Below are 51,020 nucleotides of genomic sequence, written 5' to 3'. Positions count from 1 at the left end.
GACTTCGGTCGCGATGGGGCTGTACCGGTGAAGCCCCATCGCGACTGAAGTCGCTCCTACATCATCCTGCATCAACCCTGCGGCGCCCCTGCGGCGCCACAAGGCAGCCGCCTCAGCCGCGCGTGCCCCAGGCGACCAGGGCGATGGCGATCACCGCCAGCACCAGGCCGATGCGGTTGCCGCGCGTGGTGCGCTCGCCGAAACAGGCCACGCCCACCAGCGTGCCGAGCGCGACCACGCCGATGTTCATCGTCGCGAACACCACCGCCGGGCTGTCCGGCAGCGCCTGGTGCGCGCGCACGTAGAACAGGATGTTGCCGAAGTTGAGCAGGCCCAGCAGCAGGCCGCCGCCCAGGCTGCGCAGGTCCGGGCGCGTGCGCCCGCGTGCCCAGCGGGCCAGCTGCAGCGCCAGCATCAGCACGAACGCCGCCGCGAAGCAGGCCAGCAGCGCCGCCATCGACGAGGTCCCGGCCAGGGCGATGCGCTTGAGCAGGACGTCGATCAGCGCGAACCCCATCCAGGTCGCCAGCAGCCACGGCCAGGCACGGCGCCAGGCCGGCGCATCCAACGCCTGCGCCGGGCGCGCCAGGATGCCCGCCATTGCCAGCAGGCCGACGCCGAGGCCGGCCAGCTTCCAGCCGCTGGCGCGCTCGCCGAACAACATGAAGGCCGCCGCCAGCGACAGCAGTAGCGACAGCCGCTGCGCCGCGTCGCTGCGGACGATGCCGGCCAGTGCCACCGAGCGCGCCAGCACCAGGAAGATCGACGGCAGTGCCAGCGCCAGCGCCAGCAGCTCCGGCCACGGTGCCGCGGGCGCCTGCAGCGAGGACAGCGGCGGCCGCAGCAGCCAGGCGCACAGTACCGTCGCGGCCAGGTAGTTCCACGTCACCGCCTGGGCGACGTCGATGCGCAGGCGCGCGGCGCACTTGAGCAGCACCGAGACCAGCACGCTGCAGGTCACGCTCAGCAGGAGCAGATGCATGGGAAAGACCGGTACGAAAGGAGGGGACGCCGCCGGCATGCCCGGGAGCGCGGCAGAAGTCGTCCGGGCCGCGCAGCCCGTGGTGAGGCCTCGCACGGCGGACTCCCCGCCCCGGACGTTTCCGCCGCCCGCGCTCCTGCGCCGCCGCGGCGCCCGGTATTATGAAGGCATGAGCGATCCCGACTTCCCCACAACCGGATCGTCCACCGCGATGCTGGCCGGCCCCGCCGGCCCGCTCGAGGTGGCGGTCGATCTCCCCGATGCCGACGTGGCCGCGCTGCCGGTCGTGGCCATCGTCTGCCATCCGCTGTCCACCGAGGGCGGCAGCATGCACAACAAGGTGGTGACGATGGTGGCGCGCGCGCTGCGCGACCTGGGCGTGACCACCGTGCGCTTCAACTTCCGCGGCGTCGGCGAATCGGCGGGCAGCTTCGACGACGGCAACGGCGAGCAGGACGACCTGCGCGCGGTGGCGGCCTGGGTGCGCACGCAGCGGCCCGACGACGCGCTGTGGCTCGCCGGCTTCAGCTTCGGCGCCTATGTCTCGCTGCGCGCGGCGGCGGCCATCGAGCCGCAGGCGCTGATCTCGATCGCGCCGCCGGCCGGGCGCTGGGATTTCGCCGGCATGCAGCCGCCGGAGCAGTGGCTGGTGATCCAGGGCGATGCCGACGAGATCGTCGACCCGCAGGCGGTCTACGCCTGGCTGGAAACCCTGCCGCGGCAGCCCGAGCTGGTGCGCATGCCCGATACCAGCCATTTCTTCCATCGCAAGCTGATCGACCTGCGCGGCGCCGTGCAGCACGCGGTCAAGCACTGGCTGCCGGCCGCGGCATGAGGGCAGCGGCAGCGCATGCGCCGGCGCGCGCCGGCCTGGAGCGGCGGCGATGACGGCGGCCATGCTGCCATCGCAGCGCTATGCCCAGGGGGTGGAGCGCGGCGACTGGCGCGACGACCCGGCCCAGCACGCGGCGCTGGCGGAGCTGGACCGCATCCACGCCGCGATCGTGGACAGCGACCAGGACGGCTGGCTGGACCGGCTGTCGGCCTTCTGGAAGAAGCCCGAACCGGTGCGCGGGCTGTACCTGTGGGGTGGCGTGGGCCGCGGCAAGACCTTCCTGGTGGACCTGTTCTACGACGGCCTGCCCCTGAAGAAATTCGCGCCCGAAGGGCGCACCGACGCCTCTCTCCCGCCTGGCGGGAGAGAGGGGGACCGGTCGCAGGGCGAGCGGTGGAGTGAGGGCGAATCGCCAGTCCCTGCCTCTGCCGCCCACGCGCCAGCAACCCCCACCCGCCTGCTTCGCGGCGGCGGCAAGTACCGCATCCACTTCCACCGTTTCATGCGCGGCATCCACGAGCAGCTGCGCGCCCATGCCGGCACCAGCGACCCGTTGGCCAGGATCGCCCAGGACTGGCGCAACAACCTGCGGGTGCTGGTGCTGGACGAGTTCTTCGTCACCGACATCGGCGATGCGATGCTGCTGGCGCGGCTGCTGGAGCGGCTGTTCGCCGAGGGCGTGACCCTGGTGACCACCTCCAACACCGCGCCGGAGAATCTCTACGCCGATGGCCTGCAGCGCGAGAGCTTCCTGCCGGCGATCGCGCTGCTGCAGAAGTACTGCTTGGAGCTGCTGGCCGATGGCGGCGAGGACTACCGCATGCGCGCGCTGACGCGCTCGCCGGTCTACCACACGCCGCTGGACGCGCAGGCCGATGCCTGGCTTGGGCAGCGCTGGAACGAGCTGTCCGGCGCCACCCCGGCCCGGGCCGGCAACATCCAGATCGAGGGCCGCGCGATCGCGGTGCGCGGCCGCGGCAAGAGCATCGTCTGGTTCGATTTCCCCGCCCTGTGCGAAGGCCCGCGCGGGCCGGGCGACTACATCGAGATCGCGCGCGAGTTCAACACCGTGCTGGTCGGCGGCATCCCGCATTTCGACCGCATGAACGAGGATGCCGCGCGCCGCTTCGTCAACCTGATCGATGAGCTGTACGACCGCCAGGTCAACCTGGTGTGCACCGCGCACGATCCGCCGCCGCTGCTGTACACCGGCACCCGCCTGGCCGGCGCGTTCGAGCGCACCGCCTCGCGCCTGATCGAGATGCGCAGCGCCGAGTACCTGGCCACGCCGCACCGGGCGTAGCGCTGCCTCCTGCAAGGGAAATGCCGTCGTCCCGCGCCGGCGCGCCGTTGTTGGCGCGCGCGGCTTGCGGGACGTAGGGCGGATCGAGGGCTTGAGTGCCGGCCGTGTTCCCGTCGTCCCCGCGAACACGGGGAGTGCTTTCCGGCAGCCGGAGCGCTGCATCACGGCCGAACGGCTGGTCATGGCTGGCCATGGCTGTCCCATCCAGGGACTTTCGCGCGGATCGAGACGGCGCCCATGGGCTCCCGCCTGCGCCGGAGCGACGATCGGGATTTCCCCCAGGCGGAGTGGTGCGCGACCGCGGGAAGCGCTTTCCAGCTGCCGAATGGCGGTTCATCCAGGGGCGTTTTCGCCGGCCGCGGCAACAGCCCCGCTTCCCACCTGCGCGGGGAGGACGGATGCCCGGCCATCCGCGGGCCGGCATGTCGGAAGTCGCCGGGGTGCGTCGCCTTGACCCGGCCGTGATGCGCGCTGCTCTACGTTGGAGCACCAACGGAGGTGTGCATGAATCAGACCCGCGTTTCGCCCAACAGGACCCGTGCGCTGGCATCGGGAATGTTCGTATTCGTGGCGGTGTTCGCCGCCATCGTGTGGTACCTGGTGCGGCCCTACGGCTCGGTGTACTTCTTCCCGGTGCACTTCCTGATCGGGCTGGGGCTGCCATTCCTGTTCTATGCCATCGGCGCCACCGGTGGATGGTTCCGGGTCGGCCTGGTGGCCACCGCGGTGCTGCTGGCGGCATTCAACGTCTGGGGCCACGAGGCCGGCGCCGCGGCGCCGCGGGTGATGGACTGGTCCAATGCCTTCGCCGGGCTGGTGGGACTGGTCCTGGCCTGGGGCGTGCAGCGCATCCAGGCGCGGGCACGGCCGCCGCACCGGCCCTCGGAGGGGCGCTAGGGCATCGTTTCCTGCGTCTGCGCAGGCGTCGTCCCGCGCTGGCCTCGGCCCGGGACGACTTGCCGCGATCCACGCCAACGGCGCCGGATCGAGATGCGATGGGCCGGCCGGCCGCGCACGGGCCACGCAGCCGCGCGCGCTGGACGCCGCGGGGACGGCTGCGGACAATGGTGCGCTTTGAGCCGCCCCGACCATGGCCGACGACCGGATTCCCCTGCTGCTGCTGCCCGGCCTGCTCAACGATGCCGAGCTGTGGCGCGACCAGCTGGCCGGGCTGGCCGATATCGCCGACTGCCAGGTCGGCGACCTGACCGGCAGCGATACCCTGCGCGGCGTGGCCGAGCAGGTGCTGGCGGCCGCGCCGCCGCGTTTCGCGCTGGCCGGCTTCTCCATGGGCGGCTATGTCGCCCAGGACCTGCTGCGCATCGCCCCCGCGCGGGTCGAGCGGCTGGCGCTGCTGGGCACCTCCGTTCGCGCCGAGTCGCCCGAGCGTTCCGCGCAGCGGCGCGCGCAGGCGCGGGCGGTGAGACTGCCCGGGGAGTTCCACGGCTTCGGCGAGATACATACGCGCAGCTACATCGATCCCTCGCGTTATGGCGACCACGCGCTGATCGAGCGCATCCGCGCGATGACCGTGCGCCTGGGGGCACCGGTGTTCCAGCGGCAGAGCCAGTTCGTGCGTCCAAGCGGCATGGACGTGCTCACCGGCTACGACCGCCCCTTGCTGCTGGTATGCGGCGAGCACGACCGCATCGCTCCGTTGGAGCTGCACCTGGAGATGCAGCGGCTGGTGCCGCAGGCGCGCCTGCTGGTGTTGCCCGACTGCGGCCACATGGCGCCGATGGAGCGGCCGCAGGAGGTCACCCAGGCGCTGCGCGACTGGCTGCTGGCCTGAGAACGGGTTCGCGATTCGACGAGATGCAGCACCTGCCGATCGGTCGCCATCGCGCAGCGATGACCCGTAGGACAGTAGGAGCGACTTCAGTCGCGATGGGGCTTTCTCGGTACAGCCCCATCGCGACTGAAGTCGCTCCTACGGGAGGAGGACGGTGAGGCCCCGTGCGTACCGCGCGATCCCCGCAAGGGGGCGAGGCATCGGCGCTACGTGAGGACGACCTGCGCCAGGAATCGGCACGCCGGCCCGATCCGTGATCAATCCGATGCCGCCGCGACCGCGCGGCTGCGCTCGTTGTCGCCGCTATCCTCGCGTGGCGCCGGCTGAGGATCGTCGTCGACCTCCAGCATCCGCAGTGGCCGCCCGTCATGGCGGTACTCCAGCGCCTGCTGGAGCGCGTACAGCGAGTGCACTTGGACGCACAACGCCTGCGCCTGGCCTTCCAGCGCGCGGCCGCGCGCCTCCATCCGCGCCTCCAGGTCCCGCTCCATGCGCTCGGCGCGTGCCTCGATGCGGGCGCTGCCGCCGGTGAACACCGTCCACAGCATGCTGCGCGCGATCGAGCCGGCCATCTGCTCGGCGGCGGCCTCGATGCCGGCCTCGAACCCCTCGTCGAACGGCTCCTGCTCCCAGCGCCCGCGGCCCAGCGTGGCATCGACGTAGTCCTGTGTCTGCCGTCGCCAGCCCTCGACCTGGCGTGCCTTGCGCCGGCTGCCGGTCAAGGCCTCGATCACCCCGGCGACGGCATCGAAGGCGATGTCGGCCGCCTCGCGGGCGATGCCGGCCACCTGCGGCACCAGTTGCTGCGCGCCGTGCTCGAGCTGGCGCAGCCGCTGGGCGTCGGCATCGCTGACCGGCCGTACCTGGCGGTCCACGCTCAACTCGCCGCCGTGGAAGAAGATCTCGCGCGGCGCGCCCTCGCCGCGCCGCAGCCAGACCCCGCCGCTGTCCACCAGCACGTCGTAGGGCGTGCCGAAGCCGCACTGCCGCGACGACAGTTGCACGCGCCGGGGACTGCTGCCATCGTCGCCGTCGGCGGCCATGGCCACCGACGCGCAGGCGGCGCACAGCGCCATAAGGATCATCAGGACTGCACGCATGCCGGTGGCCCGTTCGGGAGTCGCGCCCCAGCATGGCGGCATCGGCGGCCGCGGGCATGGGCGGAAAGTCACTGCCGGTGCAGCGGGCGCGCCGGCGGGAAGATGAAGAATCCGTTGCGCGGTCGCGCGGGCGTCCTCACCGCGGCCTAACCGGCCTTGGGCAGAATCGATGCTGCGAGGCAACATCCGGAGACCGGCAAATGATCGATACGCGGTTGCAGAAGATCGACGAGGCGCTCACCGCGCTGGACGGCGAGGCCTTGTCCGGCAAGGCGGCGCTGTGGCTGTGGGCCTATCGGGAAATGCTGCACGAGACGCTGACCGGCATGCACCAGCTGGCGCACCTGCTGGGCATCGCCGAGCAGGTCGCCGGCTGCTGGCGCGAGCCGGTGGACATCGACGCCTCGGCGCGCCGCTTCATGGCGCCGGCGGTACTGGCCGACCGGCGCCTGCCGGCGGTGCTCGGCAGCGTCGGCGACGTGATTGCCCCGGAGACCCGCATCGCGCTGTGGCGCGCCGAATATGCCCGCCTCGTCGCCGCCACTCTGCAGGGCATGCATGCCCTGGCCGGCAAGCACCGCATCGCCGATCGCACCGCCGCGGACTGGTTGGCTGGCTGAGCCGCAGCGTTGACGACGAGCATGCCCGCGGGCATGCCCCTTCGCCGTGCCGGTCGTCGCCGGTGCCTCATCCCCATGGAGTCACCATGACCTTGCAGCCACGTCATCAGCAGGTGTTGAGCGTCGTCGTCCGCGATCATCCCGCCAGCGGCCACGAGGCCGCCACCCACGACTGGGTCGCGGCCGAGGTCGCGCGGCTGATGGGGCTGCCGTACGCTGGCCATGGCGACGCCGTCGCCGCCGGGTTCTATGTCCCGGACGAGACGCTCACCGTGGCCCAGGCCCGGCGCCTGGGACTGCGCGACATGCACGACCTGCTCGGCGGGGTGGTGCCGCATGCATTCGTTGCGACCAAGGTGGTCACCCATCCCCTGGTCGGCGAGCATGCCGCCGCGCCGTCCGGCTGGAACCGCGAGCTCGGGCAGGCGCTGGTGGCCGCCACCGTGCCCGGCTACAGCGCCTTTTCCCTGGACGACGCCTGTATCGCCTATGCGCGCCTGGCCGCGGGCGGACCGGTGCGGTTCAAGCTGCCCACCGGCGTCGGCGGCCTCGGCCAGCGCGTGATCGCCGATGCCGTGCAACTGCACGAGGCATTGCACGAGGTCGGCCCGCACTACCTGGCCACGCATGGCGTGGTGCTGGAGCGGCATCTGCTGCGCCCGGTCACCTTCAGCGTCGGCGAAGTGCATTGCGCCGGCATGTGCATCGCCTACTACGGCACCCAGACCGCGGTGAGGGACCGCCAGGGCATCGAGGCATACGGCGGCTCGGACCTGTTCGTCGTGCGCGGCACGCTGGCCGAACTGCTCGACGGCGAGCTGGCCCCGGACCATCGCGACGCGGTGGCCAAGGCGCATGTATACGATCGATTCATTGCGCAGGCTTATCCTGATTTCTACGCGTCGCGCCGCAACTACGACGTCATCGCCGGCACGGATCGCGACGGACTGCGCTGCAGCGGCGTGCTGGAACAGTCCTGGCGCGTCGGCGGCGCCACGCCGGCGGAACTGGCGGCGATCGATGCGTTCCAGCGCGATCCCGCGCTGCGTAGCGTCGCCGCCTCCACCCGCGAGCAGTACGCGCTGGTCGCGCCGCCGTCGGATGCGCAGGTCTACTTCGCCGGCGACGACGCGCGCGTCGGCCCCCTCACCAAGTACCGCACGGTGACCGCAACCGCCTAGACAGTGCCCATGGAAACCAAGCTCTCCAGCATCGAGATCCCGGTCGACGACGACGAACTGGCCGGTACCCTGCTCAGCCCCACCCACGGCATGCCCGGCGTGCTGTTCGTGCACGGCTGGGGCGGCAACCAGCACCACAACCTGATCCGCGCACGCGAAGCGGTGGGCCTGGGCTGCGTCTGCCTGACCTTCGACCTGCGCGGGCACGAGGGCCTGGCGTCGATGCGCGAGACGGTGACGCGGGCGCAGAACCTGGACGACCTCAAGGCCGCCTACGATCGCCTGGCCGCCTCGCCGCAGGTCGATCCGGAGTCGATCGCGGTGGTCGGCCTGAGCTACGGCGGCTACCTGGCCACGCTGCTGACGCTGGAGCGGCCGGTGGAGTGGCTGGCCCTGCGCGCACCGGCGCTGTACAAGGACGCGCACTGGAACGATCCCAAGGTCTCGCTCAACCAGGACCCGGACCTGATGGACTACCGCCGCCGCCGCATCGGGCCGCAGGACAACATCGCCCTGGCCGCGTGCCAGCGCTTCGAGGGCGACGTGCTGCTGGTCGAGTCGGAGAACGACGTGATCGTGCCGCACCCGGTGATGCAGAACTACGCGCATGCGTTCTCCAACGCGCGCTCGCTCACCTCGCGGCTGATCCGCGGCGCCAACCACGCCCTCACCGACAAGGTCCACCAGCTCGAGTACACCCGCTACCTGATCGACTGGCTCACCGAGATGGTGGTCGGCCGCCGCGTGGCGCTGGCCAAGGCGGTGGTGGCCGAACGCAAGGAGCGGCTCAAGCAGCTCAAGGGCGAGACGGCGGTATCGCCGGGCAAGGGTTCGAAGGAGTTCCGCGGCGACATCCAGGCGCACGAGCGCAGCTCGGACAAGGCCGCATCGCCGTCCACGTCCTGACCGCGCGGCGATCCCGGCGTACCACGTGAAGCCTCCGTCCAGCCGGGCGCGCGAAGGTTCACGGACGTCTTACCGCCGCGGTTACAGCATGAAGGCATCCCTTTCCCCACAGGAGATGTCCAATGGACTTCAGCAACAAGACCGTGATCGTCACCGGCGCCGCCTCCGGCATCGGCAAGGCCACCGCTCAGGCCTTTTCCAGGGCCGGCGCCAACGTGGTGCTGTCCGACTGGCACGAGCGCGCACTGCGCGAGGCGGAGCAGGAGCTGCCGCGCGAACGCACCCACGCGGTGGTCGCCGATGTCGGCGATGCGGGCCAGGCGCGGCACATCGTCGACGAGGCCTTGCAGCGCTTCGGCGATCTGCATGTGGTGTTCAACAACGCCGGCATCCTGGTCGAGGGCAAGCTGGAGGAGACCAGCGAGGAAGACTGGGACAAGATCTTCCGCGTCAATGTCGCCGGCGTCTTCCACGTGTCCAAGGCCGCGCTGCCGCACCTGAAGAAGCGCAAGGGCTGCATCGTCAACACCGCCTCGGTATCGGGCATCGGCGGCGACAAGGGCATGGCGGCCTACGACGCGGTCAAGGGCGCGGTGGCCAACCTCACCCGCGCGATGGCGATCGACAGCGGCCGCGACGGCGTGCGGGTGAACGCGGTCTGTCCCACCCTCACCCGCACCGGCATGACCGAACCGATGCAGCACGACCCGCAGACGCTGAAGAACTTCATCGCCCGCATCCCGCTGGGCCGCGTCGGCGAGCCGGAGGACATCGCCAAGGCGGTGCTGCTGCTGGCCAGCGACCATGCCGGCTTCATCACCGGCGTGAACCTCCCGGTGGACGGCGGCCTGAGCGCCTCCAACGGCCAGCCGCTGTTCGAGGGCGAGGGCTGAGCGGCCCTCGTTGCGGCCCTGTCCGGGTTCGGATGGGGTCGCGGCGTGGCTTCATCCCAAGTCCGCCACTGCGCAGGCAGCGCGGGGAACGGGTTAACGTCAATGCAGGCGGTCGGTCTCGCCTTGGCGCATGTGCTCCCATGCGCTGCGTACCAGCCAGCGCGCTTCTTCCCACGGCACCGACAGCGCAGGGCGGTGGCGGTGGTAGCCCTCCTGCAGCACGCGGTACAGCTGCGCCTGGTCGGCATGCGGATAGGCCTGGTAGACCCGGTAGCCCAGCCTCAGAAGTGACCGGTATTCGTCGAACTCGTGCTGGCCGCCCAGGCGGCCGGCGGCATGGATGCCGTGCCAGTAGTCCAGTTCGGCCTGTACGTTCGTCGCCGGAGCGGCGTGCCTGGGTTGCGACATGGAAAGACTCCGTGTGGCCGGTATTCGTCATCGGCATCGCGGGGAACGCTGGGGACGGACGCGGATTGCCGTGTCCTGCTCCCGTTGGCTGTGGGGACGCCGCGAAAGACAGCGCGCGGCGGCATGGCTTGCTTGTACGGACAATGGTGCCGGATGCAGGCAGGCGAGGGCATGCGACCCGGTGCCGCATGCCGGTGGAAGCAGGGGCAGCTGCGTCGGATTGTCGCTGCGGGCCGCGGTCGTCGGCTTGGGTGGTCTCGGCTTCGCAGGCACGGTAAAGCGCTGGCGACATCCGGCGGCCGCGACCGCGCATGGCCGCGCCGGATTCGACCGGAGCAGTGATCCTGCGCGATCCGCAGAGGCCGCGGACGGACTGCGCGGCAGGCAGTCGCCGCCTTAGTCCAGCTTCACCAGCAGCTTGCCGAAGTTGCGTCCCTGCAGCAGGCCGATCAGTGCCTGCGGCGCGTTCTGCAGTCCCTCGACCACGTCCTCGCGGTAGCGGATGCGGCCTGCGCGCAGCCATTCGCCCATCTCGCGCAGGAACTGCGGGTAGAGCTTGATGAAGTCGCGCTGGATGAAGCCGCGCACGGTCAGGCGCTGGCGCAGGATCTGGTTCATCAGCGCCGGCAGCCGGTCCGGCCCCGGCGGCAGTTCGCCGCGGCGGTTGTAGGTGGCGATGGTGCCGCACACCGGGATGCGCGCGAAGTCGTTGAGCAGCGGCAGCACCGCGTCGAACACCTTGCCGCCCACGTTCTCGAAGTACACGTCGATGCCGTCGGGTACGGCCGCGCGCAGCTGCTCGGCGAAGTCGTCGGCGCGGTGGTCGATGACCGCGTCAGCGCCCAGCTCCTCGCGCAGGTAGCGGCACTTCTCCTGGCCGCCGGCGATGGCGACCGCGCGCACGTCCTGCATCTTCGCCAGCTGCACCACGGTGGCGCCGACCGGGCCGCTGGCGGCGGCCACCACGAGGGTCTCGCCGGCACGCGGCCTGCCGATCTCGTGCAGGCCGGCATAGGCGGTGAAGCCGGGCATGCCGTAGACGCCCAGCGCGGTGCTGGGCGCGACCCCGGCCGCCGGGTCGAGCTTGCGGTCCAGCGCGGAGGCGTCGGCCACCGTGTAGGACTGCCAGCCGCCCGCGGGCGCGAGCACGAGGTCGCCGTCCGCGAGGCCGGTATGGTTGGACTCGACCACCTCGGCGACCGTGCGCCCTTCCATCACCGCGCCGATGGCCACCGGCGGCGAGTACGAAGGGCCTTCGTCCATGCGCCCGCGCATGTACGGGTCCAGCGACAGCCAGCGGTTGCGCAGCAGCACCTGGCCGGGTCCGGGGACCGGCAGCGGCGCCTGTTCGACCCGGAAGTTCTCCGCCGTCGGCTCGCCGTGCGGGCGCGAGGCCAGCACGATGCGGGTGTTGATCTGGCTCATGCCGCGTCCTCGGCACTGGTGGCGTCGAGCTGGTCGATGTCGTCCCCGGACAGCGGCAGTCGTGCCGCGGCCAGGATGTCGTGCAGCTGTTCGACGCTGGTGGCGCTGGCGATCGGCGCGGTGATGCCGGGGCGGGCGATCAGCCAGGCCAGTGCTACCTGCGCCGGCGTGGCCGAGTGCCGCGAGGCGATGTCGTCCAGCGCCGCCAGGATGCGCAGGCCGCGTGCATTGAGATAGGTCTTGACGACACTGGCCCCGCGCGCGCTGCTCTTGGCCGCATCCCCGGCGCTGCGGTACTTGCCGGTGAGGAAGCCGCTGGCCAGCGAGTAATAGCTGATCACGCCCAGACCCTGTTCGCGCACCAGCGGCTCCAGTTCGGCCTCGTAGCCGGCGCGGTCGTACAGGTTGTATTCCGGCTGCAGCGACTCGTAGCGCGGCAGGCGTTGCTGCTCGGACACGCGCAGTGCCTCGGCCAGGCGCTTGGCGCTGTAGTTGGAGGCGCCGATCGCGCGCACCTTGCCCTGTTCGATCAGGCGGCCGAACTCGGCCAGCGTGGCCTCCAGCGGTATCGACGGGTCGTCCTCGTGCGCCTGGTACAGGTCGATGCGGTCGGTCTGCAGGCGGCGCAGCGAATCCTCCACCGCCGCGGCGATGTTCTCCGGCTGCAGGCCCGGATGCTCGTCCCACTTGCCGACCTTGGTGGCGAGCACCACCTGGTCGCGCTTGCCGCTTCGCGCCAGCCACTTGCCGATGATCGTCTCCGATTCGCCGCCATGGTTGCCCGGAACCCAGGCCGAGTACACGTCGGCGGTATCGACCAGATTGAAGCCGGCCTCGACGAAGGCGTCCAGCAGGGCGAAGGAGGTCTTTTCGTCGGCGCCCCAGCCGAACACGTTGCCGCCGAAGGCGAGGGGACGGACCTTGAGGCCCGAGCGGCCGAGTTCCCGATAGTCGGACATTGGATGGACTCCTTTCGATGAAATGCGGATCAGTCCCTCAGGATAGGGACTGACGGCTTCCATGCACGTGACAACGATGGGAAACGGCGTTGCACTGCCGGGGCGGCCGCGCGGCGCGAGGCCTGCCCGCGCGTGCCAGGCATCACGGCCGCGGCTACGGCCGTGCGAAGGTTCGTGCGGCCTGCGCGCACCGGATCGCCGGCGCCTGCAGGCCGCACGCGCAGGTCAGCCCGCGTTCTCGGCGCTGGCGATATCGAGCTGGTCGATGTCGTCCCCCGACAGCGACAGCCGTGCCGCGGCCAGGATGTCGTGCAGCTGTTCGACGCTGGTGGCGCTGGCGATCGGCGCGGTGATGCCGGGGCGGGCGATCAGCCAGGCCAGCGCGACCTGCGCCGGCGTGGCCGAATGCCGCGAGGCAATGTCGTCCAGCGCCGTCAGGATGCGCAGGCCGCGCGGGTTGATGTAGGTCTTGACCACCTTGGCGCCGCGCGCCTTGCTCTTGCCGGCGTCCTCGGGCATGCGGTACTTGCCGGTGAGGAAGCCGCTGGCCAGCGAGTAGTAGCTGATCACGCCCACGCCCTGCTCGCGCACCAGCGGCTCCAGTTCGGCCTCGTAGCCGGCGCGGTCGTACAGGTTGTATTCCGGCTGCAGCGACTCGTAGCGCGGCAGGTGCTGCTGTTCGGACACGCGCAGTGCCTCGGCCAGGCGCGGGGCGGTGTAGTTGGAGGCGCCGATCGCACGTACCTTGCCCTGCTCGATCAGGCGGCCGAACTCGGCCAGCGAGGCCTCCAGCGGCGTGGAGCGGTCGTCCTCGTGCGACTGGTACAGGTCGACATAGTCGGTCTGCAGGCGCTGCAGCGAATCCTCGATGGCCGCGGCGATGTTCTCGGGCGACAGCCCGGGGCGCTCGGCAAGCCGCCCCACCTTGGTGGCCAGCACGATCTTGTCGCGCTTGCCGCTGCGCTTGAGCCACTTGCCGATGATCTCCTCGGACTGCCCGCCATGGCAGCCGGGAGGGCCCTGCATGTACTTGTCGGCGGTGTCGACCAGGTTGAAGCCGGCCTCGACGAAGGCATCGAGCAGCTCGAACGAGCGCGCCTCGTCCGCGCTCCAGCCGAACACGTTGCCGCCGAAGGCGATCGGCTTGACCTTCAGGCCCGAACGCCCGAGTTCGCGGTAATCGCTCATGCATGCACTCCTTGGATTCTTGGGTTGTGGACAGGATAGACAGCCCTTGCGGGCCTGCGTGTGACCGGGTGCGAAAACAGCGTTCCGCATGCGCTGCGGCCAGCCCTTGCCGGACGATTCGGCCCCGTCGCGGCGTGCATGCTAGGCTCGCCCGACTTCAGCGAGAGGGCGGGGACATGCGTACCGTGACGTTGCTTGGTTGTATCACCCTGGCGTTCGCCGCGATGACGGCGCAGGCCACGGCTCCGGGGCAGGCCGCCGGCGCCGCCGCGCCGGCGAAGGATCCAGTCGCGGTCGATCCCGCGCTGCAGGCCGCCGTCGGCGGTTCCTGGCGCACGCCGGAGTTCGTGCAGCGCGATCGCTACCGCAACCCGGCACAGACCCTGGCGTTCTTCGGGCTGAAGCCGGACCAGACCGTGATCGAGATCACTCCCGGCGGCGGCTGGTATTCGGAGATCCTGGCGCCCTACCTGCGCGGGCAGGGGCGCTACGTCGCCGCGGTGGTCGACCCGCAGGCGGTGCCGGAAGGCCGCGGCCGCGACTACCAGGCCGGTGCGCGCAAGCAGCTCCAGGACAAGTTCGCCGCCGCGCCGGCGCAGTACGACAAGGCGGCGATCGTCGCCTACTCGCCGTCGGCGCCGGTGTTCGGGCCGCCGGGTTCGGCCGACCTGGTGCTGACCTTCCGCAACGTCCACAACTGGCGCATGAGCGGCCAGGCCGAAGACATGTTCAAGGGCTTCCACGATGTGCTCAAGCCCGGCGGCGTGCTCGGCGTGGTCGAGCACCGTGCCAGCGCCGACGTGCCTGCCGACGACAGGAGCGGCTATGTCGGCCAGGCCCAGGTGATCGCGATGGCGGAGGCGGCTGGCTTCAGGCTTGCCGGCAGCAGCGAGGTCAATGCAAACGTGCGCGACACCAAGGATCATCCGAACGGGGTCTGGACGTTGCCGCCGACCAATCGCCACGATGCCGAGGATGCTGACCGATACCAGGCCATCGGCGAGAGTGACCGAATGACGCTGAAGTTTGTGAAGCCGTAAGGGGTGGGAATTGGGGATGGCGGGATTGGGGATTGGCAAAGGCACGTGCGGGTAATCTTGCGAATCCCGAATCCCGAATCCCGGCTCCATGCTCCTCGCCTTCAACAAGCCCTTCAACGTCCTGTGCCAGTTCACCGACCGCAGCACGCCGCCGCGGCGGACGCTGGCGCAGTTCGGCCTGCCCAAGGGCGTCTATGCCGCCGGGCGGCTGGACTACGACAGCGAGGGCCTGCTGCTGCTGACCGACGACGGCGCGCTGGCGCACCGGTTGACGGATCCGCGCCACAAGGAGGCCAAGACGTACTGGGTGCAGGTCGAGGGCACGCCGGAGCAGGCACAGCTGCAGGCGCTGCGGCAAGGCGTGGTACTCAACGACGGGCCGACCCTGCCGGCCGGCGTGGAATGGCTGCGGGAGGCGCCGCGGCTGTGGCCGCGCGATCCGCCGGTGCGGTTCCGCAAGACGGTGCCCGATGCCTGGCTCGCGCTCACCCTGCGCGAGGGCCGCAATCGCCAGGTACGGCGCATGACCGCGGCGGTCGGGCTACCGACGCTGCGGCTGGTGCGGGTAGCGGTGGGACGGCATGCGCTGGCCGGGCTGGCGCCGGGACAATGGCGCCAGCTCGGTTGAGCGCGGGCGATCACTCTTCGGTGCTTTCCGCTGCCGCGGCGCGGCGACGGCCCGCACGCGCGGCGCGGCGTGCGCGGGCATTGCCCGGATGCGCCTCGATGCGGTGCGAGCTGCCCTCGATCGGCGCGTTCTTGTCGCGCTGGCGCTTGCGGTAGACCGCGTAGGCGAGCAGGCCGACGCCCGCCACCGCGGCGGCGATGGCGACGCCCGGGTTGCGGCGCACCAGCTTGGTGGCGACCTTGCCGCCGGTCTTGACCGCGCCGATCGCAGCGCCGGTCTTGATCCAGTCGGCGGCGTGCACGCCGGACTCGCGCAGGCTGCCGCCGGCGTGCTTGAGGCTGTCGCCGGCGTTGCCGGCGATTTCCAGGGCGCGCTCCAGCGCGCGGTCGGTGATGACGGTCAACTTGCTCATGGGGGGCGTTACCTTCCTCAGGACAGGGGTGGAGTGTGCTGGTAGATGCGTATATATCGCGTCATCGTCGCCGCGGGAAACGGCTGCGGGCTGAATGGGGATGCAGGCGGACACCTGCAGTCCCCAGCATCACCGTCGCCCCGGGCGGAAATGGATCACGTCCCGCGCGGGGCTTACGCGGCATGTCGCGGTGGCCGTGCAGGAAGCGCCGGGCCGTGATCACGTCCCGCGCGGCTTGGCCCGATGGGTCGCGGTCGCGGTCCACGGGTCGTCCGGCCACGGGTGCTTCGGATAGCGCCCCTTCATCTCCTTCCTCACCTCGGCATAGGTGCTGGCCCAGAAGCTGCGCAGGTCCCGGGTGACCTGCAGCGGCTTGCCGCCGGGGGAGAGCAGGTGCAGCAGCAGCGGCACGCGGGCGTCGGCGATGCGCGGGGTGTCGGCCAGGCCGAACAGTTCCTGCAGCTTGACCGCCAGCACCGGCGGCTGTGCCTGGCCCTCGTGGTCGAGCGCGTACTCGATGCGCCGCTCCAGGCCGGAGGGCACGGCGATGCGCGCCGGCGCATGGCGATCGACGAGCTGGCGCTGCGACCACGGCAGCGGCGACTTCAGCGCCTGCCCGAGTTCCTCCTCGGTCATGGCGTCGAGCCGGCTCTTGCCGGCGAAGGCGGGCCGCAGCCAGTCGTCGAGCGTGGCCAGCAGCGCCGCGTCGGACACGTCGGCGAGTTCCAGCTCGGGCATCCACTGACGCAGCGACACCGCGCGTGCCTGCCACTGCCGCAGGCCCGGCGTCCACGGCAGCGCCTCCAGGCCCAGGTCGCGCACGGCTTCGGTCAGCGCCTGCGCGGCCTGGGCCGGATCGACGCGGCCGGCCGGGCGGCTGTCGAGCACGATGCGGTCGAAGCGCGACTGCCGCAGCGCGACCAGCGCCCGCCGGCCGGAATCCCAGTGCGCGCCTTCGCTCTCGCTGAAACGATCGGCGAAGGCCCGGCGCAGATGGCCTTCGTCCACCGGCGCGGCATGCAGCAGCAGCGCATCGCCGCGCGATTCGAAGCGCAGCTCGCTGGCCACCAGCCAGGGTTCGCCGCGCAGCGCGCTGTCGTCGAACAGCCTGGCCATGCGGCCGTTGGCGAGCTGGTAGCGCAGCGGGTCGGACGGGTGGCGCGCGGCGATGCGCTCGGGAAAGGCGTGGGCGAGCAGGTCGCCGAGTTCGTGCGCCTCGATGTCCGCCGGCGGCTTGGCGTCGCAGCGCAGGCGCCGCCGCCACTGCTTCGATGCCGCGTCGATGGCGGCCAGCGCGCCGCGGCTGGCATCGTGCGGGGTACGCCCGTGGCGGAAGGCGGCCAGCGCGCGCCAGCGTTCGGCCAGGGCATCGGAGCGGCTGCGCAGCGGATCGCGCGCCTCCAGCAGCGCCGCCAGGTCGGCCGCCAGCGCCTGTTCGCGCGGGCTGCGTGCGAACAGCAGCATCGCCGCCAGCCGTGGATGGGTGCCGAGCGCGAGCATGCGCCGGCCGAGCCCGGTGATGCCGCCGGATGCGGACAGCGCGCCGAGCCGCTGCAGCAGTTCGCGCGCTGCGGCCAGCGCACCGGGCGGCGGCGGATCGACGAAACGCAGGTCGTCGCTGCCCCAGGCCGCCAGTTCCAGCGCCAGCGCGGCCAGCTCGACCTGGGCGATCTCCGGCCGCCGCTGCGCCTCCAGCCGCTGCGACGCCGGCCACAGCCGGTAGGCGAAACCTTCGGCGACGCGGCCGGCACGGCCGGCGCGCTGGTCGGCCGACGCCTGCGCGATCGCCACCACGTCCAGCCGCGAGAAGCCGCTGTTGGGATCGAAGCGCGGCTCGCGCGCCAACCCGGCATCGATCACCACGCGCACGCCGGGCAGGGTGACCGAGGACTCGGCGACGTTGGTCGCCAGCACCACCCGGCGGCGGCCAGCGGGATCGGGCTGCAGCACCTGCGACTGCTGCTCGACCGGCAGTTCGCCGTGCAGCGGCAGTACGTCCACCGCTTCTTCCTGCGGGAGAAGTCGCCCCGAAGAGGCGGACGAGGGTAGCGGCGAAGCCGCGCCGGAGCCGGCGGGGGCTTCGCTGCGTACCTTCGCCCCGACCGCCCTCCCGCCCGGAGAGGGGCCCAAGGCGGCCTGCACCCGCACGATCTCGCGCTGGCCGGGCAGGAACACCAGCACGTCGCCCGGATGCTGCTGCAGGGCCTGCTCGACCGCGCGCCGCGCCTGCGCCTCCAGCGACTCGTCGCGGCGCGCGGGGAAATGCGCGACCTGCACCGGATGGCCGCGGCCCTCGCTGGACAGGCGCGGCGCCTGCAGGAACGCGGCCAGCCGCTCGCCGTCCAGCGTGGCCGACATCAGCACGATGCGCAGGTCCTCGCGCAGCTGCGCCTGCACGTCCAGCGCCAGCGCCAGGCCGAGGTCGGCGGACAGGTGGCGCTCGTGGAACTCGTCGAACAGCAGCGCGCCGATCCCTTCCAGCGACGGATCGTCCTGGATCATCCGGGTCAGGATGCCCTCGGTGACGACCTCGATGCGGGTGCGCGCGGAGACCTGGTTGTCGAAGCGGATGCGGTAACCGACCGTCTCGCCGACGCGTTCGCCGAGCTGGCGCGCCATGAACTGGGCGGCACTGCGCGCGGCCACCCGGCGCGGTTCCAGCATCACGATCCTGCGGCCTGCCAGCCAGGGCGCATCGAGCAGCGCCAGCGGCACCTGGGTGGTCTTGCCGGCGCCGGGCGGCGCCTCCAGCACCAGCCGCGGCTGCGCGGCCAGGCTGTCGGCGATGGCCGGCAGCAGCGGGGAGATCGGGAACGGCGGAGCGGTCATTGCGGCAAGGATACGCAGGCGCGGCGATGCGCAGGAACGGGCGCGGAGTTTGGCAGATGGCGGCCGTCGTGGTCTCATGCCGCCCGTTCGTCACAGCGGAACATCGATGCGCTCCATTGCCGGCATCCTCCTCGTACTCGCCCTTCTCGCCGCGCCCGCCGCCGCCGTGCCGTTGCAGTCGCTGTGGCCGGAACTGAAGCTGCGCCTGGAGCCGGACGGCAGCCGCGACGAGCTGCGCATCGTCGATGCACGCGGCAAGGTGGTGCTGGACCATGTCCAAGGCGTCTACGCCAGCGGCGGGTACGCGGTGCTGCAGACCGGCAAGGGCTGGGGCGTGATGCGTGCCGACGGGCGGATGCTGGTGACCCCGGAACACGGAAGGGTCGAAGATCATCCGCAGTACCGGCTGTTCGAGGTCTGCAAGGACCGCGGCCAGGGCTGCGGACTGGTCGACCACGACGGCCGCCCGGTGCTGCCGCTGCAGTACGAGCACATCGCCGGGATGCTGGAGAAGGAAGGGCCGTGGGAAGTGGGTCGCGATGGCCGCAGCGGCGTGTTCGACCCGGCCGCGCGGCGCTGGCTGCTGGAGCAGGCGTACTCGGACGTGGTCATCGCCGCAGGCCTGATCCTCGCGCGCGTGGGCGAGGAGCAGCCGTGGCAGGTCTTCGACCGCGCCGGCGTGGCGCTGGCGGTGCCGCCGTCGCGGCATTGGAAGATCTGGGTCGATGGCAACCGCGTGGTCGGGGACGGCATGTACGACCCGTCGGGCCGGAAGCTGGTGCCGCCGGACCGCTACGCCAGGATCGTTCCCGGCGGCGCGAGCGCGCGGGTGTATCGCGACGATGCGATGGTCGGGCTGATCGATGCGCAGGGACGCGAACGGGTGCCGCCGCAGTACGAGTTCATCCGGGAGGCGGACGGCGGCTACCAGGGCTGGCTGGTGTTCGGGGTCGCCGGAGCCGATGGCCGTGGACGGCGCACCGGCGTCATGGATGCGTCGGGCAAGGTGCTGGTGCCTGCGCGATGGAAGTACGTCGAGGTGGACCTGGTCGGTAGCGCGGACAAGGCGTCCTCCACGCCAGTGTTCATCGTCGGCGACGGCGATCGCGTCGGCGTGCTCGACGCCTCAGGCCGCGAGCTGTTCGCGCCGCGTTTCGGCGCGGCGCCGCGGCTCGTCAGCGGTGCGCTGTACGAGATCGAGGAAAACGGCAGGCACGGCATCTGCGACTTCGTCAGCGGCCAGTGCCCGCTGCCGCCGCGCTTCGACTCGATGCGGCGGATCGACGACAGCAGCGCCGGCCACGAGCTGTATGTCGTCGCGCGCGACGGCAGGTTCGGCCTGTACAGCGCCAGTGGCCAGGAAGTCGTGCCGCTGCAGTTCGAGGCCATGGACAGCGCGACCGGGAGCGGATACGGCGACGATCTTGCGGTGGCGGCGACGCGGCGCGGCGAGCGCCAGTCGCTGCGCCTGCGGCTGCAGGACGGGCAGTGGCGCGCGCAGGCCGATGCCGGCGACGGTCCCGGCCTGGGCGAGCCCTACGACGGCCATCCGCTGGCCAGGCTGCGACAGCCGGCGGTGGTCGAGCGCTACCTGCCGGAGGGATTGACCGAGGATGCCGCGATCCGCCGCGCGTTCGCCGACGGCGTGCTGCGCGAGCCGGTCTACCCGAGCCTGCAGCTGACCGGCACGTACTCCGCCTACGTCTGGCTGTCGCAGTTCGCCCACAGCCGCCTGGGCTTGCGGGCCAACGTGCTGCGGCTGTGCAGGGAGCCGGACGGCGGTTTCCGCCTGCTGCTCGGCGACGGCGTCAATACCGACGCCAAGGCCTGCGTGGCCACGAGCGAAAGCCTGCGTTTCGATCGCCAGCCCGACGGCGCGCTGCTGTGCCGCGAATGCGCGGCGCTGCAACTGCCGGTGCGCTGGGTGCGCCGGGACGCGGCCCAGCGCTGACCGCTGCCGGCAAGGGATGCGCCGGCCGCAGGCGTGATGCCGACAGTGGCTGCAGGACTGCGGCGGCACCATCGTGCAACCGGCGCGGTCGTCGGCCGGGCGGGGCGATGCCGGGCGCTACAATGCCCGGCTTCCGCTTTCGCCCCCGTAGCTTTTCCATGCACCTGATCGACATCGGCGCCAACCTCACCCACGAATCGTTCGCGCGCGACCTCGACGCAGTGCTGCAACGTGCCGGCGCCGCCGGTGTCGCGCGCATGGTGGTCACCGGCGCCAGCCGCGAGCACAACCCGCAGGCGCTGGAACTGGCGCAGCGGCATCCGGGCGTGCTGTACGCCACCGCCGGCGTGCATCCGCACCACGCGGTCGAGTACACCGACGAATGCGATGCCGAACTGCGCATGCTGCATGCGCATGCCGAAGTCGTCGCGGTGGGCGAGTGCGGGCTGGACTACTTCCGCGATTTCTCCCCGCGCCCGGCCCAGCACAAGGCGTTCGAGCGGCAGTTGCAGCTGGCCGCCGATCTCGCCGCGGCAGGGACGCGCAAGCCGCTGTTCCTGCACCAGCGCGATGCCCATGCCGACTTCATGGCGATGATGAGGAACTTCGAGGGCCGGATCGGCGCGGCGGTGGTGCACTGCTTCACCGGCACCCGCGAGGAGCTGTTCGACTACCTCGACCGCGGCTGGCACATCGGCATCACCGGCTGGCTGTGCGACGAACGCCGCGGCGCGCACCTGCGCGAGCTGGTCGGGCACATCCCTGCCGACCGGCTGATGATCGAGACGGATTCGCCCTACCTGCTGCCGCGCACGCTCAGGCCGCTGCCCAAGGACCGCCGCAACGAGCCGGCGTTCCTGGCGCACATCGCCGAGGAAGTGGCGCGCGACCGCGGCGAGGACGTGCAGGCCACCGCGCGCGCGACCACCGCAACGGCGCAGGCGTTCTTCCGGTTGCCTCCGGCCTCCCCGCGCGCGTAGCGGCCCCGTCTCCGCCCGTGCCGGGGGCCGATCGGATGCGTTGGATCGCCCGACGGAATACTCGCGGCCCGGATAAGCGAAGCGCGCCCGGGTCGCCAGACGTCCAGGGTGTGCTTCGCTACCAGGGCTACATACCGGGCTTGCTTCCTGCTTCCTTCGCGCGTGGCGGCACGAGCTCGGTTTGTCACTACTGCATCGATGTAGTAACGTAACTACATCTTGGTGAAGGGGGGCTGCCCATGACCGTGACGACATTGACAAGCCGGGAATTGAACCAGGACATCGGCCGCGCCAAGAAGGCGGCCAAGCTCGGGCCGGTGTTCATCACCGATCGCGGCAGGCCTGCGCATGTGCTGCTTTCCATCGAGGAGTACCAGCGCCTGACCGGCGGGCATCGCAGCCTGCTCGATGCGCTGAGCATGCCCGGGATGGAAGGCATCGAGTTCGATCCGCCCAAGATCGAACTGAAGCTGCGCATCCCCGATTTCGACGTGGATTGAGCAGGGGCCATGTACCTGCTCGATACCAATGTCCTGTCCGAACTGCACAAGGCGATCAAGGGCAAGGGCGATCCGCGCGTGACGGCCTGGCTGGCGGACGTGGGATACGCGCAATGCCACCTGTCCGCCATCACGCTGATGGAGCTGGAAATCGGCGTGCTGCGCATGGAGCGGCGCGACCCGCTGCAGGGTGCGCTGCTGCGTGCCTGGCTGGAAACCCGCGTGGTGCCCGAGTTCGCCGGGCGGGTGCTGGTGGTGGACGAAGCCGTCGCACGGCACTGCGCGCGCCTGCACGTGCCCGATCCGCGGCCCGAGCGCGACGCGCTGATCGCGGCCACCGCGCTGGCCCATGGCCTGACGGTGGTGACGCGCAACACGGCCGACTTCGTCCCGACCGGGGTGCCGCTGTTCGATCCGTGGCGGCCGTGGACCGTGCAGGAGCCGGCCGGGCGCTACGTCGCCGCCGGCTGACCGCACGTGTCCGCGCGCGTCCTACTTGACGTGCGGATCCTCGCGCTTGGTCTCGGCCATCGACTCCGGCTCCAGTTCCTCGGCCGAGCGGTTCATGCGCACGAACACGCCCCAGGCGAGCAGCAGCAGCGCCGCGCACACGCCGACGGTGGCCGCGTAGGGCAGCTTGGCCGGGTCGTCGTGCATCAGCTCGAAGATCGACACCAGCGTCTCGATCGCCAGGGCGATGATGATGACCACGAAGAAGCGCGACAGGTAGCGGCGCACGCGCGTCGGCCCGCTGACCTTGACGTCGCGCTGCACCTCCTCCTCGAAGATGGTCTGCCCCAGCTCCAGGGTCACCAGCGCCACGGTCAGCATGCCGACCGCCTCCAGGATGGTGTTGAAGCGGTTCTGCAGGCTGTCGTAGCCGCCGGGGGTGAAGCCCTGCCACAACGACAGCGCGGCCATCGCCACCAGGCCGGCGGCACAGGCGACGAACAGCATGATGATCGCCACGTGCCCGGCACGGAACAGGTTGGCCAGCAGTTTCATCGACACTCCTTGCGTGCGCAAAGCGGCAAGGATTGCCTTCGCCGTGTCGGCGGCGCGCGAAGGCGGGCGGTGGAGACCCGTTCCGTTTCCGAACTGCCGCGCAGGCAGCCCAGAAATCGAGCAGCCGGCGATAGCCGGGACGATCGTTGTTCACTGCCTGCGCGGCAGTTCGGGAAAGCCGGTGATTGCCGGCTGCGTGACCTACCGGGTTCACTGGCGCGCAGGCAGTGAACGCAGCGCGGATGATGCGGTCAAGGCGAGACATTTTCTGAGCTGCCTGCGCGCCAGTGAACCGGCACGGCGGCATCCAGTTGACGCGGATGTAGGAGGCGACCGGGACGGCGGGCGCTGGTCGATATCGTGGACAGGCGCGCTCAGCTGCCGCGATAGGTCGAGTAGCCGTATGCCGACAGCAGCAGCGGCACATGGTAGTGGCCGTCGCCGGCGATGCCGAAGTCGATCGGCACCACGTCCAGGAACGGCGGCTCGGCCAGCGGCTGGCCGAGGGCGCGCAGGTAGTCGCCTGCGGCGAATTCCAGCCGGTAGCGGCCGGCGTGCAGCTGCAGCTCGCGCAGCGGCGGGCAGCGGCCGTCGGCGTCGGTGGCGCCCTGCCACAGCGGCAGCCCGTCGTGCAGCAGGCGCACGCGCACGCCGGCGGCCGGCACGCCGCGGCCGGTGTCGAGCACGTGGGTGGACAGGGTGGTCATGCGGCATCCTCGCGTGCGGGCGGCCATTGTGCGGTGAACTCGGCCTCGTCGTAGCCGAGGAAGGTGTCGACCACCGTCTGGCGGTCGTCGACGAACAACTGGTCGGCCAGCGCCCGCGCCAGTCGCGGCAATGCGTACTTGAGTCCCGACAGCGCCGCTGCCGACAGGCCGTGGTTGAGCAGTGCCGAGTAGTTGAAGGCGAACAGCCCGTGCAGCGATGCGGCGCCGGCTTCATCGCGCGGCAGCAGCTCGAAGCCGGGGCCGAGGTAGGGGTGGGCGTCGAGTAGCGGATTGGCCTGGCCGTCCGGCGGTGTGTAGCGGTCGCGCCAGCGCAGGATCGACGGCGCCAGCGCGGCCAGTTCCGGGCGCAGGTCCGGGTCGGTGACCAGGCCGGTGGCGATGGCGAGGAAGTCGAACGCGTGCTCACCGTGCGGCGTGGTCACCACCGCGCGGCCGTCGCGCTCGGCCACGTCCAGCCACGGCGCGCCCAGGTGCAGGCGGAAGCCGGCGTGGGCACTGGCACGGCTGAAGGTGTCGTTGGTCGGCGGCTGGTTGTGGAGGAAGAACGCGGCCATCAGCCGGTACTTGTCGGCATCGGGCAGGGCCGGGAAGCGGGCGATGATGCCGGCCTGCTCCATGTGCCGGATCGGGTTGATCCGCGGCAGCTCGTGCCGGCGCACGAACACATGGGCCTCGGCCACGCCGTTGTCGAGCGCGTACTGGGCGTTGTCGAACGCCGAGGCGCCGCCGCCGAGGATGCCGATGCGCTTTCCCGCCAGTGCGGCATAGTCCAGCGGGCCGGAGGTGTGGGCGTACAGGTGCGGCGGCAGCCTGGAGGACACCAGCGCCGGCACCGTCCACTGGCCGCCGCCCTGGATGCCGGTGGCCAGCACCACCTTGCGCGCCAGCAGCGCCTGGCCGCCGGCCAGGTGCAGCCGGTGCAGGCCGGCTTCGGGCAGCGGCTCCACCCGCAGCAGGCGGGTGTCGTTGCGCACCGGGATGGCGAGCGTGCGCCGGTACCAGCGCAGGTAGTCCATCCACGCGCCGCGCGGGATCTTGTCCAGCGCGTCCCAGCCGTCGCCGCCGTGCTGCGCCTCCCACCAGGCGCGGAAGGTCAGCGAGGGGATGCCGAGGTCGATCGAGGTGATCTGCTTGGGCGTGCGCAGGGTGACCATGCGCGCGTAGGTCACCCACGGGCCTTCCTGCCCTTGCGGGTTCTCGTCGATCACCAGCAGGTCGGTGACCCGCTCGCGCATCAGTGCGAACGCCGCGCCCAGGCCGCTCTGGCCGCCGCCGACGACCACCGCGTCGTATACGTGGCCGTCGGCGTGCGTGCGCGGGCGCGTCCATGGCGCGCCGCCGTGGGCGAGGCGGGCGAGGTCGCGGGCGACCTCCTGTTCGAGTCGTTGCAGGCTCATGCCGCGATCCTCATGGCATCGTCTCCAGGCGCAGGCGCACGATGTGGCCGATCTGCTCGATGGCGGTGGCGATCTCGGCATTGCGGCCGTTGTCCAGCCGCCGCTCCATCGCCGCGAGGATGCCGGCCTTGTCGGTCAGCCGCACGCAGATCACGAACGGGAAGCCGTAGCGGTGCCGGTAGGCGTGGTTGAGCGCGTGGAAGCGCGTGTATTCCTCCGGCGTGAGCCGGTCCAGCCCGGCGCTGGCCTGCTCGGCGGCCGAGGCCGCGGTCAGCGTGCCATCGACGGCGGCCTTGCCGGCCAGTTCCGGGTGGGCGCGGACCAGCGCCACCTGTTCCGCGGGCGTGGCCGTAAGCAGCGGTGCCATCAGCCCGGCGAGCAGGTCGTCGAACGGGCGCTGCGTGGCCGCGCGCTCCACCACCCACGGCGAATGTTCGAACAGCTCGCGGTAGCGGGCGACGAACTCCGCATCGCTCAATGCGTTCCAGTCGGAGACGACTGCGTTCATGCGTGCGTGCCCTCCAGCGAGACGTGTGCCGACACCACCTTCCAGCCGTCGGCGAAGCGCGCCCAGGCCTGGCTCTGGCGGCCGCGGCGGGTGCTGCCGTCGCGGAAGAACTCGGCATTGGCGGTGGCGAAACGGTCGCCGTAGGTCGCGATCTCCACCCGTGCCAGCCGCCGTTGCGGCGAGCCGCCGCGGCCGGCGCGGAACGCGCGGATTTCGTCGATGCCGTACAGCACCTCGCCGACACCGTAGCGCACTGTGCTCGGCGCGGCGTGGAACAACGCATCCATCGCGGCGATGTCGTCGGCCATCAGCGCGCGCTCGTAGGCGTCGAACGCGGCGCGCACCTCGGCGACGACCTGGGGGTCGTTCACTTGCATGCACTGCTCCTGCGGGAAGGCGTCGTTGTCCATGGGAAACCGCTGCAATCCGTGCCGCCGCCGCGACGAGCAACGCCGGCAGCCTCCGCCACGCCGAACCTGGCGCCGCCGTTCATGGCGCGACCTTCGCTGCCGGCGGCGATGCCGTGATCGACGGCAGCACGTAGACGCGACTGTAGCCGCGCACCTGCACATCCTCGGCCAGGCCCGCCGGCCTGCCCTCGCCATGACGACCGGAGACCGCGTGGATGCCGCAATCCGGCATGCAGGCCCAGATCGTGCCGCGGTGATAGGTCAGCAGGATCGAAACCGCCCGCAGGTCGGCCAGCCGCGAGCCGGTGGTCACGATGCGCTGCCCTTCGATATCCATCGGTGCAAGGCTGGCGTGGACGTTGCCCACCAGCACGACGATCGCCGTATCCGGGTGCGCGGCGCGATGGGCGCGTATGGCATCGGCCAGTACCGCATCGCGGTTCTCGCTGCCGCTGCTCTGTATGTCGAACGCGAACAATGACAGCGGCAGTCCTTGCTGCCGCAGCTGCCGTACGCGCTCGATCAGCTCCGCCATCGCCACGCTCGAACGCCCGTCTTCTCCGTGCTGCCAGAACCTGCTCGCCAGCAGTGCGGCCTTCGCATCGCGGCCGCCATCGGAGTCCAGGTAGCGGTCGATGGCGGGCTGCTCGCCGGCCGGGATCTCCAGGCCGAGCGCGGCCGGGCCTTCCACGGACCGGGCACAGGCGATGTCGCCGGCCACCCGGGGCGCCTCGACCGAGCCGTGCATCTCGCCCAGCAACAGAAGCGAGGCGGGCGGCAGGTCGCCGGGCGAACCGCACTTCACCGGCTTGCCGTGCTGGTGTGTGGGGGCCGCCTGTGCGAGAGCCGACGGCAGCGGCAGGGCCAAGGCCATTGCCAGGGCGATGGCGCGCACGCCGGGTGTGCGGGAACTCATTGATCACCTCCACGATACGGATGCTCGTGCAGCCAATGCCTGGCGATGTCGATGCGCCGTGCGATCCAGGCATCGCCGCTGGCGATGACGTGGTCGAGGAAGCGCGCCACCGCGCGCGCCCGGCCAGGGCGCCCGGCGATGCGCCCGTGCAGGCCCACCGACATCATCCGCCCGCCTTCCTCGCGCAGCTGCTCGAAGGTGTCGCGCAGGTAGCGGAAAAACTCCTCGCCCTCGGAAAAGCCGTTGTAGGCGACGATCTTCATGTCGTTGACGTCCAGCGTGTACGGCACGATCAGCTGCGGCTTGCCGAAGCGAGTGTCGTAGTAGGGCAGGTCGTCGGCATAGGAATCGGCGTCGTAGACGAAGCCGCCTTCCTCGACCACCAGGCGCGCGGTGTTGGGACTGGTGCGGCCCTGGTACCAGCCCTGCGGGCGCTGGCCGGTGAGTGCGGTATGCAGTTCGATCGCGCGGGCGATGTGCTCGCGCTCGACCGCCTCGGGCACGTGCTGGTAGTCGATCCAGCGATAGCCGTGGCTGGCGATCTCCCAGCCCGCGGCGAGCATCGCCTCCACCGCCGCCGGGTTGGCCTCCAGCGCCCTGGCCACGCCGAACACCGTCAGCGGTACGCCGCGTTCGGTAAACAGCCGGTGCAGGCGCCAGAAGCCGGCGCGGCTGCCGTATTCGTACAGGCTCTCCATCGCCATCGCGCGCATGCCGGCATGGCTTTGCGCGCCGACCATCTCCGACAGGAACGCTTCCGAACCCTGGTCGCCGTACAGCACGCTGTTCTCGCCGCCTTCCTCGTAGTTGATCACGAACTGCACGGCGACCTTGGCGCCGCCGGGCCAGCGCGCGTCCGGCGGGGTGGGGCCGTAGCCGACCAGGTCGCGCTCTTGGGTCATGCGCCATTCCCCACTGCAGGATTGTATTGACAATGTAAATACGTTGAGCAAGGATAGCGCCCATGGACGGACGCCTTGAACACAAGGGCGCCACCTTCGTATGGGACATGGAGAAGGCCCGGCGTAACGAAGCCAAGCACGGCATCCGCTTCGATGAAGCGGTGGAGGCGTTCTTCGACCCGTTCCTGCGCGTGGTCGATGCCAGTCGCAACGACCAGGCGCGCGATGCCGGCGTCGGCTACGACGGCCAGGGACGGTTGCTGTACGTGGTCCATCTGGTGGTCGAGGCGGACGCCATCCGTATCGTATCGGCCCGCAGGGCCAGCGCAGAGGAGCGAGCTCTCTATGATTCCTGAAGTCCTGAAAAACCGCCTCGCCAAGGACCGCCCGATGGTGTCGGTCACCGTGCGCATGCCGCAGGACGTGGTCGATTCGCTCAGGGCCATCGCGCCGTTGAAAGGCCTTGGCGGATACCAGGCGCTGCTCAAGACGTACGTCAGCGAGGGACTGCGCCGCGATGAGGCCGAGCACCTGTTCGGTCCGGCGGCACGCCTGGCCGATGCCCTGCGCCGCCGTGGCGTGCCTGCCGAGCTGATCGAGGCGGCTGCGCGGGAGGCGGCCGGGAAGGCGGCGTGACTCATGCCCGCGCTTCCGCGTTCCACGCTGCCAGCGCCGCCTCGACGCCGGCGCCCGGCGCACAGCGGTAGCCTTCCGCGCGCAGTACCGTCTCCAGCGCGCCCAGGGTGATCAGCACCTTGTGCTTGGCGGCGTTGTAGCCCATCGCGCCGATGCGCCAGATGCGCCCCTGCAATGGGCCGAAGGCGGAGCCGATCTCGATCTCGAAGTCCTCGCGCATGCGCCGGCGCACCGCCTCGCCGTCGATGCCGTCGGGGATCACTACGCCGGTGACGTTGGTCATGCGGGTGGCATCGTTGCCGAATACCTCCAGCCCCAGCGCGCGTGCGCCGGCGGTCATCGCGCGGCCGGCGGCGGCGTGGCGGGCATAGCGCCTTTCCAGCCCTTCCTGCAGCACGATGCGGGCGCACTCGCGTGCGCCGTAGAGCATGGTGGTGGCCTCGGTGTGGTGGTTCAGGCGCTTGTCCGACCAGTAGTCCATCACCATCGCCAGGTCGAAGTAGTTGGACAGGATGCGCGGTCCGTAGCCGTCGTCGATGTCGGCGCGGACGATGCCGCGCTCGACGTGGCGGCGGGCGAAGATGCGCTCGGCCGCGGCCTCCGACACGGTGACCGGCGCCGAGCCGGACGGCCCGCCCAGGCACTTCTGCAGGCCACCGGTGACCACGTCCACGTCCCAGCGGTCGGCGGCGATCTCCATGCCGCCGATGGTGGCGGTGGCATCGACGTAGGACAGCGCACCGTACCTGCGGCAGATCGCGCCCAGGCCATCCAGTGGCTGCGCCATGGTGGTGGAGGTGTCGCCGTGGATGGTGGCCACCAGCTTCGGCTCGACGCGGGCGACGGCGGACTCGATCTCGTCCAGCGGCACGGTCTGCCCCCACGGCGCCTCGACCGTCTCGATCCTGGCGCCGATGCGGCCGAGGATCTCGGTCAGCAGCAGGCCGAAGCGGCCGAAGTTGACCACCAGCACGGTGTCGCCCGGGGCCACCAGCGACACCAGCGCCGCCTCGATGCCGGCGCGCGCGGTGCCGTCGACCAGGAAGGTCCACCGGTTTTGCGTGCCGAAGATCGGCCGGTACAGCGCCATGACCTCGTTCATGTACGCGGTCATCTCCGGGTCGAACTGGCCCAGCAGGTCGGCCGACATGGCGCGCAGCACGCGCGGGTGGGCGTTGACCGGGCCGGGGCCCATCAGCAGCCGCTGCGGGGGATCGATCTCGGCGAATGTTTCAGTTGCCACGGGGTCTCCCGGCAGGTGGGCGTCTGGATGGAAGGATCATCTGGGTCGAGCAATAAGGTAAGGGGGGCAAGGGCTCCTCCCCTTGCGCGCACGGCGCGTGGGTGGGTGGAGGGGATAGGTTCCGGTCGTGTCGAAACCAGGAGCACCCCTCCCCAGCCCTCCCCTTCGCTGCGCGAAAGGGAGGGGGCAAGAGCTCCTCCCCCTTGCGCGCGCAGCGCGTAGGGGCGGCGCGAAAGGGAGGGGCAAGAGCTCCTCCCCTTGCGCGCGTAGCGCGTAGGGGGAGGTTGGGAGGGGGGAGGCTCCGGTCGCGCCGAAGCCAGGAGCACCTGTAGGCGCGCGCGATAAATTGTCGACGATGGGCGCGATAAATGCTTGTATCGTAACGTTGCACCCAGCGCAAAGAAATTGCACCACACTGGATATGCGGAACAGATGCTCTTCACTTGGACGTCCCCAGGCTAGAGGCACTTCCTTCCGTTGCGGAAGGCCTCTAACTACGCAAAATTCGCGAGATTCGTTCCGCGAACGGATCGGTTAGATCCAGGGTTTCCTGCAAGTCCTTGTGAGTAGCCTCCCTATGAAACACGACGACTGGCGTGCCGCAGCGGACCTGTGCATCGCGTACCGGGCGCTTCATAGGACGCCAGTCCGCTTTGATGTACATCCGTAAACCCGGAAGACCGAACCAATAGCCGTTCACACCACCGACCTTAGCCCTGACTGGAGATCGACCGGGCCGTCCTAGAACACCCTCCAGCCGCATCAGCAGAACTGAGAACTCGTCATCGCCTCCGGCGATTTCACCTAGCACTAGAGCCTTAACGCGGTCGTAGCGCCCACCTAAGTGAACCGATTTGAAAAAGGGATCGTTGGTTAAGTGGGCCCGAAGTAGAAGCGAATTTGCGAAGAGGCGAAGCAACCTGGGATCTGCTTGATCGGGGCCGTACAGCCTAGCCTTGATCTGACCAGATGCACGGTCAATCACCGCGCGCCCGTGGTCCAGCCGGCGGACGAAATCGATGAAGTGTCGATCTGGAGCGTTAAAAATCGACTCGCATGATTGACAGAGAAATGCCTCGTAGATCCCAGTCTGGCTTTTTCGCACACCTTCGGTTCGGCTGATCACGGCCAAAGGTGCCCCTGACACGCCTTGCGGCTGGTTCAAGGCGCGCGGGTAGATATGCGACTTGACCAGCGAAGGGGTTTCTACGAGACATAGGCGGCACCGAGGCATACTGGATTTTACAACGCGCAGGCAATTACAGCAGGCTGGCCTGGCTGTCGTCCCAGCTCTTGATGATCAGCTCGCCGAACTGCTTGTCGCGGCCGGCGCCGCCGCCGATCGAGTAGCCGAGCTGCAGGGGGATCAGGTCGAAGCCGGCGAAGACGGCGCGGATGTCCGGGTGGTCGTTGATCGAGACCACCGCCTTGCCCTGCAGCCCGCGTAGGGTGGCCGCCAGGCGCTCGTACTCGGACCAAGGGAAGGCCACGCCGTAGCCCTCGGTCTGCCAGTACGGCGGGTCGAGGTAGAACAGCGTGCCGGGGCGGTCGTAGCGGGCGATGCAGTCGGCCCACGGCAGGTGCTCGATGACGACGTTGGCCAGGCGCAGGTGGACGGCGCTCAGCTCCTCCTCGATGCGCATCAGGTTGAGGCGCGGGCCGGGGCCGGTGGCTACGACACCGAAATTGCGGCCATCGACCTTGCCGCCGAAGGCGAGCTTCTGCAGGTAGTAGAACCGCGCGGCGCGCTGGATGTCGGTGAGCGTCTCCGGGCGCTCCATCTCTGCCCACTCGAACATCTGCCGGCTGACCAGGCTCCAGCGGAACATGCGCACGAACTCGTCGAGGTGGTGCCGGATGCAGCGGTACAGGCACACCAGATCGTTGTTGATGTCGTTGAGCACTTCGAGCCGGGCCGGCACGGGGCGCATCAGCAGTGCGGCCGCGCCGCCGGCGAAGGCCTCGACGTAGGTCTCATGCGCGGGGAAGTGCGGGTAGAGGTGCTTGATCAGCCGGCGCTTGCCGCCGGGCCAGGGAATGATGGGTTGCATGGTCTCAGCCTTTGCGATTGTGCTGGCCGAGACTTGTCTCGCTCCCGCGGGAGCGCAGGGCCTCGGCCAATTCCACGCGGCTGATCGCGTGTGTTGCGGTGCCCGGCCGGCGGTTGCCGCCGCCGACCGGGCGCCCTGTCTTATGCGGTCGGCCAGGTGCCGACCGCGATGTAGTCGAACGTGACCGGCGTGTTGATCGTGAAACTGCCGCTGGCTTCGTTGACGTCGCACTGGACCGTCGCTCCCGTTGCGGATTTCGCCGGCACGCTCACGATGGCGTTGAAGCCGCCGCCGGTCACCTGGTTGACCGTTGGGATGGGCAGTACGGCGTTGCAGACGCCGAACTCGTGCGGGAAAGTGACTCCCACGCTCGCGACTTTGCCGCCGGTGGGCAGGCTCCCGGTGCCGATCTGCAGCAGCCACGTGCCGACGCGAATCCAGCCGTCCCCCATCTCGATGACGCCAAGGGCGCCGATGAGGGCGACCAGCAGCGCCGCCGGTGTCAAGGCGCGCTCGGTATCCTCCCCTGCAGCCGCCTCTGCGCCGGTGGCCAGCTCGACCTTGCCGGCGCGCTCGGTCGTGGCGGGCACGACAGCCGCGGCCAGGCCCGCCGGGGTGACGGCGCTTTCGTCATTCTCGCCGGCGATGGTTTCCTCGGCGGTGGCCAGCCGGACGGTGCCGGCTTCCTCGGTCGAAGCCGAGGGCGCGACAAGCAACTGGATGGCCTTCCAGAGCTGATCGGTCTGCGACTTGTCCAGGGCCAGGCCCGCGCCCTCGATGACCCTGCAGATCTCTTCCTGGACGCCGTTGAGCCAGTCGGCGGAGACGACCGTCGCCGGCACTCCGGTGGTGGGGTTGCCCTCGGTGAAGCGGTGGTCGGCGGTGGCCGTTGTTGTGTCGATGCGGTGCATCTGCTTTTCCTCTTCTGCATCAATCCAAGGTCAAAGGGCGTGCGCCCAGCGCCAGGCCGAATGCAGCGTTTCCGGCGGCGTCTCCGATTTCTTCATAGCCACCAATCACGTAGTGGAATGTATCCATCATCAGCCCACGGGAAGCGAAATATTGCGCACCGGTGTGAACGAGATATACCCCTTGGATGGTGTCAGCTATCTGATTTTGAGCAGCACGGATGTTTGCGTACTCCGCCGTGTCGCCGGTGTTCTTAGTGCCAATACGGGTCATCAAAAAAGGCACTTTGGACCCGAGCTTGGCGTCACACTGAGCTTTGAGCGAAGTAAACCGGGAAATGTAGTCAGTGGTGCTTGTTGCATTATCGGCGTCTGTTTCTCCCTGCTGCATGTACACGCAGGCGCCCACGATGGGCAACTCCGCCGTCGCGGCCGCCGCAAGGGCGCTATCGAGGTCCGTTACAGCCCTACTCCACTGCGTGCCGCCAGTCAACCAATTCGGAGAGAGCGGCGTGCCACCCTCGGCGCTATTTACAAGAATGACGCCGATCCGGCCGGCAGACAGCCGGCGAATCGTATCCGCGAACGCAGGCCCCCAGGAGCCGCGGCCAGCCGCAGCGGTGGCATCGTTTCCAGTCGGGTCGGCCATCAGCTCCAGAGCGTTCGTGTTGCGCACGTACTTGTAGGCCTGACCGGCAGTGAACGTCTTGCTCGACAGCGCCAGTGATCGACCGGACGTGTTCGATTGCCCGATCGCCCACACCAAGATGTACCCAGCCGTCGCTTCAAGCGGATCGCCGCCAGTTTCGGCAACCTGCTCGATCCGGTTGAGCGCGATCCTGAGCAACGAGCCGTCCGGCATCGCCGTGAAATTGAAGGCGATCTGCAAACACACCGCGGCCGCGAGGCCTGAGTCCGAGAAAGAACTGGCGTTGCCTCCCCCCGCCGAAAAATTGTCGTAGTAGCCGATGTAGTTCTCGGCATCGCTGACGTTAGTAAGCGCACCCGAGGTGGCGTAGAAGCCCACGTATTGTCCCTTCTTGATGCAGATCGGCGCGCCGAACACTATCGTCTGTTCGCCAGTTGCGATGCCTACAGGAATGGCATCTCCGGACTGAGTGAAAAGGTCGTCAGCCTTATCGAACAGCTTCACTTGTACCGTGCCGGCGGCCAGTCCGTAGACGCGCATCGAGCGAAGAAGGCCGTCGCTGGGTGCAGGCTGGCCCAATACGTAGGTCCGGTCTGCATTCGGCGAGGCCGCAGTAAAAGGGAGTCCTTTGCCGATCCTGAAGTCAGCACCGCGCCCGATGTCGGTTGCCAGGCTACGACTGGCACTGAACTTGCCGTTGAGATATTCGGCTTTAGGAATCTCGGAGAAACCAAGACCGAGCTGGATTTGATTAATGGTGTTGAGCGACGAGTCGGTCGCGCTGAACGACAAGCCATAGCTGGCGCCGGACCAATACCCAAGGCCGTCGCCGGCAGTGCCATTTAGCACCTGCAAGTGGGGGCAACTGAAACCGATGTAGCTGCCGGCGGCAACGAAGAACTCCGGGAGAGATGCCAGGGGCATATCGTTCAGCCCAACAGCAAGGGCAACTGCGATCTCACCGGTCCGTGTGAACACATTGCCGCTACGGGAATATGACGCGATTACCATCCTCGAAGCGACGGGCACGTAGCAGCGAAGGCGGGCAAGCTGGCAATCAGCAGACACCGGATTGCCGAACACAACCCTATTGGCGCTCGCGGTCGAGCCTGCAACCGGACTCATGTTTTCAGGTCGGCCAATGGTTTCGTAGCTCATCCCGATCTGCCTCAGACTCGCCCTCTCGACGAGCGTATCCTCTCGCAACCACTCCCACCCATCAGGTGCATCGGTCCTCCGAACGAAGCGCCCGTAGTTGCGCACAACCTGGTTACCCGGCTTGATCGGATCGACATGCGATCCAGAGTCGGACTCCTGCGGAATATCGGCTTGGGCGCCGATGGGCTGGCTGATTCCCGGCTCGACGGTGATCAACCGCTCCCACGTCGATTCGCCAATCACGCCGCCCGACTGCGCGGCCTTCAGCGCCTCCACATCCGCCCCCGACGCGATGCCGATCGGCGAGCCGATCGCCGCACGCAGATCCCGCCCGTTCTTGACCAGGTAGACCTCGCCGCCGGCGGCGTTCTCGGCGAAGGACAGGCTGGCCAGCGTGCTGCCCGTGGTGATCTCGTTGCTCATGCTTTCTCCGATAACAGTAGTGCGCTGCTGCCGTTGGCAGTCAGCAGTACGCCGCCGCTCATCAGCTGCAGCGCTTTGAATCCCGGCACCGGCACGTAGGCGAAGCGCAGGAGGGTGTGGCTCGGCGCGATGGAGCCGAGCAGGCATTCGAAGGTGTGCTGGGCATCCTCATCGCCGGCCAGGCTCTCGGCGCGGATGGTCCAGGTGAACACCCAGTCGCCGTTGGTCAGCGGGTCGCCGGCGGCCGCCAGGCCGGCGCGGAACGGCCGGTATTCCTCGACGGTAATCGGCACGCCGTAGAAGCCGGAGACCTCGATGTAGTACGGCGCGGACTGGCCGCCGGTGGCGGCGAGCTTGCTGAGCAGGTCCACGCGGCGCGCCGCCGGTGTGCTGCGCACCTGGGCCGAGCAGGTGCCGGGCAGGCCGGCGATGGTCTCCCACTCGGGCAGCAGGTCGGCGGTGCTGTCGGGCAGCATCTGCTCGACCAGGCCAGCGATGAAGGCATCGACGCGGGCGTACTCCTCGGCCAGGCCGTCGAGCAGTTGCGTCAGTACGGCATCGGGATCGCGCGGCCAGGCGGCGCCGGGCGGCAGCAGCTCCTGCAGTTGCTGGCGGTAGTCGAGCGCGGTCACAGCCATGTGATCGCTCCGAGCATCGGGATGGTGCCGGCGTCGGGCACGATGTTGCCGGCCGGCACGGTGACCAGGTGGTCGGTCTCGCCGTCGGCCGCGCTGATCGCTTCGTCGAAGTGCGTCTTGTAGATCAGCGTCTCCGGCTCGGCCTCGCGCGCGAACAGATCCTCCAGCTCGGCCTGGATGGCAGCGCGCACCGCGGCGGTGTCCGGGGTCACGCTGACGCTGAAATCGACGACGAACGGGACCGGCGCGAACACGTAGATCTCGGCGGTCACCGGGCGGCGCGCGTCGATGTACGCCTGCACCTCGGCCACCTTGGCGGCGGTGGGGATGATGTCGTCGAGGTTGTCGCAGACGAAGGTCACGCCCACGGTGCCGGCGCCCATGCGGCGCGGGTACACCCACACGCGCGTGACGCCGTCGACCTCGAGCGCCCACTGCGCGTAGTCGGCGCTGGCGCCGCCCTGCGGCGGGTTGCGGATGCGTTCGAGCAGGCGATCGCGCAGGCCGGCGTCGAGTTCGGCATCGGCGCCGCCGGTGAGGCCGCCGGCGGCGACGGTGGCGACGGCGTCGAGGCCATCCACCTGCGCAGCCAGCGCCAGGCTGCTGCCGGCCGCGGTGTTGCCGCTGGCGCCGGCCGCACTGGCAGTCACCGCAACCGAGGCAATGCCGTTGGCATCGAGGGTGGCCGCGGCAGCCGTCACGAACTCGGCGCTGTCCGAGCGCGTCAGCACGATGCCGGCCGGCACCGCGGTGCCGGCGATGCCGGCCAGGGCGACCGCGCCGGCCGCACTGCTGGCGGTCTTGCGCGAGAGGCCCCAGATCGTCGCCCAGCGCTCCAGGATCGTGCCGGTGGCGCTGGTGATGATGTACTGCCTGGCCTGGTCCACGGCAAAGCCGTACAGGCCGTGCGCGGCGCCGGCCTGGGCACGCCCCAGCACGGTGAGGTTGGAACGGCGCAGGCGCGCGTCTGCGCCCGGCAGGCGCGACTCGATGTCGGTAGCGATGCGATCGACGATCGTCGGCAGCGTGGGACGCTCAAGCGCCATTGATCGACCCCCAGAAATTGGCGAAGCGGTAGCGGATGGTGTTGCCGGCCTGGTGCTGCAGGACCACCTGCAGGGCGAGCGTGCGGGCGCCGGCGTCGAGCCGGTGCCACTCGGCTTCCACGGCCACGCTCTTGACCACGTCGTCGTCCACCAGCCACTGCAGGGCCTCGGTGGCGTACTGGCGGGCGCGCTGCAGCACCTCGGCGCTGGCCTTCTCACGGCGCAGCAGCCACAGGCGGCTGCCGATCTGGTCGCCGCGGTCGTCGGCGAAGCTGTCCCCCCACCAGCCGCGGCGATCGCTGCCACCATCGGGCAGCGTGTCGTCGTCGTCGGCACGGCGATCGGTGAACAGGCTGATCAGCACGGACGACAGCAGGCCATCGTCCTGCGCCAGGGCCGGCGCGGCGACCTGGTAGTCCAAACGCATGACGTTGTCGGCGCTGTGGTAGACGGTCTGGATGTCCATCACGCCATCTCCTGCGTCGGCGCCTGGGTGCTGGCGCTGCCGGCGGTCACGCCCGGATGGTCGTGTCCGTTGTAGGTGTCGCGCATCTCCTGCATCGAGCCGTTGTGGTCGCTCACGTCGCCGGCGACGACCAGGTCGCCGGTCATCTCCACGCGCGGGCAGTCGATCAGCACCTGGCTGCTGGCGTGGATCTCGATGGTGCCGCCGCGCTTGATGTGGATGCGGTCGCCCTGGTCGGTATAGATCGCCACCTCGCCGCCCTGCAGGCCGCCCAGGCGGTGCCGGCGGTCATCGGCGGCGATCACCACCAGGTGGCTGCGCGAGCCGCCCACGGCGATCGCCAGGGCCTCGGCGCCGGGCAGCGGCACCGAGGTGAAGCCGTACTGCTGGAAGCGCTCGGCGGTGCTGCGCGACTCGCCCTCGAGCAGCGAGATCTGCACCTCCTGCAGCTTGGCGCTGTCCTTGACCAGGTTGATCACGGCGCGGCTGATCATGAGCCGCAGCTTGTTTGCGAGGCCGGCCATCAGAAGAAGTCCTCGTCGTCGTCGCGGCGGTTCTTGCGGCCGGGGGCCTTCTTCGCCGGCACCGGCAGCAGCGCGTATGCCTCGGCCGGGGTCAGCACCAGTTGGCTGATCTGTCCGGTCTGGTCGTCCATCACGTAGTCCACGTCGCGCACCAGCAGCTGGCGGTCCAGGCGCAGCACCGGGTCGTAGACCTGCACCAGGGTGTTCGGCTGCCACAGGCCATCGGCATGGCGCCAGCCGTTGACCGCGCCGGTGTACGTGAGCGCACGCGCGGCGCGCACGCCGGCCTCCCACTTCGCGCGGCGCTGGAAGCCAGCGATGTCGCCCTGGTCCTCGTCCACGATCACCAGCGGGCGGTGGCGCGTCACGCCGGCGTCGGCCGCGGTGGCCTTGACCTGGGCGGCGGCGCCGCCGCTGACCTGGTCGCTGCCGGCACGCTGGCCGAGCACGCTGTAGCTGCTGTAGCGGTTGGCGTTGTCGTTGCGGGCCTGGGCTGACAGCAGGTTCTCGCCGCACTTCAGCGCGGTGCCCACGCGCTCGCTGCCGGGCTGGCCGATGACCAGGTTGCCCAGGCCGTCGCTGGTCAGCAGCAGGGCGCGCTGGCGCGCCGCGCGCTCGATGCAGTCGAACACGGTCTCGCCCGGCTCGATCGCGAAGGCCGGGAACGCCGCACCCATGTCGCCGCTGATGCGCACGGCGATGCCGAACGGCTGCGCCAGGTCGCGCGCGATCTGGTCGATGCGGGCATTGCGCCACTCGCCCTTGGCGTGGACCGCCGAGCAGTCCACCAGGTCGCCGGTCTTGTCGCGGCCGGTCACGGTGAGTGCATGACTGTTTGTGTCGTAGCCGTGGTCCACCGCATCGACGTAGCCGGTGATGACGGTCTGCCCGTCGATCGCCACGCTGCAGGCGGCGCCGGGCGTGATGACCAGCGGCTGCTGGTGCTCCGGCCAGCGCTCGGTCAGCGCCAGCTCGAACGTGCCGGCGATCTCCTCGATGCCGCGATGCATGTTGATGCGGGTCCAGCCGCCGTAGGCCGTGCCGCCGAGGTTGAGCACCAGGTCAGCCATCGATGGCCACCTCGAGCTGCTGGCCGCCGGGCACGAAGCCCGGCCGCACGATGGTGGCGGCGTTGCGCGCGACCAGGTCCAGGTCGTAGGCGGCATCGCCGTACAGCCGGTAGGCCAGCACCAGCGCCGGCAGCGTGGTCGCCGGGGTGACCTTGACGATCCGGGCCAGGTCCGCGCCGCGGGTGGCTACGTCGCGCACCACCGCCGCGCGCAGGGTGGTGAGCGCCTGGTAGACGTCATCGCCCTGGGCGCTGTCGGCCACGGTGTCGATGGCATCGGTGACGCGATCGCGCAGTGCGGCCGCATCGTCGTAGTCGCTGAATTCCACTTCGGTCAGCGTCGCCGCGGCCTCGGCGGTGGCGCTGCCGCGGGTCAGCTCGAGGAACGCGGTGCGGTTGTCGGCCATCGCCTCGCGGGTGGCGGTGGTGGAGCGGATAACGGTCTCGTCGTCGCCGAAGCCGACCAGGTCGGTCAGCAGGCGCACGGCATCGCGCGGCTCCAGCGCATCGCTGATGCCGCCGAGCAGCGAGGTCACCGTGCTGGCGAAGTTGGCCGGGGCGTTGAGCAGCGCATTGATCGAGCCGCGCGCGGAAGCGAACGCGCTGGCCAGCGCCGCCAGCGGCGTGGTGGCGCCGGCGGCCAGGTTGCCCACCTGGCCCTCCACCGTATCCAGCCAGCGGCCGGCGCGCTCGATCGCATCGGTCACGCCGAAGGACTGCAGCCCATCCAGGCTGAAACCGCCGGCGAACGTGTCCGAGAGCGTCTCCTGCGCCGCCGCGGCCTGCGTGGTGACCACGGTGGTGGTGGCGCTGGTGGCGGCCGGGAACGTGATGTCGCCGCTCTCGATGCAGCTGAACGACACCCGGCAACTGCCGCCCTCGGTGGTGCTGTGGTCGATGGTGAGGCCGTCGTCGATGACGCTGACCTGCATCTCGCCGAACTGCGGATGCACCAGCTTGCCCGGCCCGGCGGTCTCGACCGCGGCGATCAGCGCATCGCGCTGGGCCATGTAGTCGGCGCCCAGGATGATCGCGTTGATGCGCATGCGCCGCGCGGCGCGGCCCATGTCCTCGACGAAGGGCTTGTCGCGGTACGGGTACTCGTGCGGCACGGTGCGGCGGCCGAAGGTGCCGTAGTCGTACTCGACGTGGAACTCCACGCCGCGGAACGAGGCCGGCCGCAGCTGATCCTTCCAGCTCATCGCGCGGGCTCCATCATGCGGCCGGAGCGTTGGGCGTTCGCCGGCGGGTTGGTGACGCGCGCGGACTGCACGCCCTCCATCTTCGTGATGCGGCCGACGGTGCGGCCGTCCTTGACGTCTACCTCGACCGCGATCACGCCGGTGACCGGCATGTTGTCCCGGTCCTGATCATTCGCGCGGCGCAGAAGGCTCTTGCCGCGCGACCGGCGCAGGGTGCGGCTGACGTCGCGCTGCAGCGTCTCGTCTTCCATGCCGGAGGACAGCGTGCCGCCGTAGCGGATCATCGGGCCAGCAGCGAGCGCTGCGGCAGGCAGGGCCGCCGTGGCGATCGCCGCCAGCGAGCCCAGCCCGGCCCAGCGGCCGGCCTTCTTGCCGCCCTTGCTTTCGCCAGGGGTGACGACATCGAGCGGGTTGCCGCCGCCCATGTCGGCGAACAGGCCGGGGGCGGCGCCGACGATGTAGACCGGCGTGGCGGCGCCGGCCTGCTGGAGCGCGGTGCCCGCCACCAGGCCCGCGCCCAGCGAGGCCGTGCTGCCGCCGAACTTCGACAGGATCTGGCCCAGCGCGCCCTTCGCCATCCGGCCGCCGGCATAGGCACCGCCAGCAGCGAGCGCCCCGCCGCCCAGCAACTCCCAGCCGTTGAGGCCAAGGCCGTCTTCCGAAGTCAGCGCCTTGATGGTGTCGGCCAGGGCCTTGTTGATCGGCTGCGAGACCTGGTCGCCTACCGTGGACAGCGTCTCGCGCAGCACGCCGGCCTGGGCGACCGAGTTGGACATGGCTTCGGGAAGGTCGCGCATCGTCGTACCGCTTGCGCCCTGGACTGCTGCCGCGATCTCGCGGATCTGGTCGATGCGGCCGGCGGCCATCGCTTGGTTGATGCCCTTGATCGTGTCCAGGTCGGCCTTGCCGAAGGCCTTGCTGACGAAGGCGAACCGGTCGCGATCGGTGGTCAGTTTGTCGTAGTCGGCCTTGATGTCGGTGAGGATGTCGAGCGGGTTGCGGCGATCGCCTTGCGCGTCGAAGAACTTGACGCCCGTGGCCTTCTGCGCCTCTTTCATGTAGTTGGCGTTGGTGAACAGGCGCAGCGTGCTGTCCACCAGCGTGCCGACGCGTTCCTTTGTCGTCGCCGTGCCCAGGCCCTCGAACAGCGCCAGGGTCTGCTCGAAGGTCAGCCCGGCCGCCTTGGCGTTGCTGGCCGCGGTGCCGAACACACCGGCCAGATCCTCGATCTCGATGACGCCGGCGCGGCCGGCCACGGTCATCTTGTCCAGCAGTTCCAGCGCCTTGCCCGGTTGGGTGAGGTCGAAGCCGAAGTTGGTCTGCGCGCTCTGCAGCGCACTAGCCAGCGTGGTCGCCTCGGAACCGGTGACGCGCATGTTCTTGTTGATCGCCTCGATCGTCGGCAGCGCCTGGCCGAAGGTCAGGCCGCCGGCGGCGAGCTGGTCGAAGCCACCGCGCAGGCCGTCGAAGGCGATGCCGGTATCCTGCGCCATGCCGTGCAGCTCGGTGCGCAGCTGCACCACCTGGCTGGTGGTCAGATCCGCCGTTTGCTTGACCCGCGTGAGCGCCTGGTCGGTCTTCGCCGAAGACATCACGGTGTTGAGCGCGCCGAAGCCCAGGCCCACTTGGGCCAGCATGCCGGTGGTCGAGTTGAGGAACCCACGCAGCTGCGCGAACTCCGAGCGCACCCCGCTGATGAATTTCTTCGTCCCACCCTGCGCCTGCGTCAGGCCCTGGACCCACTGGCGTGACTCCAGCTGCAGACGCGCGGCGAGGGTGAGCGGGCTAGTCATCGGTTTCGGTCAGATCCAGGAGTCGTCGGGTGAACCACAGAAATTCCGCCTCGGGCAGCTGCCGCATCTGCTGCGGTGTCCAGCCGGTCTTGAGCCCCAGCAGCAGCTCGGCTTCGAGGCGATGCTTCAGCCGGGCTGCTCGGCTTCCCCCAGCACGTCCAGCTCCTTTTGCTTGAGCATCAGCTGGCCCAGGTCGCCGCCCTTCAGCTCGCCGAGCATGCCCAGGGTGAACGGGCCTTCGTAGGTGCCGAGGCGCACCAGCTGGCGCGCCAGCAGCGCGGCGCGGTACGTCATCGGCCGATCGGGCGAGGCATCTTCCTCGGCGGCGAACATGTCCTTCGCCAGCGCTTCGCGCAGCACGAATTCCTTCTGCAGCGCACCGGCGATGTTCAGGCCGTGCTTGAGGGTGCCGGTGACCTGCGCGCTCATCCGATCACCTGCGTCGCCGCCGGGCCTTCGAACACGTAAGCCGCAGTGCCGGCGCCCGAGTCGATCGTGGGCGGGTTGAGCGACCAGGCGTTGCTGATCGTGTGGATCTGCCCGGTGTCACCCTCGAACACGATGCTGGCGTTGTCCACGTGCAGGCTCATCGGGTCGAAGCCGCGCTTGATCGCCACGCTGAACTCGACGTGGCTGGCCGCCGGCGTCTCGGTGAAGCCCAGCACGGCATTGGCGCCGAGCACGGTGGTGCGGCCGGCGCCGCCGGGGATCAGGGTGGCGCCGGGCATGCTGTCCACCAGGCTGTCGCCGACCTTGATCTTCGCCTTGCCCAGGCGCTTGAGGGGATTGGCCATGTGCTACTCCTTAGATCTTGAACTGGATCTTGGTGGCGAAGACCCGCGCCTGGTTGACCAGGTTGGGCTGCATCAGCGTGTTGAGGCGGTTGGGATCGCTGCCATCGCGCTCCACCACCAGCGTGTCGGCGAAGCCGGCGTAGTCCTCGCAGATCACCGCCGACACCAGCTGCGCGTAGAGCGCCTGGAGGTAGCACTTGAACTCGCTGGGCGTGACCACGGCCTGGTCGGCGTCGTAGACGGCGCCGTCGTCGGCGAGCTTGTGCCGCGGGTAGCGCGAGAGCACGTTGGCGCGGAAGAAGTAGCGGATGTAGATCAGCGTGCGCATCGTCTCCAGGTCGAGGTAGCTGGTGTCCTCGTTGCCCACGCTGTCCTCGCGGTACAGCGTGATCAGCCGCTCGATGCGCACGGTGCCGTCGCTGTCCACCTTGTACGTGCTGATGCCGCTGTAGAGCAGCGTGTTGCGCTCTTCCCAGCCGAAGCGCACGGCCTCGGCCGGCGCGTACAGGCCGGGCAGCTCCAGGGTCTGGCGCGGGCGCGCCGGATCTTCCTCGGCGGCGTCCACCGCGGCGATGGTGGCCGCCCAGGTCCAGGCCGGATGCGGGGCGCGGTGCAGGCCCATCAGCGTCACGTGCTCGTAGTTGACGCTCTCGCCCAGGGTGGTCAGTTCGGCCTGGGTGCCGACGGCCGCGGCGATCGCGTGGCCCTCGATCATGCGCATGCCATCCCAGCGCGACTCCAGCTCGGCCTGCACCGCGGCCAGGGTATTGGAGTCGCTGTGGCCCAGGCACCAGGTGGTGTACTGGATGTCCGGCAGCGCGGCGATCAGCGCATCGATGTCCGGGGTGCCGGTGCCGCCGCTGGTGAGCGCGTAGGCCAGGCCGACACCGGCCGGCAGCGACTCGCCCAGCTGGTAGCTGTCGCGCACGTCGATGCCGTTGCCCACCACGCCTTTGTGGCGCGCGGTCAGCGTAACCACGCCGGCGGCGGCCGCGGCAGTGACCGGCAGGCCACTGGCGGTGTTGATGGCTGCGGCGATCGCGGTGGCGATCGAGGCTGCAGCCTCGCCCGCATCCACGCCCACCTGCAGGCGCTGGCCGGCGACGTACAGCGCGAGGGTGCCGGCCGCGGTGGCCGGGCCGGTCACGGTGACGGTGCCGGTAGCCGCCACGCCGGCGGCGGGCTCGTTCATTGCCACGGCATACAGCGGCGTGGTGGTGTTGGCGCCGCGGAACGCGGCCACCATCTGCGCCAGCTGCGAGTCGCGGCCGAAGTACTCCACCGCCTGCGCGTTGGAGTTGATGCGCTGGATGACGTTGGCCGCGGCGCCGCCGGCGGCCAGCCGCGTGCCGATGAGCAGCACGCGCTGGTCGATGGTGGACGGGTTGCTGGTGGCTTCGGAGTTGTCGACCTCGACGTAGTGACCGGGCACCCGGATGCGCGAGGGGATGTCGTTGAAGACGATGGTCATGGGTTATTCCCCGGTAGTGGTCTTGGTGGCTTTCGCGGTCTTGGCGGGCGTGGGCGCCGGGGCCGGCGGCTCGCCGGCGGTGACGTCGCCATCGGCCAGGCGGCGGCGCCAGTAAGGCGTCAGCGTCACGGTGGCGCCTTCGGCCGGCAGCGGCGTGGGCACCGGGCGCTTGTGGTCGCGCGGCTGCAGCACGGCCAGGCCGGTGCGCGGGATCAGGTAGGCGGTGCTCATCAGGCTTGCTCCAGGGTGACGGTGTCGGTGGCCTCGGCCTGGCCGTCGGCCGGCACGGTGGCGATGGCGTTGTTCCAGGTGATGAAATCGTCCAGCGCGGGCTCGATGTCGTCGTCGCCGGTGAGGTACATGGGCAGCACCAGGTGCAGGCCGTACAGCGCGGCGCCCTGCTTTTCCAGTTGCGCGCTGAAGAGGTTCTCGACCTCGCGCACCTGGATCTCGCCGTTACCGGGGACCGCATGGCCTTCGAGCCGGCGCGAGGCGCGCTGGATGATGTCGTAGGCGCCGATCTCACGCTTGTCGCCGCGGCGCCGTGCCAGCTCGCCACTGGAGTGTGCGGTGACGGCAATGACGCCCCAACGCGAGTCGATCACAACGCGGCCGGGTTCGCTCTCGTCCTCGTTGCGCGGGCCGCCGCCGAACACCACGAACAGGCCGGGCGCCTGGCGCAACACGCGCCGGAACGTCTCGTCGTCCCAGTCCGCCGGCAGGCTCTCGACCGCCCTCAGCGTGGCGCCGAAGGTGGCCTTGAGCGTGTCGATGAGGTGCTGCTCGACCCCGGCGATGCTCATCGCGTGAAGTCCCCCAGCAGGCGGCGGCCGAACGTCGGCGGCGTGGCATCGATCATCGGCAGATCCGTGCCGGCCGGCTCGGCGCCGGCGGCGTCCACGCCGATGCTGACGGTGCCCTTGAGGACCGCGAGCAGGAACTCGATCGCGGCCTTGTAGCGGCGCACCACGTCCTCGGTGGCGCGGTCGTCGTACAGATGGTAGCGGGTGATGTCGCACGCCACCCGCTGCAGCACGGTCGGTACCACTTGCAGCGGCAGGTCGAAGCGCGCGGCGAGGTAGGCATCGATCTCGGCATCCGCGTCGGCGATCTTGGCCGCGACCACCGCTGCATCGATCTCGCCGGTGTTGGCGCGATCGCTCAGCTGGATGATCTCGGTCTCGCCGTAGCGGGCGACCAGGTCGGCTTGGGTGGCGTAGGACATGCGCGGTCAGCCCTTGGCCTTGGCCTTGGCCGTGGTCTTGCGGGGCTTGGCCGGGGTCTTGCTCGAGCTGACGGGTGCGGGGGCGTCGTCGTCGCTCGCGCCATCCGTGGCGCTGGTACCTTCCTGGGAGCCGTCGTCGTCGTCGCTCTCGGTGTTCGGGTTCGGGTCGGCCGACTCGATGGCGGGCGCATCCCCGGCCTGGCTCTCCAGGCCGGGGGCGGCATCGTTGCTCGCGTCGTCCATGACGCTGGTTCCTTCCTGGTCGGCTGCGCTCTCGGTATTCGGTGCGGTGCCTTCATCCACCGACGCGGAAGGCAGCGGGGCGGTCTTGACGGGTGCCGGACGGATGGCCCCGCGCAGCAGCAGTGGCGCAGCCTGGGCGTCGGTGAGGTCCACCACTTGGCCGCGCGGCACGTGCTTGCCGCTGTGCTTGAAGTTGTCACGCCGGACGATGAAGCTGGACATGTTCATACCCTCGAAAAGCGACCCGGAAGTCCGGGCCGCGACGTCATGAGTGGGGCGATCAGTGGCGGCCAATCACTCGGCTACGGCGTTCTCGAAGATGAAGCCGAGATCCTTCGCACAGACCACCTCGGCGACCGATTCCCCGACGCGGCCGGCCTGGCCGCCGCGCATGCCGATGTTCCGATCCGGCCAGGACCCGCTGATGCGCGTCCCCCACTGGGCGGTGAAGCCGAACGTGGTGCCGCTGTTGTTGTCGGCCAGGCTGTCCCGGTACAGGAACGCCGCGTGCGGCCCCCATACGCGCTGCAGGTTCGCGGGCTGACCGGGACGCGCCACGTTGAGCTTGCCTTCGCCAACGACGATCTCCTCCAGCTCGAGCTGCTCTTGCAGCCAGGCCAGCGGCACCATGCCGGAATCGCCCAGGGAGCCGTTGAACGCCTTCACCACCTTGGGATGGCGGCGCAGGAGGGTAGCGGTACGCCGGCCGAAGACACCGAGCGTCGGCCGCATGATCACCGAATCCAGCGCGTCGGTAATCGCGGGGATCGGATCGCTGGCCGGGTCGCTCCACTGGTCGGTGCCGGACAGCGTCTCGGCATTCGCGGTGGCATAGCTGGCGACGTCGAAAACCGTCCCGGCCACCCGGACCTCGCGGTCCAGATCGATCAGATTGGTGGTCTGCTCGACGTGGCGGTGGACCGGGTTGTAGTTGGCCGGAGCGTTGTCGATATCCGCCTGCGGCACCATGAAGTCCAGCGCGTGGTCTTCCGTGGAGCCCAGGGCATCATCGGCGCTGAACTCGACCTGGTTGGGCCGGCTGCGGCGGCCGACGCGGGTGTCGGGGACTGTGAAGCCCTCCTCGAGCTTGAATTTCCAGTATTTGAACTCCTGCTTGCCGACGAGGATGCGCGGCAGTACGCGGTCGGCGATCAGCCGGCGATTGCGGTAGGCGATCGCGATGCCGGTCAGGACCGGATCGGTGGGAAACGGGGCAACGGTGCCAGACATAGAGAGGTGTCCTTGTGGGTAAGAGTTACGCGCCCTGGATCACGCCAGGCGCGATCCAGACCGAGCCGATGTCGCCGAGCACGCCGGAGACTTCGGCGAAGCCGATGATTCGGACGTTCGCCCCGGCCGCCGGTGCGGCCGCCACGGCGCGCCCCTGCGCGTCCGCGGTCAGCGGCTGGCCAGCGGCGACGGCGCCGCCGTACTCCACCGCTGCCAGGCCGCTGCGGGTCACATCGACGGTCATCCCGGCAGCGGTGGGGATGTCGGTGCTGATGCCGTTCAGCGCATCGGTCGCCGCGGCGGCCTGCAGCGCTTCGCCGTCGGCGGCGCCGTGCTTGGTGATGCGGCGGGCGGCAATGGCAGCGCCCGCCAGGAACGCATTGGTGAGACCGGGGATGTGCATTTACTTGGCTCCCTTGGTGAGATGGGCGACGGCCGCCGATACCGAGATGTCGGTGCCGGCCTTGTGCTGTTCTTCGACGTACGCCCGCGCGGCATCCGCCAGGGCTGTGGGGTCGCTGAAATCGAGCGAGTCCTCGCGGCGCGCCTTCTCCGCGAAGTCGATCTGCGGCGGAAATGCCTCCAGCAGATCCCGCAGCAGATCGGCGGCCGGCTGTTCGACCCGGTCGGCGCCTTCACCGAACTCCAGCGGCGCGTCGGTGGGCAGTGCCAGCATCAGCTCGACGACGGCAGCCTTCTGCGGAGGCAGCAGCTTGCCGGCCTGGACCAGGCCATCGGCAAAGTCCACGGCGTCGTCGCGCCGCTGCTGGGCGGCGGCCTGCGCCCTGGCCTGTTCATGGGCGGCGATACGCTCTTCGCGCTCGACCAGCTGGCGTTCGCGCTCGGCGAACTCTGCGGTGCGATCGGTCACAGTGGGTTCCTCGGTTGGATTGAGATCGGGATCGGTGGAATCGGAGAACGCAGGCACGGGGATTTCCGTGTCGGGCTGGGAGGCCTCCCGGATCGATTCGATTTCCCAGCTGGGCAGCACCGAGTCGGCGGTCTCCAGGCCATCCGTCTCGATCATTCGTTCGCGCAGGCGGCGCAGCACCTCGGCGACGCGGCCGAAGCCCCAGCGGCGATCCGAGAACGAGAACTCGACCACGCCGTCGCTGTCGCTGAAATCGAGCGGGGCATCCTTCAGGCCCTTGACCGCCGGCGGCATCGCGCCCAGCCAGCCGACGTGGCGCAGGTTCCACTTGCCCGGCGTCGGATTGCCGGGGTTGTTGGGCGCATAGAGCGACAGGCTGCGCTTCTTGAAGCGCTTCTCGGCTCGCAGCTCGGCGAACTGCGGCTCGACGTCACGCTCGTAGTACGAGAGCACGTCGCCATCGATGCGCACGCCACCGACCCACGCATAGGCCGGCGCGTTGTGCTTGGGGTGGCCGACCACCACGGGCGCCTCGTGCAGCTCCGGGTTATAGGTCTCGGCGATCTCGCGCAGGATCTCCGGCGTGACATCGACCAGCTGGCCGGATGCCGAGGGATGCCGGCCGACGCGGATGCCTTCGATCCAGGTCGGTGCTGCGGTGGTGGTCTGTGACGTCGTCATGGGGCCAGTCTTGCCCCAGCGCCGGATGAAGTAATTGGACCGCGGTCAAAACGATTCCGACGCTCACGCGCGCGCGGTCGGCGCATGCCTCCTTCGCTGCGGGCCGTCAGCGGCCGCAGGTGCGCCAGAAAGCGCTGTCAGACACTTCCGCCACCTCGTGGAGGTCCGAGTGTGGCGCGTGGCGTACAGGCGCGCTCCTGCGCCCTCTCAGGCAATGGGCGCTACGCGATGTCTTCGACGAACTCGCGCAGGATGTCGAGGATCTCCGCGCGGTCGGCCGCACTGAAACCGACGAACTGCCGGCGCGGCAGGAACATCATCCGCGTGAAAGACTTCACCGGCACCACCTTGGCCCAGGCGCGCCCGGATTTCGTGGTGCCCTGCATGCGGCGCCGATGTGGCGACACGTTGACGAACTTGCGGATACCGAAGTTGTGCGCGGCCGCGTAGATGACATTGGTGCCCCATTCGACGTAGCCGGGGCCGACAGACCACACCACGGAGCGGAACAGATTCTTGCTATCGGCCAGCGTCTGCCCGCCGGTGGCCTTGGCGCGCTTGCTGGGCCACCAGCGGCGGCCATCGGGATCGACCTGGTTGCGGAAGCGCATCTGCGTGCTGGTCTTGCCGTAGCGGCCGATGGACACCAGCGCCGGGCGCGGGTTGCGGCCGGCCGATGCCAGGCGCGCGAGCCATTGCTGCACGCGCGTGTCGTCGATGGTGATGTGCGGATTCATGGCGCGTCACCGCGCAGTGCCTGGCGCTTCTCGTCGAGCATGGCGTCGAGCCGTTGCTTGCGCTCGCCGGCCTTGGCGCCGGGGTTGTAGTCGAAGCCGGGGTCGATGCCGAGCGGGATCTGCATCACCTCGCCAGTGCGCTTGTTGAGCCACTCGCGGCGCTTGATGGGCGGTGCCTGGTCGGGGCCGCTGCGGCCCATCGCACGCAGGTCGCGCGCCGAGAGCTGGATGGTGCTGCAGCGGCAGCGGTAGCCGTTGAGCGGGCGGTGCGTATCCCACCACGGGTCGCTCACCAGCAGCACAGTGCCGTCCCAGGCGCGGTGCTGCTCGCGCGTGCGGTTGTCGTCCACCGCGTCGTACATGAGGTAGGGCGCATCGTTGGCGGCCTCCTCGATCTGCGACCATTCGCCGGCCGAGTACGCCTGGCCCATGTTGGTCAGGAAAATGGTGTCCAGCCGGCGCGGGCTACCCAGCTGCACCAGTTGCTTGCGGCCGGTCTGCGGGTCCACCTGTTCCTGCTCGCCCCACCAGCCGGCGCGCACCATCTTCGGGATCAGCAGCTCCTTGAACTGCCGCAGCGTGGTGCCCTCGGCCAGTGCCTGGTCCACGGCATCGCGCACGTCGGACAGCAGGTCCAGGTCCGCCATCTTCGCCACGGTGAAGCCGATCTCATGCTCCTCCTTCCACAGGTCCTGCCAGGCGAACGAGGTGCGCAGGCCCTTGCGGCGAAAGAAGCGGATCGCCTCGGCGGGCGGAAGGTCAAAGCGCGCCAGGGCTGACATCACGTGCGTCCTTCATAGGCATGCAACGGGGTGGCTGGTGCGGTTCAGCGGGAGGGTGTGTGTCCCACCAGGGAGCGCCCCAAGGCAGCACGAGGTCATCCCATTGCCGATGTTTCTCGCGGCTGTGGTTGTCGCCCATCACGTCATAGCGGCCCTGGAGAGCCATCACGCATCCTTGGGCATGCGGCCCAGCAGCTGCGCAGCGAAGTTGCAGCGTGCCAGCGCCTCGGCCAGGTCGCTGTTGGGCTCGGCCTCGGCCAGCTCTACCACCCGCTCGCGGAACTGCTGCAGGTCATCGACCTGGTCGAGCAGCTCCTGCAGCTCGCGCAGCCGCGGCTCGACGAAGGTGCGGTAGTCCAGGCCGCTCTTGCGTGCGGCCGCCTCGAGCTGGTCGAGACGGGCCTGCGCTTCGTCGCGCTGGATGGCCACGGTGTCGGGTTCGGCGAAGTCGGACGGCGACGGAGGATTGTCGTCGGCCGGTAGCGGCACGGCCACCGCCGGCCGCTCCTCCCAGTGATCGCCGTAGGTCTCCTTGACGTACTCCAGCGACGGCCGGAAGCCCATCGTGATGACCTTGGTATCGCGCTCGGCCTTGGTGTCCAGATCCTCCTCTTCGTCCAGCACACGGTACACGCGCGGCGGCTCGGCATTCGGGAAGTTGAACATGGTCAGCCAGCGCACCGGGCCGAGATTGAAGCTCTCATGCGACAGGTCGGCATCGCTGCGCACGATGTCCATCCGCACCTCGGTCTTGAGTTCTTCCTCCCCCAGCTTTCCGGGGGTTCCCTGGACGCTTGCCGTCTGGCCGAGCGTGATCTTGGCGATCGCATCGTCCATCGTTTCGCGCAGCACTTTGTAGTCGGCCGTGCCGCTGCGCGCGGCCTCCAGCAATTCGATCTCCATGCCCTTGGGGATGATGATGCCGCTGTCGGTTCGGATGGCGCGCAGCGCCTCCAGCAGCAGCTTCTTCTTGGCCTGGTCGGTGCCTTCCTCGAACCTGCCCATTGCCGTGGGCGCGGCGAACTTGTCCAGGAACGTCAGCCACAGCGCAATGCCATTGCGTTTGAACAGCACCGGCCAATACAGCCAGTGCGCCAGGCCCAGGCCGAACGGCTCGTCGTCGTGGTCGCTGCCGGTGGCGAAGTGCCAGAAATAGGGCTTCAGTGCCGGCTCGCCCTGGTACATGTTCTGCGGCGTCAGCAGCCGCAGCTCGCCGGTGGGGGCGAAACTGAAGCGGCGGCGGTTGCGCACCTTGATCGCCGACCATCCCAGCTTGCCGTCCTGTACGTCCCACAGCAGCTCGGCCACGCTGTAGCCGTAGAACACACCCCACAGCATGCGTTCGGTTACGCGGTCCCATCCCACGCGCTTCAGCTGCAGGC

Annotated in this window: 56 protein-coding genes (1 of these 56 cut by a window edge); 16 read left to right on the top strand and 40 right to left on the bottom strand. The window is 69.7% G+C overall.

All coding sequences use genetic code 11. The annotated features are described in order from the left end of the window. Nucleotides 1-112: 112 nt before the first annotated feature. Nucleotides 113-982: an EamA/RhaT family transporter gene (locus LRX76_RS12120; RefSeq protein WP_231805524.1), complete on the bottom strand. Its 870-nt coding sequence runs from the start codon at nt 980-982 to the stop codon at nt 113-115. A 169-nt stretch (nt 983-1,151) separates the two neighbouring features. Here LRX76_RS12120 and LRX76_RS12115 point away from each other — a divergent pair, with 169 nt between their 5' ends. The 4 genes from LRX76_RS12115 to LRX76_RS12100 all read left to right on the top strand — a co-directional run bounded on the left by LRX76_RS12115 (nt 1,152) and on the right by LRX76_RS12100 (nt 4,912). Continuing rightward, entirely contained in the window at nt 1,152-1,817 is a 666-nt protein-coding gene (locus tag LRX76_RS12115; protein WP_231805522.1) for an alpha/beta hydrolase, read from the top strand. Nucleotides 1,818-1,878: 61 nt separating this feature from the next. Further along, nucleotides 1,879-3,120 carry a cell division protein ZapE gene (zapE, locus tag LRX76_RS12110; protein WP_231805542.1) on the top strand — a complete coding sequence of 414 codons (1,242 nt, stop codon included), beginning with the start codon at nt 1,879-1,881 and terminating at the stop codon, nt 3,118-3,120. 504 nt (nt 3,121-3,624) lie between these two features. Then, complete coding sequence (locus tag LRX76_RS12105; protein ID WP_231805520.1) at nt 3,625-4,017, top strand: hypothetical protein; 393 nt, start codon at nt 3,625-3,627, stop codon at nt 4,015-4,017. A 193-nt stretch (nt 4,018-4,210) separates the two neighbouring features. After that, a complete protein-coding gene (locus tag LRX76_RS12100) occupies nt 4,211-4,912 on the top strand; it encodes an alpha/beta hydrolase (protein ID WP_231805518.1) in 702 nt (233 codons plus the stop codon). Between the two features lie 257 nt (nt 4,913-5,169). Here the strand turns inward: LRX76_RS12100 and LRX76_RS12095 are convergent, their stop codons facing one another. After that, nucleotides 5,170-6,054 (bottom strand): DUF2884 family protein, encoded by an 885-nt coding sequence (locus LRX76_RS12095; protein ID WP_231805516.1) that lies wholly within the window; start codon nt 6,052-6,054, stop codon nt 5,170-5,172. A 158-nt stretch (nt 6,055-6,212) separates the two neighbouring features. Between LRX76_RS12095 and LRX76_RS12090 the strand changes: the two genes are divergently transcribed. The 4 genes from LRX76_RS12090 to LRX76_RS12075 all read left to right on the top strand — a co-directional run bounded on the left by LRX76_RS12090 (nt 6,213) and on the right by LRX76_RS12075 (nt 9,612). Continuing rightward, entirely contained in the window at nt 6,213-6,632 is a 420-nt protein-coding gene (locus LRX76_RS12090; protein ID WP_231805514.1) for a hypothetical protein, read from the top strand. Nucleotides 6,633-6,718: 86 nt separating this feature from the next. Further along, entirely contained in the window at nt 6,719-7,813 is a 1,095-nt protein-coding gene (locus tag LRX76_RS12085) for a DUF3182 family protein (protein WP_231805512.1), read from the top strand. Nucleotides 7,814-7,822: 9 nt separating this feature from the next. Further along, a complete protein-coding gene (locus tag LRX76_RS12080) occupies nt 7,823-8,719 on the top strand; it encodes an alpha/beta fold hydrolase (RefSeq protein WP_231805510.1) in 897 nt (298 codons plus the stop codon). Between the two features lie 122 nt (nt 8,720-8,841). After that, the gene (locus tag LRX76_RS12075; RefSeq protein WP_231805508.1) at nt 8,842-9,612 is read left to right on the top strand and encodes an SDR family oxidoreductase; all 771 of its coding nucleotides are present in this window, start codon (nt 8,842-8,844) and stop codon (nt 9,610-9,612) included. Nucleotides 9,613-9,711: 99 nt separating this feature from the next. On the opposite strand, the gene LRX76_RS12070 is transcribed toward LRX76_RS12075, so the two are convergent. The 4 genes from LRX76_RS12070 to LRX76_RS12055 form a co-directional block, all read right to left on the bottom strand. Then, entirely contained in the window at nt 9,712-10,020 is a 309-nt protein-coding gene (locus LRX76_RS12070; RefSeq protein ID WP_231805506.1) for a hypothetical protein, read from the bottom strand. 396 nt (nt 10,021-10,416) lie between these two features. Beyond that, a complete protein-coding gene (locus LRX76_RS12065; RefSeq protein ID WP_231805504.1) occupies nt 10,417-11,445 on the bottom strand; it encodes an NADP-dependent oxidoreductase in 1,029 nt (342 codons plus the stop codon). Continuing rightward, a complete protein-coding gene (locus LRX76_RS12060) occupies nt 11,442-12,404 on the bottom strand; it encodes an aldo/keto reductase (RefSeq protein ID WP_231805502.1) in 963 nt (320 codons plus the stop codon). The genes LRX76_RS12065 and LRX76_RS12060 overlap by 4 nt, the downstream gene beginning before the upstream one ends. A gap of 225 nt (nt 12,405-12,629) precedes the next feature. Beyond that, the gene (locus tag LRX76_RS12055) at nt 12,630-13,592 is read right to left on the bottom strand and encodes an aldo/keto reductase (protein ID WP_231805500.1); all 963 of its coding nucleotides are present in this window, start codon (nt 13,590-13,592) and stop codon (nt 12,630-12,632) included. A 224-nt stretch (nt 13,593-13,816) separates the two neighbouring features. Between LRX76_RS12055 and LRX76_RS12050 the strand changes: the two genes are divergently transcribed. After that, entirely contained in the window at nt 13,817-14,632 is an 816-nt protein-coding gene (locus LRX76_RS12050) for a methyltransferase (protein WP_231805540.1), read from the top strand. A gap of 88 nt (nt 14,633-14,720) precedes the next feature. Next, nucleotides 14,721-15,260: a pseudouridine synthase gene (locus tag LRX76_RS12045; protein ID WP_231805498.1), complete on the top strand. Its 540-nt coding sequence runs from the start codon at nt 14,721-14,723 to the stop codon at nt 15,258-15,260. 10 nt (nt 15,261-15,270) lie between these two features. On the opposite strand, the gene LRX76_RS12040 is transcribed toward LRX76_RS12045, so the two are convergent. Together LRX76_RS12040 and hrpB are read right to left on the bottom strand one after the other, a co-directional pair. After that, nucleotides 15,271-15,672: a hypothetical protein gene (locus tag LRX76_RS12040; protein WP_231805496.1), complete on the bottom strand. Its 402-nt coding sequence runs from the start codon at nt 15,670-15,672 to the stop codon at nt 15,271-15,273. A 219-nt stretch (nt 15,673-15,891) separates the two neighbouring features. After that, on the bottom strand, nt 15,892-18,501 hold the full coding sequence (hrpB, locus tag LRX76_RS12035; protein ID WP_231805494.1) for an ATP-dependent helicase HrpB: 2,610 nt from the start codon (nt 18,499-18,501) through the stop codon (nt 15,892-15,894). Nucleotides 18,502-18,607: 106 nt separating this feature from the next. On the opposite strand from hrpB, the gene LRX76_RS12030 reads away from it, so the two are divergent. The 4 genes from LRX76_RS12030 (at nt 18,608) to LRX76_RS12015 (ending at nt 22,403) form a co-directional block, all read left to right on the top strand. Next, nucleotides 18,608-20,452 carry a WG repeat-containing protein gene (locus LRX76_RS12030; RefSeq protein ID WP_231805492.1) on the top strand — a complete coding sequence of 615 codons (1,845 nt, stop codon included), beginning with the start codon at nt 18,608-18,610 and terminating at the stop codon, nt 20,450-20,452. A gap of 158 nt (nt 20,453-20,610) precedes the next feature. Next, nucleotides 20,611-21,432: a TatD family hydrolase gene (locus tag LRX76_RS12025; RefSeq protein ID WP_231805490.1), complete on the top strand. Its 822-nt coding sequence runs from the start codon at nt 20,611-20,613 to the stop codon at nt 21,430-21,432. 239 nt (nt 21,433-21,671) lie between these two features. Beyond that, complete coding sequence (locus LRX76_RS12020; protein WP_269450852.1) at nt 21,672-21,932, top strand: type II toxin-antitoxin system Phd/YefM family antitoxin; 261 nt, start codon at nt 21,672-21,674, stop codon at nt 21,930-21,932. 9 nt (nt 21,933-21,941) lie between these two features. Continuing rightward, nucleotides 21,942-22,403, top strand: a complete 462-nt coding sequence (locus tag LRX76_RS12015; protein WP_231805486.1) for a type II toxin-antitoxin system VapC family toxin — start codon at nt 21,942-21,944, stop codon at nt 22,401-22,403. Nucleotides 22,404-22,424: 21 nt separating this feature from the next. Here the strand turns inward: LRX76_RS12015 and LRX76_RS12010 are convergent, their stop codons facing one another. The 7 genes from LRX76_RS12010 to puuE all read right to left on the bottom strand — a co-directional run bounded on the left by LRX76_RS12010 (nt 22,425) and on the right by puuE (nt 27,798). Continuing rightward, entirely contained in the window at nt 22,425-22,937 is a 513-nt protein-coding gene (locus tag LRX76_RS12010; protein ID WP_231805484.1) for a hypothetical protein, read from the bottom strand. 374 nt (nt 22,938-23,311) lie between these two features. Then, the gene (uraH, locus tag LRX76_RS12005) at nt 23,312-23,671 is read right to left on the bottom strand and encodes a hydroxyisourate hydrolase (RefSeq protein ID WP_231805482.1); all 360 of its coding nucleotides are present in this window, start codon (nt 23,669-23,671) and stop codon (nt 23,312-23,314) included. Beyond that, on the bottom strand, nt 23,641-25,062 hold the full coding sequence (locus LRX76_RS12000) for an NAD(P)/FAD-dependent oxidoreductase (RefSeq protein ID WP_231805480.1): 1,422 nt from the start codon (nt 25,060-25,062) through the stop codon (nt 23,641-23,643). The genes uraH and LRX76_RS12000 overlap by 31 nt, the downstream gene beginning before the upstream one ends. A 10-nt stretch (nt 25,063-25,072) precedes the next feature. Continuing rightward, on the bottom strand, nt 25,073-25,570 hold the full coding sequence (uraD, locus tag LRX76_RS11995; protein ID WP_231805478.1) for a 2-oxo-4-hydroxy-4-carboxy-5-ureidoimidazoline decarboxylase: 498 nt from the start codon (nt 25,568-25,570) through the stop codon (nt 25,073-25,075). Further along, nucleotides 25,567-25,947: an oxalurate catabolism protein HpxZ gene (hpxZ, locus tag LRX76_RS11990; RefSeq protein ID WP_231805476.1), complete on the bottom strand. Its 381-nt coding sequence runs from the start codon at nt 25,945-25,947 to the stop codon at nt 25,567-25,569. Before hpxZ ends, uraD begins: the two co-directional genes overlap by 4 nt. A 112-nt stretch (nt 25,948-26,059) precedes the next feature. Next, complete coding sequence (locus tag LRX76_RS11985) at nt 26,060-26,896, bottom strand: hypothetical protein (protein WP_231805474.1); 837 nt, start codon at nt 26,894-26,896, stop codon at nt 26,060-26,062. Next, nucleotides 26,893-27,798, bottom strand: a complete 906-nt coding sequence (gene puuE, locus LRX76_RS11980; protein ID WP_231805472.1) for an allantoinase PuuE — start codon at nt 27,796-27,798, stop codon at nt 26,893-26,895. Before puuE ends, LRX76_RS11985 begins: the two co-directional genes overlap by 4 nt. 62 nt (nt 27,799-27,860) lie before the next feature. Between puuE and LRX76_RS11975 the strand changes: the two genes are divergently transcribed. Together LRX76_RS11975 and LRX76_RS11970 are read left to right on the top strand one after the other, a co-directional pair. Next, nucleotides 27,861-28,154 carry a BrnT family toxin gene (locus LRX76_RS11975; protein WP_231805470.1) on the top strand — a complete coding sequence of 98 codons (294 nt, stop codon included), beginning with the start codon at nt 27,861-27,863 and terminating at the stop codon, nt 28,152-28,154. After that, nucleotides 28,144-28,434 (top strand): hypothetical protein, encoded by a 291-nt coding sequence (locus LRX76_RS11970; protein ID WP_231805468.1) that lies wholly within the window; start codon nt 28,144-28,146, stop codon nt 28,432-28,434. The genes LRX76_RS11975 and LRX76_RS11970 overlap by 11 nt, the downstream gene beginning before the upstream one ends. Nucleotide 28,435: 1 nt before the next feature. On the opposite strand, the gene LRX76_RS11965 is transcribed toward LRX76_RS11970, so the two are convergent. The 25 genes from LRX76_RS11965 to LRX76_RS11845 form a co-directional block, all read right to left on the bottom strand. Continuing rightward, a complete protein-coding gene (locus LRX76_RS11965; protein ID WP_231805538.1) occupies nt 28,436-29,629 on the bottom strand; it encodes an alanine--glyoxylate aminotransferase family protein in 1,194 nt (397 codons plus the stop codon). Between the two features lie 538 nt (nt 29,630-30,167). Then, nucleotides 30,168-30,842 (bottom strand): hypothetical protein, encoded by a 675-nt coding sequence (locus LRX76_RS11960; RefSeq protein WP_231805466.1) that lies wholly within the window; start codon nt 30,840-30,842, stop codon nt 30,168-30,170. Between the two features lie 94 nt (nt 30,843-30,936). Continuing rightward, on the bottom strand, nt 30,937-31,728 hold the full coding sequence (locus LRX76_RS11955) for a DNA adenine methylase (protein ID WP_231805464.1): 792 nt from the start codon (nt 31,726-31,728) through the stop codon (nt 30,937-30,939). A gap of 140 nt (nt 31,729-31,868) precedes the next feature. After that, complete coding sequence (locus LRX76_RS11950; protein WP_231805462.1) at nt 31,869-32,639, bottom strand: hypothetical protein; 771 nt, start codon at nt 32,637-32,639, stop codon at nt 31,869-31,871. Nucleotides 32,640-32,658: 19 nt separating this feature from the next. Beyond that, a complete protein-coding gene (locus LRX76_RS11945) occupies nt 32,659-34,866 on the bottom strand; it encodes a sialate O-acetylesterase (RefSeq protein WP_231805460.1) in 2,208 nt (735 codons plus the stop codon). Continuing rightward, on the bottom strand, nt 34,863-35,504 hold the full coding sequence (locus LRX76_RS11940) for a putative phage tail protein (RefSeq protein ID WP_231805458.1): 642 nt from the start codon (nt 35,502-35,504) through the stop codon (nt 34,863-34,865). Before LRX76_RS11940 ends, LRX76_RS11945 begins: the two co-directional genes overlap by 4 nt. Further along, nucleotides 35,495-36,550 carry a baseplate J/gp47 family protein gene (locus tag LRX76_RS11935; protein ID WP_231805456.1) on the bottom strand — a complete coding sequence of 352 codons (1,056 nt, stop codon included), beginning with the start codon at nt 36,548-36,550 and terminating at the stop codon, nt 35,495-35,497. The genes LRX76_RS11940 and LRX76_RS11935 overlap by 10 nt, the downstream gene beginning before the upstream one ends. Next, the gene (locus LRX76_RS11930) at nt 36,540-37,016 is read right to left on the bottom strand and encodes a phage GP46 family protein (RefSeq protein ID WP_231805454.1); all 477 of its coding nucleotides are present in this window, start codon (nt 37,014-37,016) and stop codon (nt 36,540-36,542) included. The genes LRX76_RS11935 and LRX76_RS11930 overlap by 11 nt, the downstream gene beginning before the upstream one ends. Then, a complete protein-coding gene (locus LRX76_RS11925; RefSeq protein ID WP_231805452.1) occupies nt 37,016-37,540 on the bottom strand; it encodes a phage baseplate assembly protein V in 525 nt (174 codons plus the stop codon). The genes LRX76_RS11930 and LRX76_RS11925 overlap by 1 nt, the downstream gene beginning before the upstream one ends. After that, nucleotides 37,540-38,610, bottom strand: a complete 1,071-nt coding sequence (locus tag LRX76_RS11920; RefSeq protein WP_231805450.1) for a phage baseplate assembly protein — start codon at nt 38,608-38,610, stop codon at nt 37,540-37,542. Before LRX76_RS11920 ends, LRX76_RS11925 begins: the two co-directional genes overlap by 1 nt. Then, on the bottom strand, nt 38,603-39,811 hold the full coding sequence (locus LRX76_RS11915; protein WP_231805448.1) for a DNA circularization N-terminal domain-containing protein: 1,209 nt from the start codon (nt 39,809-39,811) through the stop codon (nt 38,603-38,605). Before LRX76_RS11915 ends, LRX76_RS11920 begins: the two co-directional genes overlap by 8 nt. Beyond that, nucleotides 39,808-41,604 carry a phage tail tape measure protein gene (locus tag LRX76_RS11910; RefSeq protein WP_231805446.1) on the bottom strand — a complete coding sequence of 599 codons (1,797 nt, stop codon included), beginning with the start codon at nt 41,602-41,604 and terminating at the stop codon, nt 39,808-39,810. The genes LRX76_RS11915 and LRX76_RS11910 overlap by 4 nt, the downstream gene beginning before the upstream one ends. Nucleotides 41,605-41,730: 126 nt before the next feature. Then, nucleotides 41,731-42,033 (bottom strand): hypothetical protein, encoded by a 303-nt coding sequence (locus LRX76_RS11905; RefSeq protein ID WP_231805444.1) that lies wholly within the window; start codon nt 42,031-42,033, stop codon nt 41,731-41,733. Continuing rightward, nucleotides 42,030-42,398: a phage tail tube protein gene (locus tag LRX76_RS11900; RefSeq protein ID WP_231805442.1), complete on the bottom strand. Its 369-nt coding sequence runs from the start codon at nt 42,396-42,398 to the stop codon at nt 42,030-42,032. Before LRX76_RS11900 ends, LRX76_RS11905 begins: the two co-directional genes overlap by 4 nt. Before the next feature lie 10 nt (nt 42,399-42,408). Then, the gene (locus LRX76_RS11895; protein WP_231805440.1) at nt 42,409-43,869 is read right to left on the bottom strand and encodes a phage tail sheath subtilisin-like domain-containing protein; all 1,461 of its coding nucleotides are present in this window, start codon (nt 43,867-43,869) and stop codon (nt 42,409-42,411) included. A 3-nt stretch (nt 43,870-43,872) separates the two neighbouring features. Beyond that, complete coding sequence (locus LRX76_RS11890; protein ID WP_231805437.1) at nt 43,873-44,100, bottom strand: DUF2635 domain-containing protein; 228 nt, start codon at nt 44,098-44,100, stop codon at nt 43,873-43,875. Further along, nucleotides 44,100-44,672, bottom strand: coding sequence for a phage protein Gp37 (locus LRX76_RS11885; RefSeq protein WP_231805433.1), 573 nt, complete (start codon nt 44,670-44,672; stop codon nt 44,100-44,102). Before LRX76_RS11885 ends, LRX76_RS11890 begins: the two co-directional genes overlap by 1 nt. After that, nucleotides 44,669-45,094 (bottom strand): phage protein Gp36 family protein, encoded by a 426-nt coding sequence (locus LRX76_RS11880; protein WP_231805430.1) that lies wholly within the window; start codon nt 45,092-45,094, stop codon nt 44,669-44,671. Before LRX76_RS11880 ends, LRX76_RS11885 begins: the two co-directional genes overlap by 4 nt. Nucleotides 45,095-45,100: 6 nt before the next feature. After that, nucleotides 45,101-45,559 carry a hypothetical protein gene (locus tag LRX76_RS11875; RefSeq protein ID WP_231805428.1) on the bottom strand — a complete coding sequence of 153 codons (459 nt, stop codon included), beginning with the start codon at nt 45,557-45,559 and terminating at the stop codon, nt 45,101-45,103. 72 nt (nt 45,560-45,631) lie between these two features. Further along, nucleotides 45,632-46,567 carry a hypothetical protein gene (locus LRX76_RS11870; protein ID WP_231805426.1) on the bottom strand — a complete coding sequence of 312 codons (936 nt, stop codon included), beginning with the start codon at nt 46,565-46,567 and terminating at the stop codon, nt 45,632-45,634. Between the two features lie 25 nt (nt 46,568-46,592). After that, nucleotides 46,593-46,970, bottom strand: a complete 378-nt coding sequence (locus tag LRX76_RS11865) for a hypothetical protein (protein ID WP_231805424.1) — start codon at nt 46,968-46,970, stop codon at nt 46,593-46,595. Beyond that, complete coding sequence (locus tag LRX76_RS11860) at nt 46,971-48,119, bottom strand: hypothetical protein (protein WP_231805422.1); 1,149 nt, start codon at nt 48,117-48,119, stop codon at nt 46,971-46,973. A gap of 221 nt (nt 48,120-48,340) precedes the next feature. Then, complete coding sequence (locus LRX76_RS11855) at nt 48,341-48,856, bottom strand: phage virion morphogenesis protein (protein ID WP_231805420.1); 516 nt, start codon at nt 48,854-48,856, stop codon at nt 48,341-48,343. After that, nucleotides 48,853-49,638: a phage minor head protein gene (locus LRX76_RS11850; RefSeq protein ID WP_231805418.1), complete on the bottom strand. Its 786-nt coding sequence runs from the start codon at nt 49,636-49,638 to the stop codon at nt 48,853-48,855. Before LRX76_RS11850 ends, LRX76_RS11855 begins: the two co-directional genes overlap by 4 nt. Before the next feature lie 165 nt (nt 49,639-49,803). Next, on the bottom strand, nt 49,804-51,020 hold the 3' portion of the coding sequence (locus LRX76_RS11845; RefSeq protein ID WP_231805416.1) for a DUF935 family protein. It continues 286 nt past the right edge of the window; only the last 1,217 of its 1,503 coding nucleotides appear in the window; the start codon falls outside the window, past its right edge; it ends in the stop codon at nt 49,804-49,806.

The sequence above is a fragment of the Stenotrophomonas sp. MMGLT7 genome, assembly GCF_021168555.1.
Classification (GTDB): Bacteria; Pseudomonadota; Gammaproteobacteria; order Xanthomonadales; family Xanthomonadaceae; genus MMGLT7.
This window is presented reverse-complemented; position numbering and strand designations above follow the sequence as displayed.

Coding starts and splice junctions, on each gene's coding strand:
- LRX76_RS11875 (WP_231805428.1), bottom strand. CDS start 45,559: ATGTCCAGCTTCATCGTCCGGCGTGACAACTTCAAGCACAGCGGCAAG.
- LRX76_RS11945 (WP_231805460.1), bottom strand. CDS start 34,866: ATGAGCAACGAGATCACCACGGGCAGCACGCTGGCCAGCCTGTCCTTC.
- zapE (WP_231805542.1), top strand. CDS start 1,879: ATGCTGCCATCGCAGCGCTATGCCCAGGGGGTGGAGCGCGGCGACTGG.
- hpxZ (WP_231805476.1), bottom strand. CDS start 25,947: ATGCAAGTGAACGACCCCCAGGTCGTCGCCGAGGTGCGCGCCGCGTTC.
- uraH (WP_231805482.1), bottom strand. CDS start 23,671: ATGGCCGCCCGCACGCGAGGATGCCGCATGACCACCCTGTCCACCCAC.
- puuE (WP_231805472.1), bottom strand. CDS start 27,798: ATGACCCAAGAGCGCGACCTGGTCGGCTACGGCCCCACCCCGCCGGAC.
- LRX76_RS11950 (WP_231805462.1), bottom strand. CDS start 32,639: ATGCACCGCATCGACACAACAACGGCCACCGCCGACCACCGCTTCACC.
- LRX76_RS11970 (WP_231805468.1), top strand. CDS start 28,144: ATGATTCCTGAAGTCCTGAAAAACCGCCTCGCCAAGGACCGCCCGATG.
- LRX76_RS11910 (WP_231805446.1), bottom strand. CDS start 41,604: ATGACTAGCCCGCTCACCCTCGCCGCGCGTCTGCAGCTGGAGTCACGC.
- LRX76_RS11880 (WP_231805430.1), bottom strand. CDS start 45,094: ATGTCCTACGCCACCCAAGCCGACCTGGTCGCCCGCTACGGCGAGACC.
- LRX76_RS11985 (WP_231805474.1), bottom strand. CDS start 26,896: ATGAGTTCCCGCACACCCGGCGTGCGCGCCATCGCCCTGGCAATGGCC.
- LRX76_RS12120 (WP_231805524.1), bottom strand. CDS start 982: ATGCATCTGCTCCTGCTGAGCGTGACCTGCAGCGTGCTGGTCTCGGTG.
- LRX76_RS11915 (WP_231805448.1), bottom strand. CDS start 39,811: ATGAGCTGGAAGGATCAGCTGCGGCCGGCCTCGTTCCGCGGCGTGGAG.
- LRX76_RS11940 (WP_231805458.1), bottom strand. CDS start 35,504: ATGGCTGTGACCGCGCTCGACTACCGCCAGCAACTGCAGGAGCTGCTG.
- LRX76_RS11900 (WP_231805442.1), bottom strand. CDS start 42,398: ATGGCCAATCCCCTCAAGCGCCTGGGCAAGGCGAAGATCAAGGTCGGC.
- LRX76_RS12000 (WP_231805480.1), bottom strand. CDS start 25,062: ATGAGCCTGCAACGACTCGAACAGGAGGTCGCCCGCGACCTCGCCCGC.
- LRX76_RS12115 (WP_231805522.1), top strand. CDS start 1,152: ATGAGCGATCCCGACTTCCCCACAACCGGATCGTCCACCGCGATGCTG.
- LRX76_RS11930 (WP_231805454.1), bottom strand. CDS start 37,016: ATGGACATCCAGACCGTCTACCACAGCGCCGACAACGTCATGCGTTTG.
- LRX76_RS11860 (WP_231805422.1), bottom strand. CDS start 48,119: ATGACGACGTCACAGACCACCACCGCAGCACCGACCTGGATCGAAGGC.
- LRX76_RS11885 (WP_231805433.1), bottom strand. CDS start 44,672: ATGAGCATCGCCGGGGTCGAGCAGCACCTCATCGACACGCTCAAGGCC.
- LRX76_RS11895 (WP_231805440.1), bottom strand. CDS start 43,869: ATGACCATCGTCTTCAACGACATCCCCTCGCGCATCCGGGTGCCCGGT.
- LRX76_RS12020 (WP_269450852.1), top strand. CDS start 21,672: ATGACCGTGACGACATTGACAAGCCGGGAATTGAACCAGGACATCGGC.
- LRX76_RS11920 (WP_231805450.1), bottom strand. CDS start 38,610: ATGGCTGACCTGGTGCTCAACCTCGGCGGCACGGCCTACGGCGGCTGG.
- LRX76_RS11870 (WP_231805426.1), bottom strand. CDS start 46,567: ATGTCTGGCACCGTTGCCCCGTTTCCCACCGATCCGGTCCTGACCGGC.
- hrpB (WP_231805494.1), bottom strand. CDS start 18,501: ATGACCGCTCCGCCGTTCCCGATCTCCCCGCTGCTGCCGGCCATCGCC.
- LRX76_RS11925 (WP_231805452.1), bottom strand. CDS start 37,540: ATGGCCGGCCTCGCAAACAAGCTGCGGCTCATGATCAGCCGCGCCGTG.
- LRX76_RS11890 (WP_231805437.1), bottom strand. CDS start 44,100: ATGAGCACCGCCTACCTGATCCCGCGCACCGGCCTGGCCGTGCTGCAG.
- LRX76_RS11955 (WP_231805464.1), bottom strand. CDS start 31,728: ATGCAACCCATCATTCCCTGGCCCGGCGGCAAGCGCCGGCTGATCAAG.
- LRX76_RS12030 (WP_231805492.1), top strand. CDS start 18,608: ATGCGCTCCATTGCCGGCATCCTCCTCGTACTCGCCCTTCTCGCCGCG.
- LRX76_RS12095 (WP_231805516.1), bottom strand. CDS start 6,054: ATGCCGCCATGCTGGGGCGCGACTCCCGAACGGGCCACCGGCATGCGT.
- LRX76_RS11855 (WP_231805420.1), bottom strand. CDS start 48,856: ATGAATCCGCACATCACCATCGACGACACGCGCGTGCAGCAATGGCTC.
- LRX76_RS12050 (WP_231805540.1), top strand. CDS start 13,817: ATGACGGCGCAGGCCACGGCTCCGGGGCAGGCCGCCGGCGCCGCCGCG.
- LRX76_RS11850 (WP_231805418.1), bottom strand. CDS start 49,638: ATGTCAGCCCTGGCGCGCTTTGACCTTCCGCCCGCCGAGGCGATCCGC.
- LRX76_RS12090 (WP_231805514.1), top strand. CDS start 6,213: ATGATCGATACGCGGTTGCAGAAGATCGACGAGGCGCTCACCGCGCTG.
- LRX76_RS12105 (WP_231805520.1), top strand. CDS start 3,625: ATGAATCAGACCCGCGTTTCGCCCAACAGGACCCGTGCGCTGGCATCG.
- LRX76_RS12065 (WP_231805504.1), bottom strand. CDS start 11,445: ATGAGCCAGATCAACACCCGCATCGTGCTGGCCTCGCGCCCGCACGGC.
- LRX76_RS12070 (WP_231805506.1), bottom strand. CDS start 10,020: ATGTCGCAACCCAGGCACGCCGCTCCGGCGACGAACGTACAGGCCGAA.
- LRX76_RS11935 (WP_231805456.1), bottom strand. CDS start 36,550: ATGGCGCTTGAGCGTCCCACGCTGCCGACGATCGTCGATCGCATCGCT.
- LRX76_RS12075 (WP_231805508.1), top strand. CDS start 8,842: ATGGACTTCAGCAACAAGACCGTGATCGTCACCGGCGCCGCCTCCGGC.
- LRX76_RS12085 (WP_231805512.1), top strand. CDS start 6,719: ATGACCTTGCAGCCACGTCATCAGCAGGTGTTGAGCGTCGTCGTCCGC.
- LRX76_RS11975 (WP_231805470.1), top strand. CDS start 27,861: ATGGACGGACGCCTTGAACACAAGGGCGCCACCTTCGTATGGGACATG.
- LRX76_RS11865 (WP_231805424.1), bottom strand. CDS start 46,970: ATGCACATCCCCGGTCTCACCAATGCGTTCCTGGCGGGCGCTGCCATT.
- LRX76_RS12040 (WP_231805496.1), bottom strand. CDS start 15,672: ATGAGCAAGTTGACCGTCATCACCGACCGCGCGCTGGAGCGCGCCCTG.
- LRX76_RS12025 (WP_231805490.1), top strand. CDS start 20,611: ATGCACCTGATCGACATCGGCGCCAACCTCACCCACGAATCGTTCGCG.
- LRX76_RS12010 (WP_231805484.1), bottom strand. CDS start 22,937: ATGAAACTGCTGGCCAACCTGTTCCGTGCCGGGCACGTGGCGATCATC.
- LRX76_RS12060 (WP_231805502.1), bottom strand. CDS start 12,404: ATGTCCGACTATCGGGAACTCGGCCGCTCGGGCCTCAAGGTCCGTCCC.
- LRX76_RS12100 (WP_231805518.1), top strand. CDS start 4,211: ATGGCCGACGACCGGATTCCCCTGCTGCTGCTGCCCGGCCTGCTCAAC.
- LRX76_RS11965 (WP_231805538.1), bottom strand. CDS start 29,629: ATGGGCCCCGGCCCGGTCAACGCCCACCCGCGCGTGCTGCGCGCCATG.
- LRX76_RS11905 (WP_231805444.1), bottom strand. CDS start 42,033: ATGAGCGCGCAGGTCACCGGCACCCTCAAGCACGGCCTGAACATCGCC.
- LRX76_RS12080 (WP_231805510.1), top strand. CDS start 7,823: ATGGAAACCAAGCTCTCCAGCATCGAGATCCCGGTCGACGACGACGAA.
- LRX76_RS12055 (WP_231805500.1), bottom strand. CDS start 13,592: ATGAGCGATTACCGCGAACTCGGGCGTTCGGGCCTGAAGGTCAAGCCG.
- uraD (WP_231805478.1), bottom strand. CDS start 25,570: ATGAACGCAGTCGTCTCCGACTGGAACGCATTGAGCGATGCGGAGTTC.
- LRX76_RS12045 (WP_231805498.1), top strand. CDS start 14,721: ATGCTCCTCGCCTTCAACAAGCCCTTCAACGTCCTGTGCCAGTTCACC.
- LRX76_RS12015 (WP_231805486.1), top strand. CDS start 21,942: ATGTACCTGCTCGATACCAATGTCCTGTCCGAACTGCACAAGGCGATC.